Genomic DNA, 57671 nt, shown 5'->3' on the forward strand with positions numbered 1-57671 from the left:
TTAAGCCTGCCGCTAGCGTTCATCCTGAGCCAGGATCAAACTCTCCATTGTAAATGTTGTTGTGGCTGCTGTCAAATCCAATCCATAACAGATCTTCCCTAACAGCGCCGAATTCTCCTAAACAAATCTCCTTGTTTTGCTCTCTTCATCATGTCAAAGAACTTGGCCCTGATTGCCTCAGAACTGATGGCCTTGCCGCTCGCAACACCCGTTATTTCCCGATTGGGAGTGCAAAAGTGCAACTTTAACCTTTTATACGCAAGTGCAGAACCAAAATATTGCTGAACTTTTTTCAAGATATTTCCTAACCCGTTGATAATCACATTTATTTAACGGAAAAGTTTTTCTAAAAACTTTCAAAAACCTCACAGATGCTTCCCAAAGACCTTCCAAATACCAGCTTTGAGCCGATCCGTTCTTTATAGACGAAAGTATTCCAGCACATGCATCTTTAACAGGTTTTCCTGCTTTAGGATGTCTCCAACAGGCAAGGCACGGTTTAAACGATAATGCGGCCAGCCGTCTCTGTCGGTATATTCACAGAGCTTTGAAATAACAGCTATTATTTTGCCTCTAAAACTTTTTGTCTTACTTGCTTTGGCAATTTTCCAAATCCGGATACGGAACAGCTATTTTCGAACTAAGCTTGATATTGTTGATCTGGCAGTGATCAATGTGTATTACAGGATTGTTTGCTAACCGGAATCGATTTGAATAAAATCATGTATGTAGCCCGTATATGTTATAAGCAGTACTTTTTTCTGACAAGCCAGAAAATTACCGGCTTCCAACATTGACTGATTTCGGGAAATGCACAATTTAAAATGACCTTGCAAATTTTACGAGAAAGTGGATAGACCACATTTATCGTATTCCATTAAAGAACCATCAACCTAATTCTTCCAAGTAACTTTTTTAAATACGATCGACTTATAACCATTAAACTCATACAAAATCCCCAGGTTTCTTTTCCCTATTTGTACCAGATCCGAATACGCCGTGTAATCCTTCTCGCCGTTTTTGCTTTTGTCCACTACATAACTCTGGGTCCAGGTATTTCCGTCGTCAAAGCTGATCCTTATTGTAAGGTTGTCACGTTCCTGAGTGTGGGCTGCGTTTGAGAATGCGAGCATGCTGTATTTTTTGTTTTTACCAATGGTCAGGATGCTTCCTTCGCAAACCGGATCGGGCAGGTTATGATCAAAATAAGTAGTATCCCATTTTACGCCACCATCGCTGCTTACCGCCACGATGCGTGCCCGTACATCTCCTTTTTGGTTTCTTGCATTGAACATAACTCTGCCTCCTGAAATTTCTGCGGCTGTGGATTCATTGGATCCTTCGAAAGAAATCGTTTCACTTAGCTTGAATGTCTTCCCATGATCATCGCTGTAAAATCCATGCGCCTGGTAATCCGTAGCTTTTGCTTTGGGCTCGCCGGCTGAATGGTTGGCTGCAATATAGATCCTGCCTTTAAATTGTCCCTCGTTTATTTGCATACCGTGTCCGGGCGTGTTGGCGTAACTCCTCCAATCCTCATTAAAATTGTAGTCTGCATTCACATCGGGCATTTTCGGTTTGTGAACCTGCAACGTAATGTTGACAGGCTCGCCCCAGGTTGCGCCTGCATCCGCCGAGGTTTTATACCAAACCTCGCGCAGTCCTTTCCCTTTTCTTACTTCGCCTTCGTGGTTATTTCCTGTATTGAAAAACAAAAACAATCTTCCTTTTGGAAATGCCGGATCACTCAGATCAAACACAGGAGCCGGATTTCCGGCCTGAAGCTTGTCATAACCGGCTATCACCTGAGATGCCGACCATGTTTTGCCTTTATCTTTGCTGCGTTTCATGACAATGTCAATGTCACCAAAATCTCCGCTTCCGGCCACCCTACCCTCGGCAAATGCCAGCAAGTCACCATTTGGCGCACGCACGATGGCGGGAATACGAAACGATTTGTAACCTTCGGTGCCAGAAACAAAAACAGGCGTCTGCGCCTGAACGGTAAATTGGCAAATCAGAAATGCAATCAGGGTTAATTTTACAATCTTCATGCTTAACCGCTCTGTTTTTCAATTTTAAAAATGTTGTTTTCTCCTTCCTTTTTAACCTGCTCCTGCACCGGCTGCACACAATGCCAATCGTGTTTTGGCAAATGGAACAAGTCTTCAAATAAATTTTTTGACAGTAGCTACGCCTTCATCGCCATGCAGGTAATCAACTCATTCGTCGTTTTCCTGATCGGAAAAGCGGTAGCAACTCCAGTTATGCACCATCGTATGCCATCTTACTTATTTCCTGTCCTGCGCAAGCATATAAGCCAAAAGCATGGCAATACTTACTTTATCATGCAATCACCGGAACTTCATATTCTGCCCGTTTTTCTGCACCAGTTTACCATATATATTTAAATTAAACATCCCGCCAAACTCTTTATCTCAGCTACGCTTCCCTTATATAATCAAGCATTTTGCAGCCAAATGCAATCCGATGCGGATCATTAATCTATTTTGGTATGATCTGGCATTATATTTAAAATAATGGTCTTATATTGGAAAAATGCGACCTTGCCTCCGGCGGCGCATAATGAGCCTAAGTACCGGATCCGGAGACCATCAAATTCTAAATCAATGCGCTGATGACTTTTAATGGAAAAAATATACTTGTTGTAGGTGGAAGCTCCGGCATTGGTTTGTCACTGGTTAAATTCTTATTCGGAAACGGTGCGTCGGTTTATGTGATTTCACGGTCAAAGCCAGCCGATCTTCCCGAAAGTGTTTCACACTTGCAAGCCGATGTGACTGGTGATCTTGAAGCAATCAGCAATTTTTTACCGGAACAACTGCATGGTCTGGTTTATTCTGTTGGCAGCATTAACCTGAAACCATTCAACCGCCTTACGGCCGACGACTTTTTGAATGATTACCGCATTAATGTACTGGGTGCTGCGCAAATTATTCAGCATGCCATGAAACAATTGAAGAATGCGGCAGGTGCTTCCGTAGTGTTGATCAGTTCTGTCGCGGCCAATACCGGACTGCCTTATCACGCCAGTATATCAGCTGCCAAAGGTGCCGTGCAGGGATTGGCTATTTCGCTGGCCGCTGAGCTGGCCGGCCAGAAGATCCGGGTTAATTTAGTGGCGCCTTCACTCACCGATACACCCATGGCCCAAAATCTGCTGAGCTCGCCCGAAAAACGCGAAGCATCTGCAAAAAGGCATCCGCTTGCCAAATACGGGCAGCCAGAGGATATCAGCAAAGCCATCGCATTTTTGTTATCAGATGACAGCAACTGGATAACCGGCCAGATCATCGGCGTTGACGGAGGCCTGAGCAGACTGAAAACCGTTTGATATGGGTACCTATATAAAGAGCGCGCAGATTGCTGAAATATTGGCCGACGATGTGCTCCTTGGCCAGGATGGCATCGTTGATCCTATTCAGGCTGAAATCATAATCGTAGCTAGATTGAACTTGTATTTTTTATCGCAGTCTATTGGCCGGTTGGCATACGCCAGGACTAATATTGAGCCACTTGAACTGAATCAGCCTTATTAAACGCCATGGAAGATAATTTGGATGTCATCATCATCGGTGCGGGGTTAGCAGGATTGACAGCCGCAAAATTGTTAAAGGCTGCTGGAAAATCAGTCAAGATACTCGAAGCTTCCGACCGGCCGGGCGGCCGGGTAAGAACGGAGGAAGTTGATGGTTTTCTGCTGGACAGAGGATTTCAGGTTTTGTTGACCGCCTATCCCGAAACGAAAAGGTTCCTGGATTATGACGCTCTTGAATTGCAAAATTTCGATCCCGGCGCATTGATCCTAAATGAAACCGGTACCACAAAAATCGGGGACCCGCTTCGGCAGCCCGGCGCATTGATCAGCACGCTTGCATCATCCGCAGGAACATTGGCCGACAAATTCCGTATGCTTGGATTGAAGTTAAAACTGACCGGTAAAAGCATTGACGAAATTTTTGCCAGCGATGAAGCGACCACTTTGGCCTATCTGAATGACCAGGGATTTAGTCAGCGAATGATCAGCCAGTTTTTTAAACCCTTTATGTCCGGAATTTTTCTGGAAAATCAATTGAGCACTTCGAGTCGGATGTTTGAGTTTGTATTCAAAATGTTCAGTCAGGGCAATGCGGCTGTTCCCGCCGGAGGAATGGGTATGATACCAATTCAGTTAGCCAAGGGACTTGCAACCAACGAGATCGTTTTTGATCAAAAAGCAGTGTTTATCGATGGCAATAAAGTAACAACAGATTCCGGGCAAATTTATAAAACAACAAGTATTCTCATTGCAACGGATCAGCTTGAAGTGCCGGGCCCGTTTTCGCGAACACCCTCTTCTTATCATTCAGTTACCAACATGTATTTTACAGCAGGCCACAAACCTTATGCGATGCCATTGATTGCTTTAAACGCATTGCCAGAGAAATTGGTAAACAACATGGCAGTGATGAACCAAATTGCTCCCCAATATTCTAAGAATGGTGATGCTTTAATTTCTTTATCGCTGATCGGAGACCATTCCGGCACAGATGATTCCAAACTGCAATCCGAAGTATTACATGAAATGCAAGCATGGTTTCCGCATGCTACGCAATGGAAGCATTTAAAAACATTTCATATAGGCTACGCACTACCGAACGATGACAAGGTGACTGGCGACCTGAGTCCTCAGGCAAACCGGCTAAATGAGGAATGCTTCATTTGCGGAGACTATCTCATGAACGGCTCGATCAACGCCGCGATGAAAAGCGGGAGACTGGCAGCAGAGGCGATTATTATCAGCCGGAACTAGTTTCTAGATTAAAATCATACGAGCTTATCCATGAACTGATCACATAGACCGGCTAATTGTTATCTATATCCGTATACGAAGTTTTACATTGCAAAAGCATTGGAAACTACGTCATTGCCAGTAGTCAAAGCTATTTGTGTCAGCATGTTCTAATATGTACATTCCCAAACCAATGGTAGCTAGATGATCCTCGCCAATGATAAGCCGCATGGAGCAGCTCTAAATTGACGCTATCAATTACTTCGTTGACGACCTGGCGAGCAAGGTCTTTAGAAATTAACTTATTTAAACAGGGAGGAAGCAGCATTAATTGCTGCTGATAGAGCTTAAAGGTTGGTTGTTGCCTGACAATCAGTCATGTAGCGCTATTAACTGAAAATAACCAATTCTACGAAATAATGGCAAGGCTATAAATGAAAAAGAAGCTGCCTTATTAAGACAGCTTCTTCACTTTAAGGCTCCCGAAGCTGGGCTCGAACCAGCGACCCTCTGATTAACAGTCAGATGCTCTAACCGGCTGAGCTATTCGGGAATCGATATCCGGTTATGTACTCGAATTGTGGTGCAAATCTAAGAATTCAACTTATACAGTGCAAGTATAATTTTAAAAAATTATCAGCTTTGAACCTGCTGAAGTATTAACTCCTTGACTCTCTTGGCATCTCCCTTTGTAAAATTATTGATAATAATTTCCGGCCGCATTCTCGGAATGACTCTTATGGTTGAAAAGAACATGCCGCTCTCGATCTCCACTCCTGAAATGTCACTATAGAAGACAAAGTTGTCCGAACTCTTGAAAAGTTTCTTGATTGTAAATGTTACGCCTTTCTCTCCAAATGTTACTTCGTCCGGAAAAAATGGATTCATTAATCCGCTGGCGCTGTATTTTTCGTTCATATAGTTTGGATTATACGTTATGGTTTGAAGTTATAAAGGTACATACACAACTTTTTTGGTCTCAAAAAATTCTTCATCAAAGAAACCGGAAAGCTCATATATCCGCGCTTTTTCTTTAAGCTCCGACAATTCTTCTGTAAGATCGCCTCCTTTCAGGTACAAAATGCCATTCTTAAGCGGATGAAAAGAATTTCTGCTGATGTTCTTTTTAACCCAGCCTACAAACGGTGCCATGCGGGTAACAGCCCTGCTGACAACAAATTCATAGGAATCATCCAGTTTTTCAGCTCTTACCTGCTCGGCTTTTACATTGTCCAGTTCGAGCGCCTGCACAATTTCCTGAACTACTCTGATTTTTTTGCCAATGCTGTCAACCAAATGAAACTGCGCCTTTGGAAAAAGGATGGCAAGTGGTATTCCCGGAAAACCTCCGCCGGTTCCTACATCAAGAATGCTTGTGCCGGACTTAAATTCCAGAACCTTAGCAATTCCGAGTGAATGAAGTATGTGCCTTTCATAAAGCGTTTCGATATCCTGCCGGGAAATTACATTCACACGTGCATTCCAGAATTGATACAACGCTTCCATTTCCCCGAACTTATCGCGTTGCTTGCTGGAAAGATCAGGAAAATATTTATTAATCAGTTCCATGATTTACGCGGTTTTCTATTGATCAAAGTCAAAAATCCAAAAATGAGATAATACATAAACAAGGCGAAATCCATCAACAGCAAACTAGCGCTTTCTACTGTTTTATTAAGTTTGTTATTGATGAAATTTAAAATCAGCCACTGAACCAGCCATTTGATCCCGAACGCTGCAACAAGTATTTCTATAAAAAACAGGTTACTTGTCAGTATGCCTGCTATCAATACAGCAATTCCCGTAATCCATACTGCTATATGTGCGCCTGAAAGCAGACCAAGCAATAGCTTGTTGCGCATTTTGTAATATTTACTGACGGCAAGATGGCGCTGTTTTTGCCGGTACCAGGTTTTCCAGGTGCTTTTAGGCTCCGAGTAAATAAAGGAATCTTCTTCTATAGATATGTCGGTGTTGGAGCCCGTAGAGACTTCGTTCAGAAATATGTCGTCATCACCGCCGAAAACATGCTTGTGCCTGTAAAATCCCTTGTTTGCAAAAAATAACGACTTCTTGTATAAAATGTTCCGGCCAACACCCATATAAGTAAAGCCTGCAAGGGCAAAGGACAAGTATTGAACCGCAGCATAAAACGTTTCACACCGTATAAACCAGTTCAGCAATCCCTTTTGCTTGATATAGGGTGAAAACCCGAGCACAATGTCTTTATTTTCACTGACTCTGGACGTCATGGCAGTAATCCAGTGTGTGGAAACCGGCCGGCAGTCCGCGTCTGTCATCAATACAATCGGAAACTTTGCCTGTTTCATTCCAACTGTGAGTGCGTATTTCTTCGGCGTTATGTGCGTAAATTCATCATTGATGCGGATGTAGCGGATGTGTTTCCATTTAGTGATATTTTCCCTGATGAACTGTTCGCTTCCGTCATCCGAACGGTCATCCAGCATGATAACTTCAAATTCGGGGTAATCCTGAATGTCAAGCAGCGGAATCAGCTGCTTCAGATTTTCCAGCTCATTCAAGGCGCAAACGAGGATGGTAACGCCGGGCCTTGTATTTCCGTAATTAGCTCCTTTACTGTAAAACGCAAGTCTTGTGAAAAAAAAGAGATAATAGAATAACTGAATAAAAACAAACGCCCCCAGCGCATAGAGTAAAGAGTAAGCCACAATAGAAGAGAGTTGTAAAATTTTATCATATTCCTTGCAAATATACTGTCATTGTCAGGAATGTTAGAGACCTTCATTCTATTTTTGCACCTCAGTATTCAAAACCGTTAAATGAAGTTTACATTACAAGTTGAAGATTCCCAGTCCAAAGCAAGAGCCGGCTTTATTGAAACGGATCACGGGACGATTCAGACACCTATATTTATGCCTGTCGGAACAGCCGGAACAGTAAAGGCGGTTCATCAGCGGGAATTAAAGGAAGACATCAAGGCCCAGATCATACTGGGCAACACGTATCATCTGTATCTGAGGCCGGGCCTTGACATTCTTCAGAAAGCAGGCGGATTACATGCTTTTAACGGCTGGGATCGGCCCATACTGACCGACAGCGGCGGTTATCAGGTTTATTCGCTTGCCGGCACGGGGAGGAAAATCAACGAAGAAGGTGTGGTATTTAAGTCACACATTGACGGGAGCGTACACAACTTTACACCGGAATCCGTAATGGACATCCAGCGCATTATCGGTGCCGATATTATGATGGCATTCGACGAATGTACACCGTATCCCTGCGACTATTCCTATGCACGGAGTTCTATGGAAATGACGCACAGGTGGCTTCAACGATGCTGTGCAAGATTTGACAGTACCGAGTCACTATACGGCTACAGCCAGACACTTTTCCCGATTGTACAAGGAAGTGTTTATAAAGATCTTAGAAAACAATCTGCGGAAAGGATTGCATCCTTTGAACGAGAAGGAAATGCGATCGGCGGATTGTCCGTAGGCGAGCCGGCCGAGATCATGTACGAACTTACGGAAGTAGTCTGCGACATTCTTCCGAAGAACAAACCGCGCTATCTGATGGGTGTCGGAACGCCGGCGAATATTCTGGAAGGCATTGCTCTGGGCGTTGATATGTTCGATTGCGTGATGCCGACGCGGAATGCGCGGAATGGCATGATTTTTACAACCGAAGGTGTAATAAACATCCGTAATGAAAAATGGAAAGACGATTTGTCGCCCATTGATGCAGGACTGGGCGGATATGCAAGTACATTTTATAGTAAAGCATATCTGAGGCATCTGGTTAAGTCCGACGAGATGCTGGGCGCGCAAATTGCCAGTGTTCATAACCTGACATTTTATTTATGGCTTGTTAATACAGCAAGAGAAAAGATTATAGAAGGCAGTTTCTTGAGCTGGAAAAAGGAAATGGAAAAAAAATTAATTCAACGGCTTTGAAAGTTCACAAAAGCAAGTTTCTTTCGGGCAATAATTGAATTAATTAGTAGGAAAATTTCTCATTTGTGTCAACATAAGTTGATAAAATGATATTGTTAACCTATTTTTGTGCGCACTAGGTATTTGGTTCATGTATGTTTGGCCATGAAATAATTATATAATTTTACTCATAATTGACTATTGATCAATCCTAGTTAATCTTAATAACGCTAACTTGAATAGTATGAAAAAAGTATCCCAGTTGATTTGTTCGTTTGCTTTGGGGTCGATGATGGCACTGCCTTCATTTGCACAGCCACTAGAGCAGCCGAATTCTCCGGATTACAATCCAAAAGCAACCTATGATGGTCCTTACAAATTGAACACATGGTCAATTTCCGCACACTTCGGCCCGTCCATGTTCTTTGGAGATTTAAGAGAATATGACTTTTGGCCAGTTACTAAAACAAGTTCTGACAGCCATAAGGAATCCGGTACTTTTCAGGGTGGCCTTACCATAAACAAACAACTTTCATACTTGTTCGGAGCGCGTCTTGACGGTTCAATCGGTAACCTAAGAGGTATGAAACGTCGTAACTACAATCGCTATTTTGAAGGTGATTATTTCGATGTTTCTCTTGCCGGAACAGTAAACCTTAAAGGTCTTCTGATGGGACCTAATAAAATGAAGCGCTGGAAAGTAGATGCGTATGTGGGTGTCGGACAGATTTTTTACGATGCTACTGCTTACGATCTTACAGGCGGTATCAAACTTCGTGAAACAGGTAAAAAGAATGACTGGATCATTCCTACCGGTTTGAATATCAATTATGAAGTTTCCAAGAGATTTGATATCGGTCTTGACTTTCGTTTAAACCATACAAACTCCGATTATCTGGATGCAACTTACGGAGGTGATTACGACAGAACTCCCAACAGCTTTGTAATTGAAGATCAAAAGACTTCCCGTAAAGGAAATTCAGAACTGGACAGCTACGGATACGGATCTATTCAGTTAACTTACAAGCTTGGTAAAAAAGCATTGAAAGTTGCTAAAACAGACGGCAAATGGGATTACAAACCGGAAGAAGGGTATTATCACCTGCGTTACACAGATCCTAAAGTGCTGATCAAACCGCCAAAAATTCTCACGCTGGAAGAAATGGATTCGGTTGCAAAAGCAAACCGCCCGGAAGATATCGATCCAAGATTATTGCTTGATACCGATGGTGATGGTGTTTCCGACTTCTTCGATAAAGAACCGAATTCACCTGCAGGAAGCGTAGTAGACGGTAGCGGACGAGTTCTTGACTTTGATTCTTACGTTAAAAATGCACTTGCAACAGGTGCTGCATGCAGCGAGATCTTTGCAAACGTGATGTTTGATACTGATAAAAATACCATTAAGCCTGAATACGAAGAAATGCTTAAGAATGTAGCAGCACTGATGAACAAAAACGGATGCCGTCTGCAACTTGCTGGCCATACTGATCGCCGTGCATCTGACCGCTACAATATTGCATTGTCTCGCCGTCGTGTGGATGCTGTTAAGGATTACCTTGTTAATCAGGCCGGCCTTACAGATCCTAGCAAAGTTATCGTTGACTACTTCGGATCATTCAAGCCAATCGCTGACAGCGGAAGACGTGAAGGTCTTCAGAAAAACCGTCGCGTAGAACTTAAATTACTTCCATAGTATTTGAAGTACTTCCAAAGAGAAAGGCTCCCAATCGGGAGCCTTTCTCTTTTCTGAAGCAAGAAAATTCATAAAAGCTGAGATAGAAAAAATTGTTATTGTCAAATTTTAAAAACTGAAACCTAGAATTGATGAAAGAATACGATTACCTTATTGTAGGTGCTGGCTTATGGGGATCTATATTTGCACACGAAGCAAACAAGAGAGGCAAAAAATGCCTTGTCATTGACCGCAGAACACATACAGGCGGAAACATTTATTGTGAGAATGTAGAAGGAATTAATGTTCACAAGTATGGTGCTCATATTTTCCATACGAATGATAAAGAAATATGGGACTATGTAAATTCATTTGTCGAATTTAACCGGTATACCAATTCACCTGTTGCCAATTTCAATGGTGAACTGTATAATCTTCCGTTCAATATGAACACATTTTACCAATTATGGAAGGTTAAAACACCGGAGGAAGCAAAAGAAAAAATCCGTCAGCAGGTTGAAGAAGCTGGTATTACAGATCCGGAAAACCTGGAAGAACAAGCTATTTCACTTGTAGGAACCGATATATACCAGAAACTGATCAAAGCTTATACGGAAAAGCAATGGGGAAGAAAGGCTACGGAACTACCGGCTTTTATTATTAAGCGTCTGCCAGTTCGTTTTACATTTGATAATAATTATTTCAACGATCGTTATCAGGGAATTCCTATTGGTGGTTACAATAAATTGACAGAAGGTTTGCTGAAAGATATTGAAGTACGAACCGGCGTTGACTTTTTTGAGAACCGTGAGGAATTTACAAATATGGCCGAAACAATTGTTTATACCGGGCCGATTGACGAATATTTCAGCTTCCAGTTTGGCCAGCTTGAATACAGAAGCCTCAGATTCGATAACCAGTTATTGGATCAGGAAAATTATCAGGGTAATGCGGTTGTAAACTACACAGATGGAGAAACACCGTTTACCCGTATCATCGAACACAAACATTTCGAGTTCGGGACACAGCCCAAAACCGTTATTACACACGAGTACCCGCAGGAATGGGTGAAAGGAGCGGAACCATATTATCCTGTAAACGATGATAAAAATACTGCTGTTTTCAATCAGTACAAAGATCTGGCTGCTCAGGAAGAAAATGTCATATTCGGCGGCCGGCTGGCAGAATACCGCTATTATGATATGCATCAGGTAGTTGGCTCTGCATTGAAAAAGGTAAAGACTCACTTTATCTGATCTGTTTTTTCCTGCTTTTAAAAATCCTTGTCCGACAGCTGCATTACGGTCAAGGATTTTTTTATTTTTTCAGCTATCGTGTTACTTCATTTACAAACCTGCGTCTAAACCGTATATTCATTTTAACGGTAGTATGCAGAGGAAATACTTGGAGGAAGTTACCAATACAAAGGCGGACATATCCGGCGCTTTTTCCCATGTCCTCTTTTTGCATACGATCTGGCATTATCGATTCTGGGTCCTGATTTCAGTAGCTTTTTCCACAAGTGCAGCATGGATTTATCTGAGATATGCAACACCTCAATTTCAGGTTACAGCTTCTATTCTGATCAGAGATGATTCAAAAGGAACGCAGCTCGGTGATAAAACCCTTGAAAATCTTGGCTTTTTTACACCTGAAAGTAACGTTGACAATGAAATAGAAGTGTTGAAAAGCAGAACATTAATGGAAAGTGTCATCAATGATTTACAGCTTTACACGCAGTATCATGCATCAGGACGAATAAAGACTACAGAGCTTTACGAGAAATCCCCTTTTCAACTCACATTTCTGAATCATAAAGAAGATCCGGCCGGTAAAAAGAATGTTTCAACCTACGATGTAAGCCTTGGTAATAAAAACCGGTTTATACTTTCCGGCCATTCTGTTCATATTAATGGCACCTTTGGAGATACGGTTTGTCTTCCGCAAGGTAAAGCCATACTTGACAGAACAATCCAGCCCTTTGCTGCGGAGGATAAATATGCCATAACCGTTTCGGATAAAGACCAGCTTGTTGAAAAGTACAGCAAAGGACTTTCTGTCTCGGCAACCAACAAAATGGTAAGTATGGTTAGTTTTTCATTGAATGAAGTACTTCCGGCAAAAGGAGAAGCCATTCTTGAAAGACTGATTTCAAATTACCTGCAGGCAAGTATTCACGACAAAAACCGTATGGCCGATAGCACACTGGCCTTTATCAATCAAAATCTTGATGAAGTTTCCCGTGAACTGACCAGCATCGAGAAACAGATTGAACATTTCCGAAGAGCTAATCATCTGACTGACAAGGATGAAAATGTAAGGCAACTGCTTGTAAGATCGGACAGATATACATTGGATCGAAATAACCTGTCAATCCAGATGAAGGTTGTACGGGCATTGCAAACCTATTTGGGTGAACGCCCGGAAAGCATTGTTCCTTCTTCACTTGTACTGAAAGATCCTACTTTTACCGCGTTGGTTCAAAAATACAATGAACTGCAGCTTGTTCGTCGAGGAACACTGATGAGTATGGAAGAAACACATCCTTCCGTTCAGTCCATGAATGCACAACTTGATCTGCTGCGAACCGATTTACTTGCAAGTATCAATGCACAGTTTCAGGATATCCAATTCAGCCTTTCCGGAATAGACCTTTTGAATAATGATTTTCAGGAAAAGCTGGACCGGGTTCCGGCACAAGAACGCATTTTTCTGGAATATGCAAGACAACAGCAAATAAAGCAGGATTTATATATCTATTTATTAAAGAAACGTGTAGAAACTGCTATTTCCAAATCCTCTACATTGGCCAATGCCCAGATTATTGATGCACCCAAATCAGGTTCCGAACCGGTTAAGCCAAACAAACAACTTGTATTGCTCATGTCAGGTTTTATCGGGCTTGGATTTCCAATTGCTGTTTTGCATCTCAAAGATATACTAAATGATAAAATCAGATCCAGATCAGAACTGACCGCCTATGTAGAAGCGCCTGTCCTGGCAGAAATTGGTCATGTTAACCAGATCGGCTCTAATATGGTAGAAACACAAAACTTAAATCCGGTTGCAGAACAATTTCGTGTTTTACGTACCAATATTCAATTCGTATCAGCATCCGGTGAGGTAAAAACCATACTCCTGACTTCCAGTATGGGTGGAGAAGGAAAATCATTTATAGCCATAAATCTCAGCCATTCACTGGCGATGGCAGGGAAAAAAGTCATTTTGCTTGAACTTGATTTGAGAAGGCCAAGACTGGCAGCTTACCTGAATCTAAAAACCAACGGATTCACAGACTATGTCATTTCCGACACGGAACTTAATGACGTCATACAACAAAGCAGAACACAACATCAATTCGACGTTCTTACATGCGGAACCCAGCCTCCGAATCCGTTCGAAATGCTTGCCATTCCAAAGGTTAAAACAATGATTTCCCGATTGAAAGATGAATACGATTATATCATTCTGGATACGCCTCCTGTCGGCCTGGTTGCCGATGCACGGATGCTGAGCGAATTCGCAGATTTATGCATCTATGTTGTGCGTCAGCAATTTACATTCAAGCATCAAATGGAGACGATCCGGGAAATATATGAAAGCAAACAACTGCCCGGGTTTTACCTGGTCCTTAATGATGTCAGAGCAATGCCAGGTTATGAAAATACATATGGCTATCACCAGCAGCAGAAAAGTCCGTTTTTTATCAAAAACAGCATGTGAGCATTTAACTTTTATCGGCCACTAAATTGTATGGGTAAAATCTATCTCATTGCAGAAATCGGGCAGGCACATGAAGGAAGCCTGGGACTTGCTCATTCCTATATAGATGCACTGGCAACAACCGGTGTAAATGCGGTGAAATTTCAGGTCCATATTGCAGAAGCAGAAAGCAGTATTTACGAGCCATTCCGCACTGAATTTTCCTGCGAAGATAAAACCAGAATGGACTACTGGAAACGAATGCAGTTTTCCAAGGAACAATGGGCCAGTTTAAGAAGGCATTGTGATGAAAAAAAGCTGGACTTCATTGCAAGCCCGTTTTCCATTATGGCCATTGAATTACTGGAAAGTATTGATACGCGGAAATATAAAATCGGCTCAGGTGAAATGGATAATTTTCTGATGCTTGACAAGATAACCGGTTTGAAAAAGCCTGTTATTTTATCATCCGGAATGAGCTCGATTTCCGAGTTGGATCATACCATAAATCATCTGAAGAATAGAAATTTGGACTTATCTCTTCTGCAATGCACTTCCTCCTATCCTGCTGAACCGCATCAATGGGGGTTGAACGTTATGGGGCTTTTTAAAGAACGTTACAAGATTCCGGTGGGATTTTCCAGTCACTCCGGAGATATTTATGCATGCCTCGCTGCTGCAAGTTTAGGTGCGGAATTGCTCGAATTTCATGTTGTATTCGATCAGAAGATGTTTGGACCTGATTCTTCCTCTTCCATTCCAGTTTGTAAAGTAAAGAATCTTGTTCATGGAATCCGCAAGATAGAAGCTGCTTTGAACAATCCTGTCGATAAAAATAGCCTTACCGAAGCTGAATCAATGAAAGCAATTTTTGGCAAGTCGCTGGCAGTAAACAGAGATTTACCGCAAGGACATGTAATATCAATTAATGATCTGGAATCAAAAAAGCCGGCCGGTTACGGAATTTCTGCAAAAAACTATCAGGATATTATTGGTAAAAGGCTGAATAAAGATCTGTCTCAATGGGATTTTATCACAGTAAATGATTTAGTATGATCAGAAAAATATGTATTGTCATCACAGCCAGAGCAAGTTACTGCCGGATTAAAGCAGCTTTGAATGAAATCCGGAAACATCCCGCTCTGGAATTGCAGCTTGTCGTAGCAGCCAGTGCTTTGCTCGAAAAATATGGCTGTATACTGGATAGCTTGGAAAAAGATGGTTTCTGCATCACAGCCAAAATATTCAACATGCTGGATGCAGATAACAATACAGCCGCAGCGAAAACAACAGGTTTGGGTACTATTGAACTTGCCTCCCTGTTTGAGAACATCAAGCCGGATGTCGTTATATCAATAGGTGACCGGTTTGAAACCCTGTCAACTGCCATTGCTGCTTCTTGTATGAACATTACACTTGTACATGTCCAGGGCGGAGAAGTTACCGGCAATATAGACCAGAAAGTAAGGCATGCAGTTACGGAACTGGCTGATGTACACTTTGTTGCTACCGCGAAAGCACAAAATCGCCTTGTTCAGATTGGTAAAAATCCGGAGTATGTTTTTAATACGGGCTGTCCGTCCATTGATCTCGCACTTCAAGCAAAGAACATTACACAGTATTGTGAATCAGAAACTTGTGAGAATAAAAAACCAGATGCCGGTGAAAAGTATCTTGTTGTGATGCAGCATTCGGTTACAACAGAGCTCCAATATACCCGTAAACAAATCCGGGAAACATTGAATGCAGTTAAAATACTGAATATCCCGACCTACTGGTTTTATCCGAATGCTGATCCGGGTTCTCCGGAAATAACAAAAGGTATCAGGGAGTTTGAAGAAAAGTGCCATGATCATTTAATCCGGTTTGTGAAAAATTTTGAACCTCTGCAATTTTTACAATTGATCCGGAACAGTTCCTGCCTGATCGGAAATTCAAGTACCGGAATCAGGGAAGCATCGTATTTGGGAATTCCGGTTGTAAATATCGGCACCCGGCAGGCCGGAAGAGAAAGAGGCAGTAATGTTACGGATACCGATTATGACTGCGAAAAAATAGTACAATCCGTGAACAACCAGCTGCTTCACAGGCGCTACTCATCCGAGACTATTTATGGAAACGGGCATGCGGGAAAAAAGATTGCTGAACTGCTCGCCACGATACCGCTAATTGCAGACAGGAAAACAGATTACTGATGAACGGATTTCCTGAAATTCTCTGCATTATACCTGCAAGAAAAGGATCCAAAGGAGTTCCGGGCAAAAACCTGAAATTGCTGGGCGGCAAACCATTAATTCAGTATACCATAGAATCTGCGATTGAATGCAAATGGCTGAGTACCATTGCAGTTTCAAGTGATTGCGAAAACATTCTGCAAATTTCCAGACGGTTCAAGGGAATTGAAACACCATTTGTCAGACCTGCCGAATTTGCACATGACAGTGCTCCTTCCATTCTGGTATTGAATCACGCCGTTAAATATTATCAGGAACAGGGAAAGAAATTTGATTATGTATGTCTGCTTCAGCCAACCGCTCCTTTTCGCAGCAAGAATCTTATTAACAAAGCAATTGTAAAAATCATGGAAACCAAAGCGGATTGTCTTGCAACCGTCAGCAAAATACCGGACCAATACAATCCTAACTGGGCATTTCAAATGAGCAAGGACGAACAGATTTTTCCAATGATGAAAGAAGAAATGCTGGTTTCCTGCCGACAGCAACTAACAGACGCATTTTACAGAAATGGCAAAGTTTATATTATTAAAACGGAACTGATTCAGAACGGAATTTTACTGGGTGGAAAAATTATCGGCCTGGTTTCTGAGCCGGGAATCAACATTGATACACAAAGTGACTGGGAAAAAGCCGAAAATTACATCAGAAATGGAGCAATCATATAAAAAACCGGTACTGCTCCTGATTACAAACAGTTTTGCGGCAATTAATGTAATTCATAGTGGTTTAATCAAAGAAATGGACAGAAAGTATGAAGTTCATGTTCTTTCCAGCCTGCTTGGAGAACCAGAAATTGCCTTGATTAATAAACATTTCCATATACATACACGTTTGATCGACATTCCGTTTCCTGCTGAAAACCGCCTGATTACTTTCCTGAGGAAAATGCAGAAAGCAATTTTCTTTTACTACTTTCATATTGAAACATATAAAATAAAATCCCTGGAAGGAAGTGGCATTCTGAGTTTTGTTACCTCTCGAATTTTGTTGATTCTGAACGTGTTGAATCTGAACAAGCCTTTCCTGATTCTTGCTAGAAAGCTGATTATCAATTTTTCGCGCCATTCACCTGTTCTAAAAAGATTACATTCCTTTCAGTTTTGCGGCATCATTTCTTCTTCTCCGCTTGACATTGTTGAAAACCGGATTGTTAATTTTTTAAGCAAAGACAAAATTCCTTGTGTTGGAATGATCATCAGTTGGGATAATCTTACTTCCAAAGGCATTATCAATGCAAATCACAATTGCATATTGGTCTGGAACCGGTTTATGGCAGATGAGTACCGGAAATTCTATTCCATTTTCGGCAGGAACGGATCTGAGGTTTGCATTACCGGAATTCCAAGGTTTGATATTTATTTCAGGAAGTCTGCGGATGCATATGCCGAAACCGATTTCAGAAGAAAGTATAGTATAAAACCTTCTGATAAAATCATTCTTTTTGCAACCAGTTCCTGTAAACTTTTCCCTCATCAGATTGCCGTCACGAAGGATTTAATTGCCTATACGCATGAGCATAAAAATATGGTACTGATTATAAGATGTCATCCGGCAGATCACTTTTATTTATACGATCCGTTTTTACATGAAGAAAATCTCCGAATCTGGTTTCCTGACGATCCGGTAACGTCAGTCAAGTCAAAATCAACAGCACGGATGCCGGATTTAAACTTTCTGGATTCACTAGCAGAAATGATCCGGCATTGCGATGTTTGTATCAATGTTGCTTCAACGATGAGGCTGGATGCAGCTGCCTGTAACAAGCACATCATCAGCATTGCTTACGATGGAACTAATCCATTGCCTTATTCAAAATCCGTTCGCAGACTTTATGATTTCAGTCACCAGATTCCTTTGAACAGGCTGAATATTGATAACAGGGTTACAAACAAAGAGGAATTATTTAGTGCTTTAAATACTGTTTTATCGGAAAAGCCGGAATGTGATCATCTCAGTAAGATCGAGCCGTTCCTTTTTCACAGAGAACCGCAGTCCGTCCATGCAGCCATGTCAGCAATTGAAAAATGTTTGGGATAATTTCTGAAATGTTCCGGAAATCAGCCGTTTCCCTTATGCTGGTTGCAATAAGCGGGCAGTTATTTTCTGAAATCGCACACATTGGCGAAAGCCGGTTCCAAAGCATTGTTGTGCTTTCATTTTTCACTTACTGCATACTTTGCCTGTTTTCTCCTTCAAAACACCGGTTTTTTCATGTGATCAGCATTCCGGTTCTTACCCAGTTTATTCAGCTTTTTCAGAAATACTCATTCAGTGCAGGGGCCAATTCACTTTGGCGGCTGTTTCCGTTCATATTGCTCAACATTTACTTTATTCATTTTTTCCTGAACAAACCCGTATTGCTTACACAAAAGGAAAAGCTGTTTCTGATTACCTGGAATATCATCAGTTGCTTTTTCATTGTGATTTCTCCAAATCTTGATAAAATAGTTCTGGGCGGAATCCTGCTTTACGGGTTTACTCTGCCCATGTATTTTGCCTATTTCAAAACGGTGTCCTTTGCAGTTGATTTCAGGAAAGAGGTGGAAAAGTGCCTTTGTCTGCTCTTTATTATTCTAGGCTCAGGAACATTCGGACTTGTGTTTGCCGGAGCAAGTTACAAGGGTTCAGACAATCTGCTTGCAACCCGGAATATTACGGACACCAATGTCACAATGGCTTATTTTATCCTGTTATGGCCTTTTGTGCTGCTTTTCAGCAATACGAACAACTTGTTTCAGATTACGCGGATTGTCTTCATCCTTATCTTTACAGGCCTTGTTGTCATTTCGTTTTCACGCGGCGCCGTTCTGATTATTGTGCCGTATCTGATTATGACGATACTTTCTATCCGCAACTTTCTTCGCTTTTACTGGCTGATTTTACTTGTGCTGGCCATCGTATTCTATGACTACGAAATTCAGGTTTTTCTGGCCAAACAGGATATGATGTATTTCTGGAAACTCCGGTTTGACGAAATTACTTCAATGGATGCATTCATATCCAGATTGCCGCAAATCAGCGGACGGGCAGAAATTCATGCTGTGGCTTACACTCTTTTTTTACAGAATCCGCTTTTTGGAAACGGAACCGGAAGCTTTGAAATGCTGGGGCCAGGTTATCGGGAAGCGCATTCCCTGTTTTACACCTTGCTGGCCGAGCAAGGCATTTCCGGCGCGGTTTACATGTATGCCGTACTTGCTGCATTGGGAATTTCGCTTTGGAAAAGCATTGAAACAGACAGAAACGGGATTGTAGTGTTTATTGCATTTATATTTTACCTGATTTTCAACCATACGGTCGGCAGCGTGTTTGTCATCATTCCCGGCAAAAGCATTACGGTAAACTGCATAGCCCCTGTTTTGCTGATCTGTATGTACTTTTATGCAAAAAGCTGTCTTTATTCATTTCAGGAAACGGATGAATAAAATTCTGATTTTAGGCAGAATTCCTCCGCCGAATGGAGGCGTAACCGTGCACGTTAGCCGGTTGCTTGATGCGTTGGAACAAAGAGAACCGGACTATTTTGAATTTATTGATTTCCGTAAAAAACCGTTTAAAGCCTTCCTGCAGCTACTTCGTTACCAGGTTGTTCACCTGCATTCGTCCAGTCCTTATCTGCAGGTGGTTGTTGCATTCGTTTGCAAGCTGCTTGGCAAAAAGGCAATGATTACTTTTCACGGAAATATGGGACGTTACGGTATCCGGAAAAACGTTGCAGTTAAGTTGGCTGTCCGGCTTTCTTTCATACCCGTTGTTCTGAATGCTGGAAGTCTGCAAAAAGCTGGAAAGCTCAATAAAAGAGCAATTCAGATATCGGCCTTTATTTCTTCTTCCATATGCACAGAATTGAATCCGCAGCTTCTTGAGAAACTTCACCGGTTCAGGAAAAAGCATGAATTTTTATTTTGCACCAATGCATGGAAATTAACTTTTGACAAGCATGGCAATGAAACTTACGGCATTTCCGGAATTATACACAATCTTGAAAAAACAACGCAGGCAGGATTAATTATATCTGATCCTTCCGGAAGTTATAAAGCTTATATCCAAAACATTTTTGGAGTAATTCCTGGCAACGTTTTTATAATCAGCGGACAGCATGATTTCCGGAATGTGCTGCCATTTTGTGATGCATTCATCCGGAATACAACAACGGATGGAGATTCCCTTTCTGTTCATGAAGCGATGGAGCAGCATGTGATTGTATTTGCATCTGATTGCGTAATGCGCCCGGCAGCATGCAGGCTTTTCAGCGATATTGAAGTTGTGGATTTTGTTGGTGAGCTGCGGCTTTCACCAAGTCTGAAGAACGCCGGATCTGACCATCATGAAGACGCTGTGGAAACGCTTTTGAACCTCTATAAAACACATTTGTGAATATCCTGTTGCAAGTCAAATGCTCGTAAAAAAACAAAGGCATAGAAAAATTTCCATGCCCTGTTTCACACTATACACACACTATATTTTTAATATCTATATATCTGATCTGATAAATTCCCGAACATCTTTTAGTACCGCAAAATAACAAACTAAAGTAATTAGAAAAAAGCTTTCGTTTATGAATTTCTAAATTCTAACTATAATTTATATCACAATTTTATAAAAATAATTCATACTCAACAGCCCGTTGGATAAAAAACAATAAAATAGGGCCTGATTATTGTTCCGACTGGCACAGCTCATTAAATTCGTACAAGTACTTACCACCTTAAAGTTATACATGGAAGCACTGCTAACACCCGATGCACTGATCAGTTTACTGACGCTTACACTTCTGGAAATTGTACTCGGCATTGATAACGTAATTTTCATAACGATCGTTTCAGGAAAACTTCCCGCAGAACAGCGTAAAAATGCACAAAACTACGGTCTGCTCATTGCGCTTGTGCTCAGGATTGCACTTCTGTTTGCTATTTCCTGGGTAATCGGGTTAAAACATGATCTTCTTACCATTTTCGGACATGGTTTCAGCGGGCGCGATCTGATCCTGCTTGGCGGCGGAATCTTTCTGCTGTACAGCACCACGAAAGAAATACATCATAAACTGGAAGGGGAAACCGAAGAATTGCCGACGGGCGACAAGCTTGCAAAAAAAGGCGGATTGACTTTCGGAAGTGCCTTGATACAAATTGCATTGCTGAATATTATTTTCTCTTTCGATTCCGTTCTGACAGCAGTCGGGCTGGTGAAAGAGATTCCGATTATGATCGGAGCTGTGATTGCCTCCACTTTCATAATGATCGGTTTTGCCAGTAAAATCGGCGATTTTGTCAATGGCCATCCTTCCATCAAAATTCTGGCTTTGTCATTTTTGCTTATGATTGGCACCTTACTTGTTGCAGAAGCGTTCCATTACGAAATACCGAAAGGCTATGCTTACTTTGCCATGGCATTTTCATTTCTGGTGGAATTGCTGAACATGAAGCTGGATAAAAATACTAAACAGCCGGTTAAGCTGCACGATCGGGTTAACTAAGGACTTCATTCATTTACTATGCGCATTAACCCTGAAACTGTTGACAGGATCAAACAAGCTTCCGATATCGTTGAAGTAGTCGGAGATTTTGTGTCATTAAAGAAAAAAGGGGCAAATTACTCTGCATGCTGTCCTTTTCACAATGAAAAAACGCCATCGTTCAATGTAAACCCTTCCCGGCAGATTTATAAATGTTTCGGGTGTGGAGCGGCCGGTGATTCCATCAAGTTTGTAATGGATATCGATGGCATCGGCTATGGCGAGGCATTACGTTACCTGGCCGGCAAATACAACATTGAAATCGAAGAAGAGGAAGTTACCGACGAAGAAGCTATTCGCCAGAATGAGCGGGAAAGCCTTTACATTATCCTTAATTATGCAAAGAACTTTTATCAGCAGCAGCTTCATCACAGCGAAGAAGGCCAGGCAATCGGGCTAAGTTATTTTCGTGAGCGCGGATTTTCAGCTGAAATACGGAAAAAGTTTGAACTCGGGTACAGTCTGGATACATGGGATGCATTTTCCAGAGAAGCCATGTCAAAAGGACATTCGGCCGATTTGCTGGAAAAAGCCGGATTGCTGATTCGTAAAGAAGATAACGGTCCGGCAAACCGCCATTCGCCGGGTTACGACCGTTTCAGAGGCCGCGTCATTTTCCCGATCCATAATGTAGCCGGAAAAGTAATTGCTTTCGGAGCACGGATTTTAAAATCTGAAAAAGGCGGAAATGCAAAGCAGGCAAACCAGCCCAAATACCTTAATTCTCCTGAAACCGATGTTTATCATAAAAGTGAAGTTCTTTACGGCATCTTTCAGGCTAAAAACGCGATCCGGAATCAGGAGTTGTGTTACTTAGTTGAGGGATACACGGATGTAATTTCGCTGCATCAGGCCGGGATCGAAAACGTGGTGGCTTCTTCGGGAACATCGCTTACAACAGAACAAATCCGCCTCATCAGCCGCTTTGCGCCAAACGTTACTATTCTGTACGATGGTGACATTGCCGGTATCAAAGCAGCTTTGCGCGGGCTTGATCTTGTGCTGGAAGAAGGACTGAACGTTAACATTGTGCTCTTTCCGGACGGTGAAGATCCGGATAGTTATGTACGAAAAGTCGGTGCGGAAGCATTTAAGGCTTATTTAAGGCAGGCTTCAAAGGATTTTATAACCTTTAAAACAGAAATTCTGCTGAAAGATGCGGGCAACGACCCGTTCCGGCAGGCAGCAGTGATCGGGGAAGTTGTAAACAGTATTATCAAAATTCCGGAGGCTATCAAAAGACAGGTTTTCTTCCATCGCACATCAGAAATGATGAAAGTGGATGAACAGATGCTGATTACTGAAGGAAACAAACTGTTACGCAAACAACAAACCCAGAAATCCCAGGAAAAGACAAACCGCAGACCTGCTTCGGAACAGGAAAATCCCAATGCCATTGATGAAGTAATCGGAACATTTCAGGCCAGAAATGAGGAATTGCCTGCCGATCTGTTTGCGCCGGAAATGCCGGAAGCAGAACCCGTACTTCGTACCAAATTGTATTATCAGGAAGAAGCTTTCATGAAATTGCTTGTTCTGTATGGTACAAAAGAGCTGGAACCAAGTATAACCGTTTGTCAGTATGTACTGGGCGAAGTGGAAGGAATTGATTTCAGCGACACTGTTTTTCATCATTTGCTGACATTGTTCCGGGAAAACTACAACCGTAACCAAGTTTTACCGACCGATTACTTTCTGCATCATCATGAACCTGAAATCCGGAATCTTACGATTGGATGGCTGGCCACCAAGTATGAACTGAGCGAGTTATGGTCCGAGAAATACGAAATATACGTTCCTTTCGAAACCGATGTGCTGGACAAAACGGCTTTCATAAACATCCTGAGGCTTAAAAAAGCTTTTATTGAAGAAAAAATGAAAGCATGCCTTGCGCAGGCCGTTCATGCCAAAACCGAAGAAGAACAACATGCAGTAATGAGTGAATATATGTTCTATAAAGGCATCAGTATGGCTGCCGCCAAAGAACTGGGAAGTGTAATCGGCTGAACGACAGTCAAAGATTCTGTTTTCACAACAGGAATAATATTTTATCAGTTTAAGGATCAAAATCAATTTTCCCGTATATGAAAATCCGGTTCCTTATTCCCGTTTTACTCATCCCTTTTCTTTTTCTGGAATGCAAGTCTTCTTACAAGCTTTTGAAAACCAGACAGGAGGACAACTTTCATCTTTCCGATTATACGACTTTCGGCTTCTATGATATTGAAGCGCAAGGCGATACCGTTTCTGAAAACTTTGAAAGCAGAATCGGGATTATCAAAGAAGCAATTGCCAGAAATTTGCAGGCAAGAAGGCTGGATGAAGCGCGGGACCCGGGCCTTAAAATCAACATTGCACTCCATGTAAAAGAAGAAATCCAAACGAGGCAAACTGATTTCCGGACTGACGGGCTGCCCAGATACATGGGCCAGCGCCGCTATTCATGGAAAAGCCAGGAAGTGCCTGTCGGAAAATACCGCGAAGGAACACTTGTAATCGACCTTGTAGATGCAAATAACAACAAGCTCGTTTGGCAGGGCGGCAGTGAAGGCATCATTCCCGAAAAAAGCAGAAACTTCACGGAAGATATCAATGAAGCAATCGGAAAAATAATTGCTCAAATTCCATAGTCAAAAACGAAATAGGGCTGTTCCCGATTGGGACAGCCCTATTCCAATATATTAATGGGTATATTATGCGTTGTTGTTTACAACACCATGAACTTTATCACTTACGTTATGGGCGATCGATCCTGCTTTTTCTTTCACAGAATTTACATTATTGTTAAACCCTTCTTTCAGCTTGTCGGCCAGTGCCGTTAACTCTTCAAGGCTTTTATCATATTTGTCTTTTGCCGTACCGCCAAGGTCTCCAGCTTTATTTTTAATGAGCTCACGTGTTTCTTTGCCGTTTTTAGGAGCAACCAAAAGACCCACTGCAACACCTGCCAACAGTGCACTTAGAGCACCCAGTAAAAATTTTTGATTCTTGTCCATCTGAATTTCTTATTTTGTGTTAACAATACATTATAATTGGATACACAAAAATACTATGCCACCCTTCTTCCTGATATTATGCATCAGTCTGCCGGAATTTTTAGACCATTTATAATGCTGCTTGTCCTCTTTCTGCCTTGGCCGGCGACGGCTCAGTGGAAAGTGCTGGATGTTAAAACCAAAATTAACATGCGGGCCGTACATGCAATTTCGCCGAGTATTTGCTGGATTGGAGGATCAAACGGTACAATTCTGAAAACAACCGATGCAGGGCACACTTGGCAGACGTATAAAGTAGCAGGCGCAGATTCCATGGATTTCCGGGATATTCATGCATTCGACAAGCAAAATGCCATCGCCATGAGCGCAGGCGAATCGGAGAAAGGAAAGGCAAGAATTTACCGTACAGCGGACGGAGGCGAGTCATGGAGCCTTGTGTACCAAACTACACAGAATGGGGTTTTTCTGGATGGAATCGACTTTTGGGACAAAAACAAAGGCATTTGCCTTGGCGATCCCGTTCAGGGAAAGCTGTTTATACTGCTTACTGAAGACGGCGGAAAATCCTGGACAGCGCTTCCTTCTGAAAAAAGACCGGCTGCATTGCCCGGAGAAGCATGCTATGCAGCCAGTGGCACATCCATCCTTGCCACTGGAAAAAGCAGCGTGTATATCGGAACGGGCGGCAGCAAAATGGCAAGGGTATTCCGGTCTGAAGATTACGGACAAACATGGCAGGTTTCCGAAACGCCGTTAGCAGCCGGACCAACAAGCGGCATTTTCGGATTAAGGTTCTGGTCGAAAAAAAACGGTATGGCCGTTGGCGGGGATTACAAGCGTACAACCGATTCGACCAAAAATGTGCTGATCACAAACGACGGTGGCGCAAGCTGGGAACTCAGCAGCATGACCAAACCTGCCGGACTGAAAGAATGTGTGGACGTTTATCATAAAACCAACGCAACCTGGAACGGCGACACGCAGATCCGTTCGGACAATTATGCACTGGTTGCCAGCGGGCCTTCCGGAAGCAGCTTTTCACTGGATCGCGGCAAATCCTGGCATTCACTGGGCAAAGAAGGTTTTCACGCGTTAAGCTTTGCCGGCAACGTAGGCTATGCAGTCGGGGCAAATGGCCTGATCGGCAAAATAGACCGTATTTCTACAAAAAATAAAAAACGCAAGCTTGTCATTGTAGAAGAATAACCGATTGCAAGAACCGGCCATTCTTCTGCATATTCTTTTGAAAACTAAATCCGGTCAATCAGTTCTTTTACTTTCCGCACTTCCCTTCCGGCCAGATGGTCTGCAATGGCCGCAGCATGATCGCGTCCGTTTTCTATAAATACCTTTTCTGTAAAAACGCCGGCCATAACCGTTCCGCACAAGTACAAGCCGGGAACGTTGGTTTCAAAAGTTTCAGGATCAAAAACCGGAACCTTGGTCACCGGATCAAGCGTAACACCGCAACGGAAAAGCAAATGTTCATCCGGCAGATAACCGACGAGCAAAAACACAAAATCCGCCGGAATCCATTCTGTTTCTCCGGTTTCCACATTCTGGATCTGCATCCGGCCGGGTTCAATGGCTTTGGTGATGCTGTTGAAACGCGTATGGATTTTACCTTCTTTCACCCGGTTTTTCACATCGGGAACCAGCCAGTATTTCACTTTTGTCCTGAAATCCGCATCCTTATGAACAATGGTGACATGCGCATCGTGCCGGTATAATTCCAGTGCTGCTTCCACTGAAGAATTGGAACCACCAACCAAAACAACATTTGTATAAGAATACTTGAACGGCTCGTCATAATAATGTGAAACGTGCGGCAAATCTTCGCCCGGCACGTTCAGCTTGCGCGGCACATCAAAGTAGCCGGTCGCAAGCACTACATTTCTGGACTGAAAAATCTGGCCGTCTCTGGAATAAGTCAGAAAGGTTCCGTCCGGCTGCTTTTCAGAGCGGTCAACATCTATAAACAATTTGAAATTCAGATGATAATAGCCCGCCACTTTCCGGTAATACTGCAAGGCTTCATTGCGGTTGGCTTTTACGTCAGAAATGGCAAAGGGAATTCCTCCGATCTCGATATTTTCAGCCGTGGAAAAGAACTTCATACGCCTTGGATAACGGCGAATGGATTCCGTTAAATTGCCTTTTTCCAGAATCAGATAATCAAGGCCGCTTTTTGCAAGCTCCACGCCCATAGCCAGGCCGCAAGGCCCGCCTCCGATAATGATTACGTCGTATATATGCATTATTTATTCTTGAAATGACAGTTTGCAGCCGTTCGCCTCAGTAGACCGGCCTTACCAATTTAACCCCTTATTTTGGTTATTGGTTTCTGAACTTTGTAAATTAGCTTTCCGTTTAGAATGTTCATCAACACAAGCTTTTTTCTTTGACAGACTCCGTGAATATTTTTACCAGAAACCTCAATGAATGGGGGAAACGGGGCATTCCGTTTCTGTTCATTGCAGATTATCTGTTAGAAAAGCCGCTTGCATGGCCATTGAAAAACGTTAATCCTGCAGAGATACAATTTGATTTCCACGGCTTTTCCAATCAGACATTTACAGAGAAAAAGGAACTGCCCGGTGATTTTCAGTTCAGAAAATTTCCTGTGCCTTTTGAGGAATATCAATCCCGATTCAATTTTGTTGTTAAAAACCTGAAAGCAGGAAATTCATTTCTCGTTAATTTTTCGCTTCCTACGCCGATCGAAACCGGTTTGTCGCTGTTTGATATTTACCGCAACAGCTCGGCGCTGTACAAATTGTGGTATAAAAATGAATTTGCCTGCTTTTCTCCTGAAATTTTTGTCCGTATAAATGGGAAAAGGATATCTTCCTTTCCGATGAAAGGTACAATAGACGCTTCGGTTCCAGATGCGGAGAACGCCATTTTATCCGATTACAAAGAAGCCGCGGAACATGCAACGATTGTAGATCTGATCCGTAACGACCTGAGTATGGTTGCTCAAAAAATATGGGTGGAAAAATATCGTTATATAGACCATATTTATACGAACGATAAAACGCTTCTGCAGGTAAGTTCTGAAATCGCCGGGCTCCTTCCCGATGATTTTGACGGAAAGTACGGCGATCTGCTGCTGAAATTACTGCCGGCCGGTTCCATTACCGGAGCGCCCAAACCAAGTACAATCAGGATTATCAAAGATGCGGAAGGTTATGAAAGAGGTTACTATACGGGCGTTACGGGCTATTTTGACGGAGAAAATTTTGAGAGTGCCGTGATGATCCGTTTTATTGAAAACCAGGATGGACAGCTCGTTTTTAAAAGCGGCGGCGGAATTACGGCGCGCAGCAATGCCCGAAGCGAATATCAGGAATTAATAGACAAAATTTATCTCCCTTTCAGCCATGCCGCGCAAGTTATGCTTTGAAACCATCTGTGTTGAAAACCGCGTTTTGAAAAACCTTTCCGGTCATGAAGCACGGCTGAATAAAACGCGCCGTGAACTCTGGGGTTTTACGGATTACTGGAACCTGACAAATCTGATTACCATACCGGATTCGCTGGGAAATGAAACGCATAAATGCCGGCTTGCCTATGAAAACGAAATTGACAACATCAAATGGGAATTGTATGCACCGCGTACGATAAGGAAAATTCAGCGCGTTTATCATGATACTGTTGATTATGCTTTCAAATATGATGACCGGACGGAGCTGAACGCGCTTTTTGCACAGCGCGGGAATGCCGATGAAATCCTGATTATCAAAAATAAAATGGTTACGGATTCATGCTATTGCAATACGGCTTTTTATGACGGAGCAAAGTGGCTTACTCCTTCCGCTCCGTTGCTGCATGGAACCCAACGCGCATTTTTACTTGCTAACGGAATGATAGAAGAAGCTGAAATCAAGGAAGAAAATATTTCCGGATTCAGTCATGTAAAGCTTTTCAATGCCATGATAAACTGGGAAAATGCACCCGCTCTCGACATTGATGTGATCGCATGATTTTATGCGGTTTTCCCGATTCTAAGTTGTAAATTTGATTTAAAGACATTTTGCCCCAGCTTCCAATGACCTCCTTTTTTGAGGAAGAAACCACCTTATTTGCCGATCTGATTTTACCGGTACCGATTCCCTCTTTGTTCACTTACAGAGTGCCGAGGGAAATGAGCGAACTGATTAAAGTAGGCGCACGGGTTATCGTGCAGTTTGGCAAAAAACGCGTTATTACAGCCGTAATCGCCAACATTCATACAAATCCCCCGCTTAAATATCAGGCTAAATACATTCTTGAGCTGCTCGACGAGCAGCCGATTGTAACTGCCCGCCAGCTTGAACTCTTCAAGTGGGTAGCGGAATATTATCTGTGCAATATCGGCGAAGTACTGAATGTGGCTTTGCCCGCCGGACTGAAAATTACAAGTCAGTCCCGAATTCAGCTGAACCCGGAGTTTGACTATGAAGAACTGCTTACCGAACAGGAAAAGCTGATTCTGGAAGAGATAAAAAAGCACCAGACACTTTCCTATGAAGAAGTGGAGCGGCTTATTGCCAAATCCAACATTACTTCGGTTATCAAGTCACTGGTGGGGAAACGCGCCATTATCCTTTTTGAAGAAGTAAAGGAAAGGTACAAACCGAAAGTAGTGCGGAAAGTACGGCTTGGCGCTTCGTTTATGGATAATGATGCGCTTGTAAAACTGACGTCTTCGCTCGACAAAGTTCCCAAACAGCAGGAAATCGTGCTCAGATACCTGAGCCATGTGCCGGTTTACAACAATCCTGAACTGAATCAGAAAGGCCTGGATAAATCCTTTTTTTCACAGGATGACAAAATCTCCAATGCCTCTCTGAATTCGCTGATCAAGAAAGGCGTTTTTGAACAGTTCGAGATTTTTGTTTCCCGGTTTGAAGACGTTCCGCTGAAAGACGGCGCCGTCATTACACTGACCGAATCGCAGAAAGAAGCCTCGGCGCAGATTCATGATCTGTTTGCTGAAAAAGAAGTGGTTTTGCTGCACGGCATTACAGGAAGCGGAAAAACGGAAGTTTACATCGAACTCATCAAACAGGCGCTGCAAAGCGGCACGCAGGTTTTGTTCCTGCTTCCAGAAATTGCGCTTACGACGCAGATTGTTGTCCGGCTGCGGAAAGTTTTCGGGGATGTAATGGGAATTTACCATTCCAAGTTTTCGGATAATGAACGCGTGGAAGTATGGAAAGGCATTCTGGACGGCAAGTTTCAGTTTGTCGTGGGCGTGCGTTCAGCGATTTTTCTGCCGTTCAACAATCTGGGTTTGATCATTGTGGACGAAGAACATGAAACTTCCTACAAGCAGCATGAGCCGGCTCCGCGCTACAATGCACGCGATGTCGCCGTGATTATGTCCTACATGCACAAAGGCAAAGTGCTGCTCGGTTCCGCCACGCCTTCGCTGGAAAGTTATTATCATGCCAAAAACGGCCGCTACGGTCTGGTGGAAATGACACAGCGCTTTGGAAATGCAGCATTGCCGGCTTTTGAGCTGATTGATATAAAGAAAGAAAAAAAGCAGCGCAAGATGAAGAATGAATTTTCATCTGTTTTGCTGGAAAACCTGGAACATAACCTTAAGAATAAAGAACAGACGATCCTTTTCCAGAACCGGCGCGGCTATTCGCCTTATCTGCAATGCGAGGAATGTCACTGGATTTCCGAATGTGCCAATTGTGACGTGAGCCTTACGTATCATATGCGGGTCGGCGAACTCAGATGCCATTATTGCGGCCATAAGGAAGAAGTTCCGAGAACCTGTCCGAACTGCGGCTCGACGAAGGTGAAAACGATGGGCTACGGAACCGAGAAAATCGAAGATGAAATTAACCTGATGTTTCCGCAGGCACGCGTACAGCGAATGGATCTGGACACGACACGCGCAAAAAATGCCTATCAGCAGATTATCCAGGAATTTGAAGATGGCGGCATTGATATTCTGGTGGGAACGCAGATGGTCAGCAAGGGCCTCGACTTTGACAATGTGAGCATGGTCGGGATTTTTGACGCCGACCGCATTATCCATTTTCCCGAGTTCCGCGCCTCCGAACGCGCTTTTCAGATGCTGACACAAGTGAGCGGACGTGCGGGAAGGCGTGCCGAAAAGCCCGGAAAAGTGCTGATACAAACGGCCAATCCTGCTCAAAAACTGCTGGAAAGGATTATTACAAATGACTATACCGGCATGTACGAAGCCGAAATTGCCGAAAGGGAAAAATTCAATTATCCGCCTTTTACACGCCTGATAAAAGTTACGGTAAAGCACACGGACGAACCGGTTTCGAACAAGGCTGCCAAAATACTGGCGGAAAAATTAACGGCAGAATTGGGTGCAAGCAGGGTTCTCGGACCGCAGCCTCCGCTTGTGGAAAGAGTAAGAAATCAGTTTTTGTTCGATATTCTCATTAAACTTGAGCGAGAAAAGATTAATTTTAAGGCGGTAAAGTCATTTATTCAAGAAAAGGTAATTGATGTATTAACCGATAAGACGCTAAAAAGCATCCAGGTCGTCATTGATGTGGATTGTTTATAAAATCATTCATACTGCATATTAGTCTATGTCTTCAAAAAAAACCAGAATTGTTGCTACCGTAGGGCCGGCCTCGGAATCAAAAGAAACATTGTATGCATTGGCAAAAGCCGGGGTAAACGTATTTCGTCTTAATTTTTCACACGGTACTCACGCTGATCACCTTGCAAGACTTAATACCATTCGGGAAATCAATGAAGAGTACGGATTAAACCTCGCCATTTTACAGGATTTGCAAGGTCCTAAAATCCGTATCGGATTGGTAGCTGAAAAGGATGGCGTTTTAATTGAAACAGGTAAAAAATTAATTCTTTCCAATACCGAAGTTCTTGGCACTGCCGAAAAGGTAAGTACGCCTTATGACGGAATGTACAACGATGTGAAAATCGGTGACCGCATTCTGATGGATGACGGAAAACTGGAAGTGCTCGTTACCGGCATTGACGGTACCGATGTAATTACCGAAGTCATTTACGGCGGTTACCTTAAATCCAAAAAAGGTGTAAACCTGCCGAATACCAAGGTTTCCATGCCTTCCGTAACGACAAAAGATTACGAAGATCTGGATTTCGGCCTTGAAAATAACGTGGAATGGGTGGCCTTGTCCTTTGTTCGTACGGCTGCCGAACTGCTTAAAGTAAAGGAATACATTGCCAACAAAGGCAAAACAGCCCGTCTTGTAGCAAAAATCGAAAAACCGGAAGCCATTCTGAATATCGACGAAATCATTGAAGCTACGGATGCCATTATGGTTGCCCGCGGTGACCTTGGCGTGGAGCTTCCGGCCGAGGAAGTGCCGATGATCCAGAAAATGATCGTTGACAAATGCAATAAAGCCGGAAAACCGGTCATTGTTGCCACGCAGATGCTGGAAAGTATGATCGAAAGCCCGCGCGCAACCCGTGCAGAGCTTAACGACGTTGCCAATTCCGTACTGGACGGCGCTGATGCAGTTATGCTGAGCGCGGAAACAGCTTCCGGAAGATACCCGCTGCTTGCTGTTGAAAGCATGACGCGCACCATTGAAAAAGTGGAAGCATCTACCAACAGCATTTATTTCAAGCACCATGCTTTTGTAAATGAAAATTCCGGCGTGAACAAGCTGAATGACAATGTTGTGATGAGCGCATGCCGTCTGGCACGCGATACGCAGGCCACTGCAATCATCGGGATTACGCGTTCAGGATATACTTCTTTCCGGCTGTCGCATCACCGCCCGAAAGCAAGTCTGCTGATTTTTACGTCCAATAAAATGCTGATGAACCAGCTTGCATTATACTGGGGAACAAAGGTTTATTACTACGACCGCGATCAGGATGTTTCGACGGATGATCTGATCGAAGACATCAAGCAATTTCTGCTTGAAAAAGGCGATCTGCAAAAAGGGGATGTCTTTATCAATACCCTGAGCATGCCGGTTTCCAGACAGCGGAAAACCAACGCAGTAAAGCTGAGCGTAGTCGAATAAGCACATCAATACATTGTAATTACAGGCAGCAGAAAGATTTTTCTGCTGCTTTTGTTTTTAATAATCTGCTATGTGCATTTGACAAGAAAGGCAGAAACGGCGTTTTTTCATAATATCAGAAAATCAAAAGCAGTTGCTTGTACCCTTCCGGCATTTGGACTTGAAAAGCAGAATGTTTTGATAGTTTTGCAAGTACAACCAATCCTGAACCCAAACTGCATGTCTATTCTTAAAGCAGCCATTATCGGCGGCGGCCATATTGCGGATCAGAACCATATTCCGGCATTGAAAAATCTGGCTGATCAGGTGGAAGTTACCGCCGTATGCAGCCGTGATTTGCAAAAAGCAAGGGCACTTGCCGACAAACATCAGATTCCTTTTGCTTATGACAATGCGGAGGAACTGTTTGGCAGCCAGAATAAGCCGGATCTGATCATCAACTGCACGGCTAATTATTTACATTATCCTTTTACGATGCAGGCGCTGGAAAACGGCTGTCATGTGTTATGCGAAAAGCCGCCGGCCATTACTGCCGCACAAGCCAGGGAAATGGCAGATTTCGCAAAAATGAAAGGGAAAATACTGGCCTACAACTTACAACTTCGTCAGACGCAGGAATATACATTGCTGAAAAAATGTCTGGAAAGCGGACAACTCGGTGAAATTTATCATATCAAAGCGGATTTTGTACGTCGCAGAGGAATTCCGGGATGGGGAAATTTCACGAATAAAGAAATTCAGGGCGGAGGCGCGTTAATGGATCTTGGCGTTCACATTCTGGATCTTGCGCTGAGCCTTCTGGATTACAGGATGCCAGACAGAATCGCAGCCAATACGTATGATTTCATCGGGAAAGCCGGCGGAAAAGGCCTGATGGGAAACTGGAATGCCGAAAGTTTTGAAGTAGAAGACGCGTGTTTTGCGCATTTGTCTTTTCCGGATAATGTCAGCATCATGCTTTCTACAACTTTCGCCTTGAACACAAAATCTGAAAAAAACGTCAATCTGCAGGTATTCGGCACGTTGGCCGGAGCAGTTCTGAACCCTTTTTCGATGTATACGGAAATAGCGGGTGAACTTGCAAATATTAAATTCCCGCATTTGCAGGAAACGGATATCCAGCTTGCCAATACAACGGCTTTTCTGGATGCCTGCAGAGGAGAATCGAGTAACATCTGTAATGCAGAACAAGGCGCGATTTTACAGGAAGTTGTCGAGAAGATATATCAAAGTGCGCAAAGGTGAAAAGCTGAAAGCCCGTTAGCTACTGGCAGTTGGCTTTTAGCTTCTGGAAAACAAAAGCGGATCATTCCAATTAACTTCAAGCAACAGCCTGATATAAGAAAAGCGCCCTGAAATCATGAATTTCAGGGCGCTTTTTAGATTTGATGTTTATCAATATTTTACAAAATCAATTATTTGGCCGTAGCCATCACCATTTTAATGTCATTTTTGGCGCCGAGTTCGAGCACATCCACAAGGTCCTGAACAGCGAGGTTTTTATCCACTCTCAGCACAACCGTACGTTCTTCCACGTTGGTAAATATATTCTGGAGTTCTGCTTCAAGGCGGTCAAAGGGAATAGGCTCCTTGTCAATAAAGTAACCTTTATTTTCGTCCACGGACAGCGTAATCTGCTTTTTGTACATCTGCTGCGTGGCGGAGGCTTTTGGCAGCATCAGCTTGATTACGTTCGGATTGGACATCGTTGAGATAATCAGAAAGAACAGCAGCAGGAAAAACATGATATCGTTGAGTGAGTGCGTAAACACTTCAGGCGCAAACCGGCTCTTCCGACGTATTTTCATAGGATAAAGAATGAATTTGGGTAAGTAGTCGTGCCGTGCAGAAAAAACAGGTAACGATAAAGTACGTATCCTGCAAATGCTCCGGATATGGGTTTCACCCGGCACAGCTGATAGTAATTACTTTGCAGCCACCGGCTTCTGCAGTACGTCCAGAAAATCAGAGGCAGCCATCTGAAGTCTCAGCGCAAAACGGTCGATTTTCATGTTCAGCAAGTGATAGCCTGCATAAGCAATCAGACCAATGATAAGACCGGAACCGGAAGTAATCATTTTTTCGTACATACCACCTGCAATCGTACTGATGTTGAAATCGTTGGAAATCGAAATATCATAAAAAATACGGATGATACCGGAAATGGTACCCACAAAACCAAGCATGGGCGCAATACCCGCAATAACACCGAGATAAGGCAGGTTGCCTTCCATACGCTGGATTTCAATCTGGCTTGCGTTCTCGATTGTGGTTTCAATATCTTTGATCGGGTATCCGATCCGGCCGATGGCACGCTCCAGAATCCGGCCCGTAGCATTGCGCTGGTTGCGGCACAAAGATTCGGCAGACTTCAGATTTCCCTGCTGTATAAAATCTTTTACATTGTCAACAAATTGATGTTCTACCTTTCCGTTGGAACCGATTCCCAGAAAACGCTCGATAATCAGAAAAAGAGTTGCCAGAAATAACAATCCGAGCGGTAACATTACCCAGCCTCCCTTTGCGAGAAGATCTATAACAGAAAGGCCCTGGTCAGCAACAGGTGCAGCCAAAGTAGAGTCAGTAAGTGCTTGCAGAAGCATCATATTAAATGTAAAAGTGAATGGTTTAGCTAATGAATCAGCGGTTCTTTCTTTTTAAAACAACTTTGAAAATAAACGGAGTAAGCATACCCTTATTGTTTATTAGGCAAATATAGGAAAATTACTCTTTAGGCATGATCAAACCTTTTCTACATTACAGTAATTCTAAAAACTATAAAATGGCATGTGCCCGAAAGCCTGCTCCGGTTACAGAAATGTTTTTTAATTCTATACAGACAACTGCCTCAGGAACATTAAGCAAGATTTTCATGCAGACCGGAGCGTGTAAATTTTAACAAAATTTTGCTCCCTTGAAACCATTCTGTTGCCTGCTGACTACATTTACATTCCGGAGCATCATAATTTCTCCTGTTCGAACGTTACTGTTACTGTGAACAAATCCGCGAAACAATGGATATCTCTCAGTCTGCTGAGCCTTATGCTTGTAAAAGTATGGGTGATCCCGTTGTTGTATCTGGATTTCGAAATTCGCCGGGAATATATTGTGGCCAATCTTTGCGAAAACAGAACACGGCCGCAGCTGCATTGCGACGGCAAATGTTATCTTGCAAAACGCATTGCTTCGCTGGAAGAACAGGAAAAACGACAGGCTGAAAAAAATTATATGGCGCGTCTGATCGATCATGTAATGGATCAGCGTGTTTATTTCCGTTTTGCACAGCATACTGTTTCCTGCGAAATGACTTCGGTTCCGCTTTTTACTTATACTTCCCCTTTTACGCCCCGCATAGCCGTTGATGATATTTTCCATCCGCCGCTCAGCTGATCAGTTAAAATCATTTTTTGTTTTACCAAAACCGGCAAAACAGCTCTTAATCAATTCGTTGGCTTATTTGGCTTCTGAAAAGAGCCGGGTATGCTGCTATTTTAACTTTTATCAAGATGAAGCGTAAATTTTCATATATCTTTCTGTCACTTACGACAGCCTTCTTTTTCCTCTTTCTGGTTTCCTGCAATGACGACGATCCGGTTACCGATCCGGCAACAAAAGGCAGTATCCGTTTTGAATTTGACAATGTAGCCGGCGACAGAGACCTGAAATTAAATACAGATACGTACCAGAATGCAGCCGGAGAGAATTTTACAGTTTCCAGGCTGAACTACTACATTTCCAATATAAAACTTAAGAATGCCGACGGAACCACTTTTACTGTTCCGCAGGATTCCAGCTATTTTCTGATCCGGGAATCAGTTGCAGAATCACAGCAAATCAGGATCAGCAATGTGCCTTCGGGAGAATATACGGGTGTGGAATTTATGATTGGCATCGACAGTACCAAAAGCGTTTCTGACCCTTCACAGCGGAAAGGCGTTCTGGATACGGGAACCGGCCCGACAAACGAAGAAGGCATGTACTGGAACTGGAACCCGGGCTATATTTTCCTGTTGATGGAAGGCAATTCGCCGGTAGCTGGTTCATTAAGCGGCAAATTTTACTATCATATCGGCGGATTCGGCGGACGTACCGAAAAAACGCTGAACAATACGCGTATCGCAAAAGTGGATTTTGGCGGCAAAAAAGCCATTGTCACAACAGAACTGAGCCCGGAAGTACATTTGCTCGCAGATGTTCTCAAAGTTTTCAGCGGTTCCACACAAGTCAGTTTGGCAAAGAATTTCAGTGTCATGTACGAGAATTTTTCTGTCAACATTGCTGACAATTATGTCAATATGTTTAGTCTGGATCATATTCATGCCGATTGAATCCGTTAACGGTCTGTAAATAATGAAAAAAATATGCATGCTTTGCGGTGTGTTTCTGTTCCTTTCCGGATTGTTGAGTTCCTGTGAAAAAGGCACCGACAATCCGGAACCGGAGCCGGGCCCTGTAACAAATGAACCCGCTTCGCCTGAATGGAAAAAGCCTGAAAATTTTCCCGATCCGGTTTATGATCTGTCCAAGAATCCGCTGACCGAAGATGGCATTGAGCTGGGAAGATTTCTGTTTTACGACGGAATTCTGTCGCGTACGGATAAAATCGGCTGCGGTACCTGTCATCAGCAGCAGGCTGCCTTTACACATCACGGCCACGATATCAGCCATGGCGTGGACGATTTGCTGGGTACCCGCAATACGCCGGCAATCCAGAACCTGGCGTGGAATACTTCATTTTTCTGGGACGGAGGGGTTCATGATATGGACCTTGTTCCGCCTGTTCCGATGGAAAACCAAGTGGAAATGGGCGAAAAGATGGGGAATGTTATTGAAAAACTTAAAAAAACGCCTGTTGCCGGAGCTGCCAAGCAAGTGAATTATCCAAAAATGTTCAAAGCTGCGTTTGGTACGGAAGAAATTACGTCGGAACGGCTTGTAAAAGCTTTGTCCCAGTTTATGATGACGATGGTTTCTTCCAATTCACGCTATGATTATCATCTGAGAGGCGATGCGGCGGCATTGACGACGCAGGAAAAAGAAGGATTAACGCTTTTTCAGCAAAAATGCGCCTCCTGCCACAACGGAATACTTTTCACAGATGACAGCTTTCGAAACAATGGATTGATCCCGAACAAGATCAACGATCAGGGACGTTACGCAATTACACTGAATGAAGCGGACCGGCTCAAATTCAAGGTGCCGAGCCTGCGGAATGTGGGACTTACGGCTCCGTACATGCACGACGGACGCTTTAACACACTGCAGGAAGTTCTTGACCATTATGCCAATGACCAGAACAGCAGCAGCATTGACAGCATTTATGTTTCTTCCTCACTGGACCCGTTACTGAATATTACAGGCCAGAAACGCGGCATATCGCTTACTGCACAGCAAAAGAAATCCATTATTGCATTCCTGAAAACCCTGGATGACAAGCAATTTATTACGGACAAGCGCTTTTCGGATCCGGGAATCGGTACTTCATTCTAACCTGAGCTGAAATGAAATTCAAATATATTTTTTTCCTATTTTCCCTGTTGCTTATTTCCCGTTCGTCGTTTGCCTGCGATGCATGCGGCTGCTCAAACAGCGGTTCGTATTTCGGGCTTATGCCTCAGTCCAACAAATCGCTGCTTGGCATCCGGTATTCGCAGCTGAACTTTACAACGCATCCGGAAAGCCATGTACTTAAGACGCAGGAAACATTTAATGTTACAGAAATTTACGCGCGTTTTTTTCCTGTAAAGCGTGTTCAGGTCATGGCGTTCCTGCCGTACCGCTTTGCCCGGCAAGTGACAACTTCCGAAACAAAAAAACAAAATGGACTCAGTGACGCCACAATCCTGATGAATTACAATGTCATCAACACGTTCATGGATACAGAAACTGCCTCTGATTTCACGCATACGCTTTTGATCGGGGGCGGAGTCAAGCTTCCTACCGGAAAATTCCGTTATGATGAAAATCTGCTGACCGAAGTAGCCAATGCCAATTTCCAGTCCGGAACGGGAAGCACTGATTTTATCCTGAATGCATTTTACACGGTCAACAAAGGGCCATGGGGACTTTCCATGAATGTCTCCAGAAAGTTCAACACGACCAATTCGGAAAATTATCGTTTCGGAAATCAGCTTTACGGAACCGTTGATCTTTACCGGTCTTTTGAACTTGGAAAAATCAGTGTGACGCCGAACGTTGGCCTTTATAGTGAAAAATCGGAACTGGGAACCAGAGACGGCAAAAAAGTACTGGAAACAGGCGGTACCATGCTGAACGGCACCATCGGAGTTACCCTTTTCGCAAACCGGTGGACACTTGGAGTCAGCGTACAAAAACCTTTGGCGCAGGATCTTTCCGCCGGTTTTGTGCAGGCTCATTCCAGAGGCCTGGTCCAGGTCGGATGGCTGTTTTAAGATTTAATGCTTTCCATTTTCCGCAATGATTAAACGTTCATTAAAATCAAGGAAAATTGGAGGATGCATTGTTTCTTTGTAAAAATTTAAAAGTTGCCGGTTAATTATATGCAAAGCGGAGAAAAAAATGCGCAGCCCTGGTTGGGTAAAATGCAGGAAAAATGGGGATTGGAAACAACCAGGCAAGTGCTGCTGGTACTGGCAGTCTTCAGTTTGTCAGGCTCTTCCGTTGTATGGCTCAGAAAAGGTCTTTTTTACCTGCTTGGCTATGACGAAACAACCCCGATGTGGCTGAAAACCATTACGTATATTCTGTTTATTTTTCCTACATACCAAAGTCTTTTGTTGTTGTACGGATTTTTACTGGGCCAGTTTTCCTTCTTCTGGGAAAAGGAAAAGAAAATGTTCCGCTGGATAAAAGCCAAATTCAGCAAGTAAACAGGCATTTACAGAATCATACTTCATAGTGAATAATTGCAGGAGTACGGGATACAACTTTCCTGTACTCCTTATTTTATTTATACCTTTGTAAATTATTTTTAATTCAGGTTCAGAATCATACATATCATTCCATGTTTGAAAACTTACAGGACAAACTAAATAACGCCTTTCGCACACTAAAAGGAAAGGACAGGATTTCAGATATAAATGTTGCCGCCACGACCAAGGAAGTACGTAAAGCACTTGTCGATGCCGACGTAAACTTTAAAGTTGCCAAGGAAATTACAGACCGGATCAGGGAAAAAGCACTGGATCGCAAAATTCTGATTTCGGTAGAACCCGGTCAGATGTTCGTCAAAATCGTTCAGGAAGAACTGACTGAACTGATGGGCGGCCAGGCCGAAGGAATCAACATCAAAGGCGATCCAGCGGTGATTCTGATTGCCGGTCTGCAGGGTTCGGGTAAAACGACTTTTTCAGGAAAACTTGCCGCCTTGCTGAAAAAGCAGGGAAGACAGGTTTTGTTGACAGCCTGCGACGTGTACCGCCCGGCTGCGATAGATCAGCTTAAAGTGCTCGGCGAGCAGGTCGGCGTGGAAGTCTATTCCGAACCGGAAAACAAAAATGCCGTCAGCATTGCGCAGAATGCCGTCGCTTACGCAAGAAAAATCGGAAAAAAGATCGTGATCGTCGATACAGCCGGACGTCTGGCTGTAGATGAGGTCATGATGCAGGAAGTTCAGGATATAAAAACAACCGTAAGACCTTCCGAGATTCTGTTTGTCGTGGATTCCATGACCGGACAGGATGCGGTAAATACGGCGAAGACTTTTAATGAAAGACTGAACTTTGACGGTGTTGTACTCACCAAGCTGGATGGCGATTCACGCGGCGGTGCTGCGCTTTCCATTCGTCAGGTTGTTGAAAAACCGATCAAATACATCAGTACCGGTGAAAAAATGGAGGCGCTTGACTCCTTTTATCCGGATCGTATGGCCAGCAGGATTCTGGGTATGGGTGACGTTATATCGCTCGTTGAACGCGCGCAGCAGGCGTTTGACGAAGATGAAGCCAAGCGCATCAATGCCAAAATGCGTCAGAACAAATTCGATTTTGACGACTTTTTAGGTCAGCTTCAGCAAATCAAGAAAATGGGTAATGTAAAAGACCTGATCGGAATGATTCCGGGAATGGGAAATGCAATGAAAGATCTGGATATTGATAATGAATCTTTCAAGCCCATTGAAGCAATTATTCAGTCGATGACCAAAAAGGAAAGAGAAAATCCGGATATCATTGACGGAAGCCGCAAGAAAAGAATTGCAAACGGCAGCGGAACAACCATTTTACAAGTCAATAATCTGATCAAGCAGTTTGATGAGATGCGGAAAATGATGAAAAAAATGAATACCATGCAGGCAGCCGGCAAATTAGGCAAAGCTTTGCGCCGCTGATTTCACCAACACATCACACACTATTGATTCAGGTTCATGAAAAGATTCATTCCGATTTTTGCCTTAACGCTGTTGTGCAGCCATGGAAAACTTATGGCGCAATCGTCTGTCGGTTATTATCCGTGGAGTAGCTTGCTTACAGTCAGTACAAATCCTAAAAGAACGCTCTGGCTGGATACAAGATTTCAGACCAATTCGCTTTTCAGCAGTTTGAGCGTGGATATTCTGCCCATGTACAATTTCAAAAGAACCGAAGTGGTGCAATGGTATGCGGGCGGCGGGTTGCGTTTGAATCCTTTGTACCGGATTTCGGATTCCAATGCGGATCTGATTACTATTGACGGTTACTCCATAAATGTAGGCGTCAGAATTGCTCCGATTCCGCAAAACAGACAAATTCAGCTTGCGCTCGAACTGAATCCATATGTAAAAGACAAATTTGACAGCGGTGTTCTTAAAAGTCACTTTGGCGTCATTTATGCTTTTAGTAAAAAGAAGAAAAAAGAAACTTCACAACCCTAGTTTCTGATTTTGATATAAATAAAAACGCTCTTGAATCCGGTTATTCGCCGTTTGTTCAAGAGCATTTTTATTTTATCCGTATAAAACTGCTTTTTTGTAATAGCTAATGGCCTATCGCTAACAGCTCAAAAAACAAATTCAGTTTCCTCCGCGGCCTGCTTTGTACGAATCATATTCTTCAAGCAACGTAATCAGATCATCGTCTCCGCCAAATTCCAGCTGCTGTTCCTTGATGACGTAATTCAACTTGTTCTTTTCATCCGTAAGCAATTTTAAAAAGCTGTTTTTATCCGCAAGTTTTACCGGGTTCAGCTTTTCGTTTTTCAAAATATACAATCGGGCACCTTCATCCATTTCGCGGGTTGCACTTGCTTTTTCCACAGCAATGGGGTTTGTATATTTTTTCAGAAGCTTGGTATTTCCGTCGTATAGCACCCGGTAAAAACTTTTGTTTGCATAACCATCTACGTCCGGGAAACCGCTTTTAAAAGTATAAAGGTCTGAACCCGTCATAATCGAAAATTCCGTAATTCCACCCGGAATCCGGAACAAGTTTGCTCCTGATTTGTATTCCACTTCATCTTTTTCAAGATCGTACCGAAGCATCAAACCGTCGTGAACCTGATCGTCGCTTGTTCTCACCATTCCTGAATACCAGTCTTTAAACAAATAAGGAATATTCCGGCCATTTGCATTGGCAGTTTCCTGAAACGGAATTCCGGCAAGTCCTGTAGAATCCTGCGCTATGGCTGCATTCCAGCACGACATACAGAGCAACAAGAAAATTCTTAGGGAATATTCCATGATTTAATAAAGTTAATTTGATAAGTTCGGATCCGGAGAATCGCAGCATTTAGATTCCCTACCATCTTTGTGTACTTTTGCCAAAAAAATTGTACCCGTTCCATTGGACATCAATCAGCAGCTCATACAAATACGACAAAGTCTGGGAGGAATTGCTCCCGAACTGTTCCTGGCCATTTTCTTTTGCCTTTTCCTGTTTGCCGAGCTTGTTTTCATGCGCTTGCCAAAGAAAGAAAAAGCTTCGCTATACCTCCAGAATGTAGCACTTACGGGCAGCATCGTAACACTTTTGCTTGTTTTGGGCCAATGGAACGAAGAACCCTCCTATCGTTTTCAGCCTTTGCTCTTTCTGGACCGGCAGGCTGTATTTTTCAAGATTATGATTACGCTTTCCTGGATTTTTACATTGATTCATGTAAGGGTTCTGAAGTATGATTTCCCGCCCGAATTCAACGCATTGCTGATTGCAGCCGTTGCAGGACTGAATTTGCTGAGCATGTCCACGCATTTTCTGACCATTTATCTTTCGCTGGAACTGATTTCCATAAGTTCTTACCTGCTCGTTGCCATTTCGCCTTATAAAAAAGCGGCCGAAGGCGGAATCAAGTATTTGCTTTTTGGTTCAGTAAGTTCAGCAGTAATGCTTTACGGAATTTCATTGATTTACGGGCTTACCGGAACCCTGGATATTACAAGCGATGCCATGACCGCCGGGCTGAACAATAATGCGGAGCTGGTGATAACGGTTACCATTGTACTGACACTTGCCGGGCTCTTGTTCAAGCTTTCGCTCGTTCCGTTTCACGTCTGGACGCCGGATATTTATGAAGCCGCGCCTACACCGCTTGTTTCCTTTTTATCCGTTGCGCCAAAAGCAGCCGTTATTCTGGTTTTGATGCGGCTTGCTGCTATTTTGCCGGCTTCTTACTTTTCTATTTTGGGTGGCATTGCCCTAATCAGCATGACAATCGGGAATGTTGCGGCATTATGGCAGTCCAATGCACGGCGATTGCTTGCGTATTCTTCCATTGCGCAGGCCGGATATCTTCTTGTAGGCATTGCAGCTTACAGCAGGTTCGGGTTTGAAACAGCCGTTTTTTATACTGCTGCTTACCTTTTCATCAATCTTGCCGCCTTTTTTGTCCTCGATCTTCTACGTCCGCAAAATAACACGGATATGAAGGCATACGAAGGGCTTGGACGGAAACATGTCTGGATTTCAGGAATTCTAACGGTTGTGATGATTGCTCTCGCCGGGCTTCCTCCGACAGTCGGTTTTACTTCCAAACTGTTTATTTTTTCGGCACTCTGGGAAAGTTACCGCCAGCAGGAATTTTCCTGGATGCTATGGCTAATGGTCGGCGGGATTTTGAATGCGGCCATTTCCCTTGCCTATTATCTTAAACTTCCTTATCTGCTGTTTTTCAAAAAAGATATTCAGGAAACGGATGATGTCAACAACCGTTTTTCAGGAAAAGTCATCGCAGGAATTTTGCTGGGTGTTATACTGCTGCTGTTTTTCAAGCCTGAAATGCTGATGAATTGGATTTCATCTTTCTGAGTTGTTATTTCAGAACCGGCCGGACTTTGTAACCTGCTTTCCGAAGCAGGGCAATTACGCCGCTTTCTCCACCCAGATGCGCTGCTCCGACTGCAAAAAACGTCGGTTTTTCTGCCATTTTGCTTTTGATCTTCGGGATCCATTTCCTGTTCCGATCCTGAAGAAGCAATTCTTCACTTCCGCTAAGATCAAAATGGCTGTTTGTCGTCATTGTATAAAGCGCATTGATTTTTTCCGATTTATACAAATTCACCAAATCCCTGAATTCCTTTCTGGCAGCAGGAAGGTTGTCAATCATAGCTAAAACCATTTTAGCCTGATCCTTGTAAGGAATCGAATCAAAAAGTGCCATTTGCTCTTCCACGGTTTCCAGCCCGACTACTTCCGACTGCTGCTTGCCCGCAAGCTCCACAAACGCCGTTTCATACGACTGCGGCTGACAGGCCAGCACGGAATTAAAAAGAGATCCCATCAGAATAAAGGGCTTTGCTTTTTCAAACATTGCCAGCCCTACTCCGACGGAATCTCTGTAAAACTGATCCAGTCTGGCGTAATCAGATTCAGAAACCAGTTTTTTCAATTCATTCCCGTCCGTCATATTCATGGTTTTCATCATCGCCATCATCATGCCGGGATCGTCCATATCCATTTCCAGTGCAATCTGCTGCGTTCTTGCCACTGCTGCTTTTACCGAATCATTGAGTAAAAAGTCTGCCGGACAAATTAAATGGATCGTTCCGAACAGATAAGAAGGCTTTTTCTGGTCCGGAGCGGAAATTTCCCAGAGCAAGGCATTCTCTTTCGGAGCCTGTGCGCTGGAAAAAACAGCGTACAGGCAAAAAGCAAAACCTAAAAGTATTCTTTTCATAGTTGGAACGACCCGATATAATTATGGTTACTCTTTGTTGCTGTCTACAACGATGCGCTCATCACGGTTTGCCAGTTCCCAGGCCGTGTAAAAAACCAGTTTTACAATTTCCGCCTGTTTGTCAAACATGATTTTCTCCACGTCATCGCCGGGTTTGTGATAATCTTCATGCACGCCGGTGAAGTAGAAAATGACCGGAACGCCCATCTTTGCAAAATTGTAATGATCGGAACGGTAGTAAAACCGGTTCGGATCTTTGGCATCGTTAAAGGTATAATCCAGCTTGTAATTGATATACTTTTTGTTCGCATCCTCGCTGATTGCATGCAAAGTTGAAGACAATTTGTCCGAACCGATAAGATAGACGTATTTCGGATCATTTTTATGAGCTTCGTCCACACGTCCGATCATGTCAATATTCAGGTCGGCAATCGTATTTTTCAACGGAAGCAGCGGGTTTTCAGAATAATATTCCGAACCGAACAATCCTTTTTCTTCTCCGGTCACATTCAGAAAAAGAATGCTTCTTCTCGGGCCTTTTCCGGCCGCTTTTGCCTTACTGAACGCCTCGGCGAGTTCCAGAAGCGATACCGTTCCCGATCCGTCATCATCTGCACCGTTATTGATCTCGCCATTTGGTGAAATCCCGATATGATCCAGGTGCGCGCTGATCACAAGCACTTCATCTTTTTTATCGGAACCTTCCATAAAAGCGGCTACATTTTCCGTCTCAATCGTTTCGCTTACCCTTTCCGCTTTCAGAGAAACGTTTCCGGTCAGGTTTTTTGCCGCCGGCTTTCCTGATTTACCGAGTGCGGTTTTACTTTTCAAAAGTGCTGCTGCCGAAGTTTTAAGAATGGACGCCGCCATTTCCGGCGAAATCACAAAAGCAGCCATATTGGTCAGGCTTTCCTCAACCGGCTTCAATGTCGGGGCGCTGAACCTGCGGGACATTACCGCACGCTGACGAATTTCCTTGTCGAGGTCTTCGCCGGTTTTATCCGTAACGATAAAGACAAATCTTGCACCTTTCGCGATTGCCAGTTTTACTTTGGGCTGCCACGAAACAGGCCCGCTCCATTTGGATTTCTCACCGCTTCCGCTCAGCAAAAACTTTCCGCTTCCGCTTCCGGATTCAGGCTCGCCGTCAAACAGGATTACGGATTTATCCTTGACATCCAGATTGGCATAATCATTATAGGAAGATTCTTCTATGCCGTAGCCCGCCGTTACAACAGGCGTATTTACTTCTTCGGGAATGCTTACAAGTCCGTTCAGATAAAAATCCTTGTTGAACTCGTATTTTCTGCCGTTTACTTTCACATAAACTTCTCCCCAGGCACGCTTGTACAAATTGTACTTCTGCAGATATGACTTGGAGCCGTCGGAAGCAGGCGCAATCGGCGTGGTTCCATATGCTTTATAAAACCCGGAAACGTATTCAGCGGCCTTTTTTTGTCCCGGCGATCCGGTATCGCGACCTTCGAGGCTGTCGGAGGCTATAATTACCAAATGTTTTTTCAGGTCTTCCGGTGTAATACTTTTGGCAAATTCAGACGCATCATCCTGCGCATTTGCCAAAGTTGCAACGGACAGGAACATTCCTGCCATTAAATTCTTGTTCATATTGAAGTAGGTAAAATGCAATGCGTGCAAAGAAACTAAACGGCAAAGCCATTGCAAAATGTACAAGCTGATAATACTCCGTGCAATAACAATTTGCAGTAAACGGAAAAAGGTAATGATTCACAAGCATTGAAAATGCCGATCTGTAAACAACAGGTTTCTCCTGCTGAAATCAACACTTTACCATTCAAACAGCAAATAGCATCCTTCAAATAAATTAAATAACTTTTTGCACTTCTCTCAGTACAATCCGCCGTTTTCAGCAGTTAACAATAAATTAATTGTAAATTACTGTTATTCAGCGAAAAATATGCGTACATTTGCACCCTATTTGACAAAAGTTTCGTCAATAAACTAAGCACAACGGTTTTCAGAAGGTAAAAGCATATTTGCAGACTGCAGGCCGTAAACAATTGATATCTAAAACAATGCAAGCCATTCGTAACATCGCAATTATTGCGCACGTTGACCACGGTAAAACTACATTGGTTGACAAAATCATTCACGCGTCAAAGCTATTTCGTGAAAATCAGGAATTTGATGATCTTATTCTTGACAACAACGATCTGGAACGCGAGCGTGGAATCACAATTGTTTCTAAGAACGTATCGGTGCGTTACAAAGATGTTAAAATCAATGTAATTGATACGCCGGGTCACGCAGACTTTGGCGGTGAAGTGGAACGCGTACTTAAAATGGCGGATGGTGTTTTGTTGCTTGTGGATGCATTTGAAGGCCCAATGCCCCAGACACGTTTCGTTTTAGGAAAAGCCATTGGTCTGGGACTGAAACCGATTGTGGTTGTAAACAAGGTAGATAAAGAAAATTGCCGCCCGGAAGAAGTTCAGGAAAGTGTTTTTGACCTGATGTTCAACCTCGGCGCTACTGAAGATCAGCTTGATTTCGTTACCGTTTACGGTTCCTCCAAACAAGGATGGATGGGTCCTGACTGGCAGAAACCAACAGATAACATTACTTATTTGCTGGATACGATTATTGAATCCATCCCGGCTCCGGTAATTGACGAAGGTACCCTGCAAATGCAGATTACATCCCTGGATTACAATGCTTTTGTAGGCCGTATTGCAATCGGTCGCGTAAAAAGAGGATCTATAAAGGAAGGTGCCACGCTTTCACTATGCAAGGCAGACGGCGTTATCAAAAAAGTGAAAGTAAAAGAACTTCAGACTTTTGAAGGTCTTGGAAGAGTGAAAGTTTCGGAAGTATCTGCCGGAGATATTTGTGCAGTAACAGGAATAGAAGATTTTGAAATCGGAGATACACTTGCCGATCTTGAAAATCCGGAGCCGATTGCACGTATTGCCGTGGATGAGCCGACGATGAACATGCTTTTCACAATCAATAATTCTCCGTTTTTCGGTAAAGAAGGCAAGTTTGTTACATCACGCCACCTTCGTGACCGCCTGATGAAAGAAACTGAAAAAAATCTTGCACTGCGTGTGGAACCAACCGATACTGAGGATAAATTCCTTGTTTTCGGACGCGGTATTCTTCACTTGTCTGTTTTGATTGAAACGATGCGCCGTGAAGGTTATGAATTGCAGTTAGGTCAGCCTCAGGTTTTATTTAAGGAAAATGAAAAAGGAGAGCGTCTGGAACCGATTGAAACACTTGTCGTGGATGTTCCGGAATCAACTGCAGGTAAAGTAATTGAACTGGCAACGCAGCGTAAAGGCGAATTGCTGATTATGGAACCAAAAGGTGATCTTCAGCACCTGGAATTTGAAATTCCTTCAAGAGGCCTGATCGGACTTCGTTCCAACGTTTTGACAGCAACACAAGGTGAAGCCGTTATGACACACCGTTTTAAAAGTTTTGAAACATTCCGCGGACCTATTCCTGGCCGTTTGAGCGGTTCGATCATTTCTAAAAACACAGGCCCTGCAACTGGTTATACTATTGACAAATTGCAGGATCGCGGACGTTTCTTTGTGGAGCCCGGTGAAGAAATTTACGGAGGTCAGGTAATCGGTGAGCATAACCGTCCTAATGACATTGTTGTGAACCTTCAGGAAGCTAAGAAACTGACCAACATGCGTGCGTCAGGTTCTGATGACGGACTGAGAATCGCTCCGAAAATCAATTTTTCGCTGGAAGAATCCATGGAGTACATCCAAAAAGACGAATATCTGGAAGTAACTCCAAACAGCATCCGCATGCGGAAAATATATCTTGAAGAAAACGATCGCAAAAGATTCGGAGCCAAAATGGAAATGGCATAATCTGAATTCCAGATCCAATCATACAGAAAGAAAGCACAAACGTGCAGTTACAGTCGGAAGAGAAATCTTCCGACTTTTTTGTTTTTAACAGGATTCAATGGCCTTTTCACGCTCAGTAAACAATCATTTTCCCACTTGATAATTCATACACACCGATAGAACATTACAGCATGTACATTGGTACATGGCATCCCTGTAACGGGCTAAATTGCATTGTACCAGTTCTTAATCCATGCGTCTTGCCCGTTACTTTTCACTCATTACATGCACCTGCATCGTCTGCTTCTACTTTTATCTAATCATTCAAAATACAGTTGATATCCCGAATGGAGATGACTTGTATTGCCTTCTTCTATTTACACAAAAGTTTAAAGACGCAAACAACCCGGAAGAATGTTTCAGGTTATTATTTGAACAATGGGTGGAGCACCGGATTGTATATTCCCGATTTACGGCACTGGTTTCATACTGGATACACGGTGCTGTCAATTTTAAATCCATCGCCTTGATCGGCAACTGCTCTTTACTGGGAGTCACTTTCTTGTTTTACAAGCTGCTACGTAACATGCAGTTATCCGTGTCTTACCTGATACCTGCTGTTTTGACCCTTTTCAGCCCGGTAATGTATGAAGGCAATTTGTGGGCAGGAGCAAGCACGGTATACATGCCGGTTTGCCTTATGGGTATATTATCCATATTTCTCCTGACAATTCCCTCTCATATTGCTTTTACTTTGGCAATATTGACTGCTGTTCTTGCAACGTATTCATTTGGAAACGGAATGTTTGTGTTTGTGGCCGGTGTTATTGTCCTTTTTAAATCGGGAAAGACCAAATATGCAACCATCTGGATCATTGCCGGTTTTGCAGCTGCCGCTTTCTATTTCAGAAATTTCAAAATGTACAGTGCCACAAATGCTTTCGGCTGGACTGCGCATTTTAAACACCCTATCTATCTGTTTAACAACTTCTTTGCATTTGTCGGAGGCACGTTTAATTATATTGAAAATGTCAATGGCCCGGTCGAGTATCAGAATTTCCCTGCACTTCTTGCCGGCATCATTCTGACAGCAGTTTTGATATGGGGCATCATAAAAACCATGTTTATCAAGGCAGAACCGGTTCAGGTAACTTGGGCGGGAATGGCGGTTTTCATTGTGATTACTTCTACTGTAATCGCCTTTTCACGGACACATTTAGAGCAAATGACAACCATTTCCAGCAGATATAAAATTTACTCGATGGTTGCCTTTTTACTGGTATATCTTTGGTGCCTGATTTATTATGATAAAAGAAAAACCGTTGCAGCCGTTTTTACAGGAGCAAGTGCGGTACTGCTGTTATTCAACTATTACGTTTATTATGAGAAGTTTGTCGATTATCAATGCCACAGTCTGGCTGGTCTCTACAATTATAATAATAACGGAAAATGGATTATTTACAGCAAAACTGCATACTTTGAAAAAGCAAGCAAGTTTGTCAGTGATACCATAAAAATAAATCCGGAGCCGGTTTTTAGTTTTCATCCGATTTTCCCGGAACTGACCCATCGGGCGATCTATTCAGCCAGAACACTGGAAAACATGGAAATCATTGACAATACCGATTCCGGCAGCAAGCTTAGAAAAAGCATTTCGTTTAAAACAAACGAGTACCCTTCAACTCCTAATCAGCCAAAAGGAATATATTTGGTAACTTACAATGAGAAGAATATCTTTTTATTTGCTGCAAGTCCTTTGAAAAATGGAAGGCTGAATATGATCAGGCAACTGAAGTATTTTAAAAACGGCTTTTACGCCGAAGAAGACATGTTTGATTTTATTCAAAAAGGAGAGGTTTACAAGTTTGCTGTATTCTGCCCGGGTGAAAAGGAACATGTTCGGTTAATCAATTATCAAATCACAGGCAAGTAATATCTTAATGCTCCAAAATGCCTTTTCAGTCTTGGCTGACTAACTTCCGGATTGACGATGAATCTTGAAACTGCACATGCATTTCATAAAAGTATTCCCGGTAAAAGCACACGTTGCCATATTTCATAAATACGGAAAAACCAAAAGGCAAATTTGGTATAAAGAAGGCCGCACGATAGTTCATTTCAAACAAACAGGAAAATAACAAACAATCTTTACTACCTGCAATTTTATACTATTCCAAGATATTTTAGTTTTCTGTTATAATAAAATCAAATAGCGTAAGTTTGTGTTAAAGAATAGAAGTTATTCATTAACATACTAATTATCAGTAATTTTAAGTAAGCACAATGTCGTATATAGAACCTGCTCCGATTAAAGATAAAGAGAATCCGCTGGAGTCCATGATGCAGCGATTTGATAAAGCCGTTGATCTTCTGGGAATTTCAGAAGAAATGTACCATATTTTGAAAGTACCCCGCAAGCAGGTGATTGTCGGATTGCCGGTAACCATGGATTCCGGAGAGATCAAGACTTTCGAGGGCTACCGCGTCATTCATTCCACTATTCTCGGCCCGAGCAAAGGCGGCATCCGCTTCGATCCGGACGTAAACCTGGACGAAGTAAGAGCACTTGCCGCCTGGATGACATGGAAATGTGCCGTTGTTGATATTCCATACGGAGGCGCAAAAGGAGGCGTCGCATGTAATCCGCGCGAAATGTCGGCAGGTGAAATGGAAAGGTTAATGCGGGCTTACACTACTGCATTGCTGGATGTATTTGGCCCTGATCAGGATATTCCTGCACCGGATATGGGAACAGGCCCGCGTGAAATGGCCTGGTTAATGGATGAATATTCCAAGTCGAAAGGCATGACGGTGCCCGCAGTGGTTACCGGAAAGCCACTGGTACTTGGCGGTTCGCTGGGCCGCACGGAAGCAACGGGACGCGGTGTAATGGTGTCGGCGCTTGCGGGTATGGAAAAGTTACGCATCAATCCCTATCGTGCGACGGCGGCAGTTCAGGGTTTTGGAAATGTGGGCTCGTACGCAGCTTTGCTTTTGCGTGAGCGTGGTGTTGCCATTCATGCGATCAGTGACATTTCAGGTGCCTATTACAATGACAAAGGAATTGATGTAGCGGATGCCGTGGCGTATCGCAGCAGTAACAACGGTTCGCTGGAAGGTTATCCGGGTGCAGAACAGATTCCGGGCGACGATCTGCTTACTTTACCCGTAGACGTGCTGGTTCCTGCCGCCAAAGAAGACGTAATTACGCGAAAAAATGTGTCGGGCATTCAGGCCAAAATGATCGTGGAAGGTGCAAATGGCCCTACTTCTTTTAAAGCCGACGATATTATCAATGAAAAAGGGATTATGGTCGTACCAGATATTCTGGCCAATGCCGGCGGTGTTACCGTTTCCTATTTCGAATGGGTTCAGAACCGCATTGGTTACAAATGGACACTGGAACGGATCAACCGCCGTACAGACCGGATTATGAAAGATTCTTTTGACAAGGTTTATGAAACATCATTGAAATACAAGGTTTCACTTCGCATTGCAGCATACATTGTTGCCATTGACAAAGTATCAAGCACATACAAATACCGCGGAGGATTCTAGAAATTCATCAGCAGATTACAGGCCGTTTTCTCCGGAAAGCGGCTTTTTTTGTTTCCTGGCATGATATGGCTGCATTTTGAATGGTATCATAAATTTAATAATTGAACAATGGCCTGTAAAAAGCACTTTCCTGATAACAGATTATTAACTTTAATACTTTAAAGAATTTGCCTCCGTGATCCAGGCTTTACCGGATGTTAACTACGTTTCGCCGGAAGCAAATTAATCAAGGTCTTTTACAGTTATAACCATGTCATTAAGTCCGCGCTTCATAGCAGTCATTCTCGCCTTTCTGATCTCACTTCTGACAACCACTTTTCTGGCATTTGTAGACGGGGTTTCGAGAGGGATGCTTTTTGTGACGGCTATTTCCTCGTTTGTCACTTCTTTTTTTCTGGTTCTTTACACCGTGGATATTCTGGTTTTTCGGGAAGTAAACAAGATGTACCGCACGATTCAGAAGCTTAAAATGAGGGATTTCAACATTGCGCCACGAAAGAAGCTGATTCAGGAATCCAATCCGCTCAGGACGATCAATGATGAAATTTTTGTTTACGTTACCAAAAAACAGAAAGAAATCGATGAGCTGAAAAAGCTCGAACTTTTTCGCAGAGAGTTCCTCGCGGATGTTTCCCATGAATTCAAAACGCCGATTTTTGCAGCGCAGGGCTTTATCCATACCCTTCTTGACGGAGCCATGGAAGATGAAAATGTACGCGAACGCTTTCTTCTGAAAGCGGCAAAAAACCTGGACAGCCTGGATATTCTGGTTAAAGACCTGCTTGTACTTTCTCAGATGGAAACGGGAGACATTAAAATGAATTTCCTTCCGATGGATATCCGGTTACTTACATCCAATGTTTATGGCCGTCTGGAAAATATTGCAGCAGACCGCAACATTGCATTGAAGATCAAACCGGATAATATGCCAGAAGTATGGGTTAAAGCCGATCCCGACCGGATGGAACAAGTCATGCTCAACCTGATTGAAAACGCGATCAAATACGGCAATGAAAATGGAAAAGTCATTGTACATTTTAATGAAGGCAAAAAATACATTGAAGTTGCCATTCGCGACAATGGCCCGGGTATTTCTCCCGAACACTTAAACCGTATCTTTGAAAGGTTTTACCGTGTGGATAAAAGCCGTTCCAAGGAAATCGGCGGAACGGGTCTGGGATTGGCCATTGTAAAACACATCCTGAATGCACACGGCACCAAAATCGCCGTCATGTCCAAGCCTGAAAAAGGAACCACATTTTCCTTCAAGCTGGAAAAAGCTTCCGTAGAATCGACGGATGCGGATGATCAGGAAATCATTTTAGCAGAATCAAATTCTTAATCAATTGTATAACTAATAATTAAAATTCCATGTTTGTTCACAACGTATTTTTTTGGCTGAAAGAAAAAGATAATGAAGAAGCAAGAAAAGCGCTTCATGCAGGTATAAAATCGCTGGAAGCCATTGAATCCATTGAATCGGTATATATTGGTACGCCTGCTTCCACACGCCGGCCGGTTATTGACGCAACCTATGATTTTGCCGAGATACTTGTATTTGCCGATGAAGCCGCACATGATGTTTATCAGGTTCATCCGCTGCATAAGAAATTTGTTGAAGACTGCGCCCATCTTTGGGAACGTGTTGTGATTTACGACGTCGAGGCCTGATTTTACAACAATTGTTAACAAGTTATCCACACTAATTTTGTGGATAACTTGTTAACAACATTACAATCCACTTAATATCAGTATTTTATCTGCATATTACAACTAATCCACACTGTGGATAACTCCATTTCCGACTGCTCCTGTTGTTATTTACAGCCTTTATAAAGGCACTATTTCCGTTTCGCTTCCGTTTTATCAACAGTATAAAACAACGAGTGCCATGAGAAAAAACAGAATCATACTGTCCGTTATCATGACAGTTATTGCAGCAATCAGCATTTCATCCTGTACATACAGATCGTACAATCCGGGATATGATTACGGGTATCGCTACGGGTATGGTTACCGATATCCGGCTCCTCCGCCACCGCCGCGAAGAGTGATCGTAAAACATTCGCCGCCGCCAAGGGTTGTTCATGCGGAACGTCACAGATCCAGCCGTCAGTATGACAGGAATTACAGACGTCAGTATAACCGTGGAAACCAGTATGGACGCAATTCTGCCCGTACCCACGGCCCGAGAAGATAAGATTTCAAGTTAAAAAGAAGGAAAGCCGCCAGGTTGAAAAGTTCAGCCTGGCGGCTTTTGCTTTTCTGAATAATTACGGCAACAGCAAAATCCGCATAAATCATTCAAGTCTTCTTTCAGCAGATTCAGCTGTTTCCTTTTCGGTACAACAATTTCACCTGGCCATAAACAATGCATTGCATAATACCTTTTACTCATTTATATGACTTTTCAGGAAAACGTATTTCAACATCCTTTTTAATGACAAAAAGATTTTTGAAATAAAGCTGTATTTACAATAAGCTGAAATCAAATACTTTAACTCCTATTTATCGCTAGGTGAAATAAAAATTGCTTCAAAATTCTTTTAAATCGTTTGCAGCAAAATCACACCGTTTCTCCTGATGATAACTGGCCTAAGCCGCAATGATTTCAGTGCGACGTTAGTCCGTATATTAGAGCAACAACAGACTGAAAGCGCTTTGAACGGATTGCTGAACACCGATATGCCGCTGGTGCTTTCCTACGAATATTATGATCAGACGGAGTACATGGATGAACCGTATTGCTGAAAATAGTTTTTGCCGCAATGATACCTTTTCTTGATCTTGAAAGGGTCAATGCGCCTTATATGCAGCGCATTGAAGAAGCAGCCATTCGGGTATTGCGTTCGGGCCGGTATATTCTGGGAAATGAAGTAGATGAATTTGAAAAATCCTTTGCAGCATATTGTGAAGCCGGGTACTGTATCGGAACGGCAAACGGGCTGGATGCGCTTACATTGATCCTGAAAGCTTTTGCATTTCCGGAAAAAAGCGAAGTCATTGTTCCGGCCAATACGTATATCGCTACTGTTCTGCCGCTGAGCTTTCTTGGTCTTACGCCTGTTTTTGTTGAGCCGGAAGAAGTTACCATGCTTCTGAACCCGGAATTGATCGAAGATAAAATAACACCTTCAACCAAAGCAATCATCACCGCTGATCTTTACGGCCGCAGCTGCGAAATGGCCCGCATTCTGGAACTTGCAAACGATTATAATTTAAAAGTCATTACGGATGCTGCGCAGGCACACGGAGCTGCTTACTTCGGTAAAAAAACAGGAAGTATGGCGCATGCAACTGCTTTCAGCTTTTATCCTACAAAAAATCTGGGTGCATTGGGTGACGCCGGCGCCGTCGTTACATCGGATAAAGAACTGGCTCAAAAAATCAGGTACCTACGGAATTACGGTTCGGCCTTACGCTATCAGAATGAATATAAAGGCATGAACAGCCGGCTGGATGAAATTCAGGCAGCATTCCTGCATGTTAAACTTCCTTATCTTGACAAGGAAAATAAACGCAGAAGGCAAATGGCAAGCCGTTATTTAACAGAGATCCAGGTAAAAAACCTTGTTTTGCCGCCCACAGACAGAATTCAGGAAGATGCATGGCACTTGTTTGTTGTACGGCATCCGGACCGTACTGCGCTGATTGCTTTTCTGGAAGCAAACGGAATACAAACGGATGTCCATTATCCATTGCCCGTTCATAAACAGGAAGCATACAAGGAATACAAAAGCCTGAAATTGCCCGTAACCGAAAAAATGCATCAGGAAGTGCTCAGCCTGCCGTTAAATCCGGTTCTGACCGAAGAAGAATTAACATATATCATACAAACGGTTAACCGGTTTGATGCCCAAACATGAAGCTATTTGCTGTTATCCCGGTTTATGCCTGTTGCCGCAACATTCGGGATCATTATGGTAACTGACAAAAAAGCTTCAATACTTCATTTATCTGCTAATAAATAAAACGAATTCCTGAAAAAACGCACAGGCTTGCTTTCAGGGATTCAATTCTGAAAGATTCGTGTTTCATCTGCTATACAAAATAGAGAAACATGGATTTACAACTTCAAGGCAAAACTGCTTTCATCAGCGGATCGACTCAGGGAATCGGATTTGCAATTGCATCTGGTTTACTGAAAGAAGGCGCATCGGTAATCATCAACGGAAGAACAGAACAAAAGGTAAACGAAGCTGTTGATAAGCTGAAAAGTTTGTTTCCGCAAGCAGCGGTTTCGGGCAAAGCTGCTGATTTTTCCAAATCGGAAGAAGTGGCCGCATTGCTTGAAAGCCTTCCGGACATTGACATTCTGATCAATAATGCCGGCATATTTGAGCCAAAGCCGTTTACCGAAATTCCGGATGAAGACTGGTTCCGGTTTTTTGAAGTAAATGTCATGAGCGGCGTTCGTCTGGCAAGGCACTTTTTACCAAAGATGCTTTCCAGAAACTGGGGCCGCATTTTATTTATTTCGAGTGAATCGGCTGTTAATATCCCGGAAGAAATGATTCATTACGGTACTACCAAAACGGCGCAGCTTGCAATCAGCAGAGGTTTGGCCGAACTTACAAAAGGCACGGACGTTACGGTCAATTCTATTTTACCCGGACCTACCAAATCCGAAGGCGTTGCAGAATTTGTAAAACAGCTGGCCAATGCAGCCAACGTGACAGCAGAAGAAGCCGAAAAGGATTTCTTTAAAAATGCGCGGCCTTCTTCCTTGCTGCAGCGCTTCACTTCGGTGGAGGAAATTGCTAACCTGGTTACTTACATTTCAAGTCCTTTGTCGTCAGGAACGAACGGTTCTGCGCTGAAAGTGGACGGCGGCGTGGCCAAGTTCATCCTTTAACCATTTCTTCGGGTTCTGCCGGCATTTTGTTATATTTACATTAACACATTGAATTCCGGAATACAATTTATTTCATATGCCCAGAATATTGATCCAGTTCGCACATCCGACTTTGAGCAAGTCCAATGTTCAGAAAATATTGGAAAAGTATTGCAGGAATGTAAAAGGTGTCACGTTCAACGATTTGTATGAATACTATCCGGATTTGTACATTGATGTAAAAAGGGAACAGAAGCTGTTACTGGAGCACGATATTATCATTTTCCAGCACCCGTTTTACTGGTACAGCAGCCCGCCGATCCTCAAACAATGGCAGGATCTGGTTCTGGAATATAACTGGGCATATGGCCCCGAAGGCAACAAGCTGGCCGGCAAAAAAATATTCAATGCGGTATCCTGCGGCGGTGGAAGGGAAGCGTATAAGGAAACAGGTTACAACCGGTTTAGCATCAGCCAGTTTTTGCTTCCGTTTAACCAGACAGCCCATTTGTGCAAAATGGAATA

At 43.1% G+C, this 57671-nt stretch carries 51 protein-coding genes and 1 tRNA gene (1 of these 52 running past the window's edge); 40 read left to right on the plus strand and 12 right to left on the minus strand.

Annotation, left to right across the window (positions count from 1 at the left end):
* Positions 1 to 893: 893 nt before the first annotated feature.
* Positions 894 to 2054: a sialidase family protein gene (locus tag FEM55_RS19495; RefSeq protein ID WP_138283080.1), complete on the minus strand. Its 1161-nt coding sequence runs from the start codon at positions 2052 to 2054 to the stop codon at positions 894 to 896.
* A 584-nt stretch (positions 2055 to 2638) separates the two neighbouring features.
* Between FEM55_RS19495 and FEM55_RS19500 the strand changes: the two genes are divergently transcribed.
* Genes FEM55_RS19500 through FEM55_RS19510 form a run of 3 tightly spaced genes read left to right on the plus strand, consistent with a single transcriptional unit; the run spans position 2639 to position 4813 of the window.
* Complete coding sequence (locus FEM55_RS19500) at positions 2639 to 3355, plus strand: SDR family NAD(P)-dependent oxidoreductase (protein ID WP_138283081.1); 717 nt, start codon at positions 2639 to 2641, stop codon at positions 3353 to 3355.
* A 1-nt stretch (position 3356) separates the two neighbouring features.
* On the plus strand, positions 3357 to 3560 hold the full coding sequence (locus FEM55_RS19505) for a hypothetical protein (RefSeq protein ID WP_138283082.1): 204 nt from the start codon (positions 3357 to 3359) through the stop codon (positions 3558 to 3560).
* A 5-nt stretch (positions 3561 to 3565) separates the two neighbouring features.
* On the plus strand, positions 3566 to 4813 hold the full coding sequence (locus tag FEM55_RS19510) for an NAD(P)/FAD-dependent oxidoreductase (RefSeq protein WP_138283083.1): 1248 nt from the start codon (positions 3566 to 3568) through the stop codon (positions 4811 to 4813).
* Between the two features lie 458 nt (positions 4814 to 5271).
* Here FEM55_RS19510 and FEM55_RS19515 read toward each other — a convergent pair.
* The 4 genes from FEM55_RS19515 to FEM55_RS19530 all read right to left on the minus strand — a co-directional run bounded on the left by FEM55_RS19515 (position 5272) and on the right by FEM55_RS19530 (position 7482).
* Positions 5272 to 5345: transfer RNA gene (locus FEM55_RS19515), tRNA-Asn, on the minus strand.
* Between the two features lie 83 nt (positions 5346 to 5428).
* A complete protein-coding gene (locus FEM55_RS19520; protein WP_138283084.1) occupies positions 5429 to 5710 on the minus strand; it encodes a hypothetical protein in 282 nt (93 codons plus the stop codon).
* Positions 5711 to 5740: 30 nt separating this feature from the next.
* The gene (rsmG, locus tag FEM55_RS19525; protein ID WP_138283085.1) at positions 5741 to 6361 is read right to left on the minus strand and encodes a 16S rRNA (guanine(527)-N(7))-methyltransferase RsmG; all 621 of its coding nucleotides are present in this window, start codon (positions 6359 to 6361) and stop codon (positions 5741 to 5743) included.
* Positions 6352 to 7482, minus strand: coding sequence for a glycosyltransferase (locus FEM55_RS19530; protein ID WP_138283086.1), 1131 nt, complete (start codon positions 7480 to 7482; stop codon positions 6352 to 6354). The genes rsmG and FEM55_RS19530 overlap by 10 nt, the downstream gene beginning before the upstream one ends.
* Before the next feature lie 111 nt (positions 7483 to 7593).
* On the opposite strand from FEM55_RS19530, the gene tgt reads away from it, so the two are divergent.
* The 13 genes from tgt to FEM55_RS19595 all read left to right on the plus strand — a co-directional run bounded on the left by tgt (position 7594) and on the right by FEM55_RS19595 (position 24465).
* Positions 7594 to 8727 carry a tRNA guanosine(34) transglycosylase Tgt gene (tgt, locus tag FEM55_RS19535; protein ID WP_138283087.1) on the plus strand — a complete coding sequence of 378 codons (1134 nt, stop codon included), beginning with the start codon at positions 7594 to 7596 and terminating at the stop codon, positions 8725 to 8727.
* Between the two features lie 223 nt (positions 8728 to 8950).
* The gene (locus tag FEM55_RS19540) at positions 8951 to 10402 is read left to right on the plus strand and encodes an OmpA family protein (protein WP_138283088.1); all 1452 of its coding nucleotides are present in this window, start codon (positions 8951 to 8953) and stop codon (positions 10400 to 10402) included.
* 131 nt (positions 10403 to 10533) lie between these two features.
* The gene (gene glf / locus FEM55_RS19545) at positions 10534 to 11637 is read left to right on the plus strand and encodes a UDP-galactopyranose mutase (RefSeq protein WP_138283089.1); all 1104 of its coding nucleotides are present in this window, start codon (positions 10534 to 10536) and stop codon (positions 11635 to 11637) included.
* A 133-nt stretch (positions 11638 to 11770) separates the two neighbouring features.
* A complete protein-coding gene (locus FEM55_RS19550; protein WP_138283090.1) occupies positions 11771 to 14104 on the plus strand; it encodes a GumC family protein in 2334 nt (777 codons plus the stop codon).
* Positions 14105 to 14134: 30 nt separating this feature from the next.
* Positions 14135 to 15139: an N-acetylneuraminate synthase family protein gene (locus tag FEM55_RS19555; RefSeq protein ID WP_138283091.1), complete on the plus strand. Its 1005-nt coding sequence runs from the start codon at positions 14135 to 14137 to the stop codon at positions 15137 to 15139.
* Positions 15136 to 16278, plus strand: a complete 1143-nt coding sequence (neuC, locus tag FEM55_RS19560) for a UDP-N-acetylglucosamine 2-epimerase (RefSeq protein WP_138283092.1) — start codon at positions 15136 to 15138, stop codon at positions 16276 to 16278. Before FEM55_RS19555 ends, neuC begins: the two co-directional genes overlap by 4 nt.
* Positions 16278 to 16985 carry an acylneuraminate cytidylyltransferase family protein gene (locus FEM55_RS19565; RefSeq protein ID WP_138283093.1) on the plus strand — a complete coding sequence of 236 codons (708 nt, stop codon included), beginning with the start codon at positions 16278 to 16280 and terminating at the stop codon, positions 16983 to 16985. Before neuC ends, FEM55_RS19565 begins: the two co-directional genes overlap by 1 nt.
* A gap of 73 nt (positions 16986 to 17058) precedes the next feature.
* Positions 17059 to 18357 (plus strand): CDP-glycerol glycerophosphotransferase family protein, encoded by a 1299-nt coding sequence (locus FEM55_RS19570; protein WP_171036613.1) that lies wholly within the window; start codon positions 17059 to 17061, stop codon positions 18355 to 18357.
* A 35-nt stretch (positions 18358 to 18392) separates the two neighbouring features.
* A complete protein-coding gene (locus FEM55_RS19575; RefSeq protein ID WP_138283095.1) occupies positions 18393 to 19745 on the plus strand; it encodes an O-antigen ligase family protein in 1353 nt (450 codons plus the stop codon).
* On the plus strand, positions 19738 to 20697 hold the full coding sequence (locus FEM55_RS19580; RefSeq protein ID WP_138283096.1) for a glycosyltransferase: 960 nt from the start codon (positions 19738 to 19740) through the stop codon (positions 20695 to 20697). Before FEM55_RS19575 ends, FEM55_RS19580 begins: the two co-directional genes overlap by 8 nt.
* A 343-nt stretch (positions 20698 to 21040) precedes the next feature.
* The gene (locus tag FEM55_RS19585; protein ID WP_171036614.1) at positions 21041 to 21796 is read left to right on the plus strand and encodes a TerC family protein; all 756 of its coding nucleotides are present in this window, start codon (positions 21041 to 21043) and stop codon (positions 21794 to 21796) included.
* Positions 21797 to 21814: 18 nt separating this feature from the next.
* Positions 21815 to 23842 (plus strand): DNA primase, encoded by a 2028-nt coding sequence (dnaG, locus tag FEM55_RS19590; RefSeq protein ID WP_138283098.1) that lies wholly within the window; start codon positions 21815 to 21817, stop codon positions 23840 to 23842.
* 77 nt (positions 23843 to 23919) lie between these two features.
* The gene (locus tag FEM55_RS19595) at positions 23920 to 24465 is read left to right on the plus strand and encodes a DUF4136 domain-containing protein (RefSeq protein WP_138283099.1); all 546 of its coding nucleotides are present in this window, start codon (positions 23920 to 23922) and stop codon (positions 24463 to 24465) included.
* 63 nt (positions 24466 to 24528) lie between these two features.
* Here the strand turns inward: FEM55_RS19595 and FEM55_RS19600 are convergent, their stop codons facing one another.
* Positions 24529 to 24831 carry a YtxH domain-containing protein gene (locus tag FEM55_RS19600; RefSeq protein WP_138283100.1) on the minus strand — a complete coding sequence of 101 codons (303 nt, stop codon included), beginning with the start codon at positions 24829 to 24831 and terminating at the stop codon, positions 24529 to 24531.
* A 114-nt stretch (positions 24832 to 24945) separates the two neighbouring features.
* Here FEM55_RS19600 and FEM55_RS19605 point away from each other — a divergent pair, with 114 nt between their 5' ends.
* A complete protein-coding gene (locus FEM55_RS19605) occupies positions 24946 to 26037 on the plus strand; it encodes a WD40/YVTN/BNR-like repeat-containing protein (RefSeq protein WP_138283101.1) in 1092 nt (363 codons plus the stop codon).
* A 44-nt stretch (positions 26038 to 26081) separates the two neighbouring features.
* Here the strand turns inward: FEM55_RS19605 and FEM55_RS19610 are convergent, their stop codons facing one another.
* Positions 26082 to 27089 carry a YpdA family putative bacillithiol disulfide reductase gene (locus FEM55_RS19610; protein ID WP_138283102.1) on the minus strand — a complete coding sequence of 336 codons (1008 nt, stop codon included), beginning with the start codon at positions 27087 to 27089 and terminating at the stop codon, positions 26082 to 26084.
* 143 nt (positions 27090 to 27232) lie between these two features.
* Here FEM55_RS19610 and FEM55_RS19615 point away from each other — a divergent pair, with 143 nt between their 5' ends.
* From FEM55_RS19615 to FEM55_RS19635, 5 genes are all read left to right on the plus strand, one after another.
* Complete coding sequence (locus FEM55_RS19615) at positions 27233 to 28237, plus strand: aminodeoxychorismate synthase component I (protein WP_138283103.1); 1005 nt, start codon at positions 27233 to 27235, stop codon at positions 28235 to 28237.
* Positions 28215 to 28817 carry an aminotransferase class IV gene (locus FEM55_RS19620; protein WP_138283104.1) on the plus strand — a complete coding sequence of 201 codons (603 nt, stop codon included), beginning with the start codon at positions 28215 to 28217 and terminating at the stop codon, positions 28815 to 28817. The genes FEM55_RS19615 and FEM55_RS19620 overlap by 23 nt, the downstream gene beginning before the upstream one ends.
* Before the next feature lie 65 nt (positions 28818 to 28882).
* Complete coding sequence (gene priA, locus FEM55_RS19625) at positions 28883 to 31378, plus strand: replication restart helicase PriA (RefSeq protein ID WP_138283105.1); 2496 nt, start codon at positions 28883 to 28885, stop codon at positions 31376 to 31378.
* A 25-nt stretch (positions 31379 to 31403) separates the two neighbouring features.
* Entirely contained in the window at positions 31404 to 32843 is a 1440-nt protein-coding gene (pyk, locus tag FEM55_RS19630; RefSeq protein WP_138283106.1) for a pyruvate kinase, read from the plus strand.
* A 219-nt stretch (positions 32844 to 33062) separates the two neighbouring features.
* Positions 33063 to 34088, plus strand: a complete 1026-nt coding sequence (locus FEM55_RS19635) for a Gfo/Idh/MocA family protein (RefSeq protein ID WP_138283107.1) — start codon at positions 33063 to 33065, stop codon at positions 34086 to 34088.
* Between the two features lie 170 nt (positions 34089 to 34258).
* Here the strand turns inward: FEM55_RS19635 and FEM55_RS19640 are convergent, their stop codons facing one another.
* Positions 34259 to 34651, minus strand: a complete 393-nt coding sequence (locus FEM55_RS19640; protein ID WP_138283108.1) for an ExbD/TolR family protein — start codon at positions 34649 to 34651, stop codon at positions 34259 to 34261.
* Positions 34652 to 34768: 117 nt separating this feature from the next.
* A complete protein-coding gene (locus FEM55_RS19645; RefSeq protein WP_138283109.1) occupies positions 34769 to 35449 on the minus strand; it encodes a MotA/TolQ/ExbB proton channel family protein in 681 nt (226 codons plus the stop codon).
* A 388-nt stretch (positions 35450 to 35837) separates the two neighbouring features.
* Between FEM55_RS19645 and FEM55_RS19650 the strand changes: the two genes are divergently transcribed.
* The 7 genes from FEM55_RS19650 (at position 35838) to FEM55_RS19680 (ending at position 41673) form a co-directional block, all read left to right on the plus strand.
* The gene (locus tag FEM55_RS19650; protein ID WP_138283110.1) at positions 35838 to 36233 is read left to right on the plus strand and encodes a hypothetical protein; all 396 of its coding nucleotides are present in this window, start codon (positions 35838 to 35840) and stop codon (positions 36231 to 36233) included.
* A gap of 116 nt (positions 36234 to 36349) precedes the next feature.
* Complete coding sequence (locus FEM55_RS19655) at positions 36350 to 37171, plus strand: MbnP family protein (protein ID WP_229209346.1); 822 nt, start codon at positions 36350 to 36352, stop codon at positions 37169 to 37171.
* Positions 37172 to 37193: 22 nt separating this feature from the next.
* Positions 37194 to 38333: a cytochrome-c peroxidase gene (locus FEM55_RS19660; RefSeq protein ID WP_138283111.1), complete on the plus strand. Its 1140-nt coding sequence runs from the start codon at positions 37194 to 37196 to the stop codon at positions 38331 to 38333.
* Positions 38334 to 38344: 11 nt separating this feature from the next.
* Positions 38345 to 39256, plus strand: coding sequence for a hypothetical protein (locus FEM55_RS19665; RefSeq protein ID WP_138283112.1), 912 nt, complete (start codon positions 38345 to 38347; stop codon positions 39254 to 39256).
* A gap of 108 nt (positions 39257 to 39364) precedes the next feature.
* Positions 39365 to 39694 (plus strand): DUF6787 family protein, encoded by a 330-nt coding sequence (locus tag FEM55_RS19670; protein ID WP_138283113.1) that lies wholly within the window; start codon positions 39365 to 39367, stop codon positions 39692 to 39694.
* A 134-nt stretch (positions 39695 to 39828) separates the two neighbouring features.
* Entirely contained in the window at positions 39829 to 41151 is a 1323-nt protein-coding gene (ffh, locus tag FEM55_RS19675) for a signal recognition particle protein (protein ID WP_138283114.1), read from the plus strand.
* Between the two features lie 36 nt (positions 41152 to 41187).
* Positions 41188 to 41673, plus strand: coding sequence for a hypothetical protein (locus tag FEM55_RS19680; RefSeq protein ID WP_138283115.1), 486 nt, complete (start codon positions 41188 to 41190; stop codon positions 41671 to 41673).
* Positions 41674 to 41811: 138 nt separating this feature from the next.
* Here the strand turns inward: FEM55_RS19680 and FEM55_RS19685 are convergent, their stop codons facing one another.
* On the minus strand, positions 41812 to 42477 hold the full coding sequence (locus FEM55_RS19685; RefSeq protein ID WP_138283116.1) for a hypothetical protein: 666 nt from the start codon (positions 42475 to 42477) through the stop codon (positions 41812 to 41814).
* A gap of 103 nt (positions 42478 to 42580) precedes the next feature.
* On the opposite strand from FEM55_RS19685, the gene FEM55_RS19690 reads away from it, so the two are divergent.
* Positions 42581 to 44038: an NADH-quinone oxidoreductase subunit N gene (locus tag FEM55_RS19690; RefSeq protein ID WP_138283117.1), complete on the plus strand. Its 1458-nt coding sequence runs from the start codon at positions 42581 to 42583 to the stop codon at positions 44036 to 44038.
* A 4-nt stretch (positions 44039 to 44042) separates the two neighbouring features.
* Here the strand turns inward: FEM55_RS19690 and FEM55_RS19695 are convergent, their stop codons facing one another.
* On the minus strand, positions 44043 to 44906 hold the full coding sequence (locus FEM55_RS19695) for a TraB/GumN family protein (RefSeq protein WP_138283118.1): 864 nt from the start codon (positions 44904 to 44906) through the stop codon (positions 44043 to 44045).
* Positions 44907 to 44933: 27 nt separating this feature from the next.
* Positions 44934 to 46532, minus strand: coding sequence for a M28 family peptidase (locus tag FEM55_RS19700; protein WP_138283119.1), 1599 nt, complete (start codon positions 46530 to 46532; stop codon positions 44934 to 44936).
* 428 nt (positions 46533 to 46960) lie between these two features.
* On the opposite strand from FEM55_RS19700, the gene typA reads away from it, so the two are divergent.
* From typA to FEM55_RS19745, 10 genes are all read left to right on the plus strand, one after another.
* Entirely contained in the window at positions 46961 to 48775 is a 1815-nt protein-coding gene (typA, locus tag FEM55_RS19705; protein WP_138283120.1) for a translational GTPase TypA, read from the plus strand.
* A gap of 232 nt (positions 48776 to 49007) precedes the next feature.
* On the plus strand, positions 49008 to 50687 hold the full coding sequence (locus tag FEM55_RS19710; RefSeq protein ID WP_138283121.1) for a hypothetical protein: 1680 nt from the start codon (positions 49008 to 49010) through the stop codon (positions 50685 to 50687).
* Positions 50688 to 51037: 350 nt separating this feature from the next.
* A complete protein-coding gene (locus FEM55_RS19715) occupies positions 51038 to 52312 on the plus strand; it encodes a Glu/Leu/Phe/Val family dehydrogenase (protein WP_138283122.1) in 1275 nt (424 codons plus the stop codon).
* Positions 52313 to 52562: 250 nt separating this feature from the next.
* Complete coding sequence (locus tag FEM55_RS19720; RefSeq protein ID WP_138283123.1) at positions 52563 to 53654, plus strand: sensor histidine kinase; 1092 nt, start codon at positions 52563 to 52565, stop codon at positions 53652 to 53654.
* Positions 53655 to 53683: 29 nt separating this feature from the next.
* Positions 53684 to 53983 (plus strand): Dabb family protein, encoded by a 300-nt coding sequence (locus FEM55_RS19725; RefSeq protein WP_138283124.1) that lies wholly within the window; start codon positions 53684 to 53686, stop codon positions 53981 to 53983.
* A 220-nt stretch (positions 53984 to 54203) separates the two neighbouring features.
* Positions 54204 to 54512, plus strand: coding sequence for a hypothetical protein (locus FEM55_RS19730; RefSeq protein WP_138283125.1), 309 nt, complete (start codon positions 54204 to 54206; stop codon positions 54510 to 54512).
* Positions 54513 to 54895: 383 nt separating this feature from the next.
* Complete coding sequence (locus FEM55_RS25030) at positions 54896 to 55063, plus strand: hypothetical protein (protein WP_171036615.1); 168 nt, start codon at positions 54896 to 54898, stop codon at positions 55061 to 55063.
* A 17-nt stretch (positions 55064 to 55080) separates the two neighbouring features.
* The gene (locus tag FEM55_RS19735; protein ID WP_138283126.1) at positions 55081 to 56178 is read left to right on the plus strand and encodes a DegT/DnrJ/EryC1/StrS family aminotransferase; all 1098 of its coding nucleotides are present in this window, start codon (positions 55081 to 55083) and stop codon (positions 56176 to 56178) included.
* A 194-nt stretch (positions 56179 to 56372) separates the two neighbouring features.
* Positions 56373 to 57167, plus strand: a complete 795-nt coding sequence (locus FEM55_RS19740; RefSeq protein ID WP_138283127.1) for an SDR family NAD(P)-dependent oxidoreductase — start codon at positions 56373 to 56375, stop codon at positions 57165 to 57167.
* Between the two features lie 76 nt (positions 57168 to 57243).
* Positions 57244 to 57671: the 5' portion of an NAD(P)H-dependent oxidoreductase gene (locus FEM55_RS19745; protein WP_138283128.1), read on the plus strand. It continues 175 nt past the right edge of the window; the window shows 428 of its 603 coding nt (coding positions 1–428); it begins with the start codon at positions 57244 to 57246; its stop codon lies beyond the right edge, outside the window.

It is taken from the genome of Dyadobacter sediminis (assembly GCF_005860765.1).
GTDB lineage: Bacteria > Bacteroidota > Bacteroidia > Cytophagales > Spirosomataceae > Dyadobacter > Dyadobacter sediminis.

Coding starts and splice junctions, on each gene's coding strand:
- FEM55_RS19605 (WP_138283101.1), top strand. CDS start 24,946: ATGCTGCTTGTCCTCTTTCTGCCTTGGCCGGCGACGGCTCAGTGGAAA.
- FEM55_RS19510 (WP_138283083.1), top strand. CDS start 3,566: ATGGAAGATAATTTGGATGTCATCATCATCGGTGCGGGGTTAGCAGGA.
- FEM55_RS19575 (WP_138283095.1), top strand. CDS start 18,393: ATGCTGGTTGCAATAAGCGGGCAGTTATTTTCTGAAATCGCACACATT.
- FEM55_RS19580 (WP_138283096.1), top strand. CDS start 19,738: ATGAATAAAATTCTGATTTTAGGCAGAATTCCTCCGCCGAATGGAGGC.
- FEM55_RS19610 (WP_138283102.1), bottom strand. CDS start 27,089: ATGCATATATACGACGTAATCATTATCGGAGGCGGGCCTTGCGGCCTG.
- FEM55_RS19620 (WP_138283104.1), top strand. CDS start 28,215: ATGCCGCGCAAGTTATGCTTTGAAACCATCTGTGTTGAAAACCGCGTT.
- FEM55_RS19570 (WP_171036613.1), top strand. CDS start 17,059: ATGGACAGAAAGTATGAAGTTCATGTTCTTTCCAGCCTGCTTGGAGAA.
- FEM55_RS19505 (WP_138283082.1), top strand. CDS start 3,357: ATGGGTACCTATATAAAGAGCGCGCAGATTGCTGAAATATTGGCCGAC.
- FEM55_RS19685 (WP_138283116.1), bottom strand. CDS start 42,477: ATGGAATATTCCCTAAGAATTTTCTTGTTGCTCTGTATGTCGTGCTGG.
- tgt (WP_138283087.1), top strand. CDS start 7,594: ATGAAGTTTACATTACAAGTTGAAGATTCCCAGTCCAAAGCAAGAGCC.
- FEM55_RS19565 (WP_138283093.1), top strand. CDS start 16,278: ATGAACGGATTTCCTGAAATTCTCTGCATTATACCTGCAAGAAAAGGA.
- FEM55_RS19680 (WP_138283115.1), top strand. CDS start 41,188: ATGAAAAGATTCATTCCGATTTTTGCCTTAACGCTGTTGTGCAGCCAT.
- FEM55_RS19695 (WP_138283118.1), bottom strand. CDS start 44,906: ATGAAAAGAATACTTTTAGGTTTTGCTTTTTGCCTGTACGCTGTTTTT.
- typA (WP_138283120.1), top strand. CDS start 46,961: ATGCAAGCCATTCGTAACATCGCAATTATTGCGCACGTTGACCACGGT.
- ffh (WP_138283114.1), top strand. CDS start 39,829: ATGTTTGAAAACTTACAGGACAAACTAAATAACGCCTTTCGCACACTA.
- FEM55_RS19700 (WP_138283119.1), bottom strand. CDS start 46,532: ATGAACAAGAATTTAATGGCAGGAATGTTCCTGTCCGTTGCAACTTTG.
- FEM55_RS19660 (WP_138283111.1), top strand. CDS start 37,194: ATGAAAAAAATATGCATGCTTTGCGGTGTGTTTCTGTTCCTTTCCGGA.
- FEM55_RS19665 (WP_138283112.1), top strand. CDS start 38,345: ATGAAATTCAAATATATTTTTTTCCTATTTTCCCTGTTGCTTATTTCC.
- FEM55_RS19645 (WP_138283109.1), bottom strand. CDS start 35,449: ATGATGCTTCTGCAAGCACTTACTGACTCTACTTTGGCTGCACCTGTT.
- FEM55_RS19600 (WP_138283100.1), bottom strand. CDS start 24,831: ATGGACAAGAATCAAAAATTTTTACTGGGTGCTCTAAGTGCACTGTTG.
- FEM55_RS19635 (WP_138283107.1), top strand. CDS start 33,063: ATGTCTATTCTTAAAGCAGCCATTATCGGCGGCGGCCATATTGCGGAT.
- FEM55_RS19725 (WP_138283124.1), top strand. CDS start 53,684: ATGTTTGTTCACAACGTATTTTTTTGGCTGAAAGAAAAAGATAATGAA.
- FEM55_RS19495 (WP_138283080.1), bottom strand. CDS start 2,054: ATGAAGATTGTAAAATTAACCCTGATTGCATTTCTGATTTGCCAATTT.
- FEM55_RS19730 (WP_138283125.1), top strand. CDS start 54,204: ATGAGAAAAAACAGAATCATACTGTCCGTTATCATGACAGTTATTGCA.
- FEM55_RS19720 (WP_138283123.1), top strand. CDS start 52,563: ATGTCATTAAGTCCGCGCTTCATAGCAGTCATTCTCGCCTTTCTGATC.
- FEM55_RS19640 (WP_138283108.1), bottom strand. CDS start 34,651: ATGAAAATACGTCGGAAGAGCCGGTTTGCGCCTGAAGTGTTTACGCAC.
- FEM55_RS25030 (WP_171036615.1), top strand. CDS start 54,896: ATGATAACTGGCCTAAGCCGCAATGATTTCAGTGCGACGTTAGTCCGT.
- FEM55_RS19655 (WP_229209346.1), top strand. CDS start 36,350: ATGAAGCGTAAATTTTCATATATCTTTCTGTCACTTACGACAGCCTTC.
- dnaG (WP_138283098.1), top strand. CDS start 21,815: ATGCGCATTAACCCTGAAACTGTTGACAGGATCAAACAAGCTTCCGAT.
- rsmG (WP_138283085.1), bottom strand. CDS start 6,361: ATGGAACTGATTAATAAATATTTTCCTGATCTTTCCAGCAAGCAACGC.
- FEM55_RS19595 (WP_138283099.1), top strand. CDS start 23,920: ATGAAAATCCGGTTCCTTATTCCCGTTTTACTCATCCCTTTTCTTTTT.
- FEM55_RS19555 (WP_138283091.1), top strand. CDS start 14,135: ATGGGTAAAATCTATCTCATTGCAGAAATCGGGCAGGCACATGAAGGA.
- FEM55_RS19520 (WP_138283084.1), bottom strand. CDS start 5,710: ATGAACGAAAAATACAGCGCCAGCGGATTAATGAATCCATTTTTTCCG.
- glf (WP_138283089.1), top strand. CDS start 10,534: ATGAAAGAATACGATTACCTTATTGTAGGTGCTGGCTTATGGGGATCT.
- FEM55_RS19710 (WP_138283121.1), top strand. CDS start 49,008: ATGCGTCTTGCCCGTTACTTTTCACTCATTACATGCACCTGCATCGTC.
- pyk (WP_138283106.1), top strand. CDS start 31,404: ATGTCTTCAAAAAAAACCAGAATTGTTGCTACCGTAGGGCCGGCCTCG.
- FEM55_RS19500 (WP_138283081.1), top strand. CDS start 2,639: ATGACTTTTAATGGAAAAAATATACTTGTTGTAGGTGGAAGCTCCGGC.
- FEM55_RS19585 (WP_171036614.1), top strand. CDS start 21,041: ATGGAAGCACTGCTAACACCCGATGCACTGATCAGTTTACTGACGCTT.
- FEM55_RS19715 (WP_138283122.1), top strand. CDS start 51,038: ATGTCGTATATAGAACCTGCTCCGATTAAAGATAAAGAGAATCCGCTG.
- FEM55_RS19550 (WP_138283090.1), top strand. CDS start 11,771: ATGCAGAGGAAATACTTGGAGGAAGTTACCAATACAAAGGCGGACATA.
- FEM55_RS19540 (WP_138283088.1), top strand. CDS start 8,951: ATGAAAAAAGTATCCCAGTTGATTTGTTCGTTTGCTTTGGGGTCGATG.
- FEM55_RS19735 (WP_138283126.1), top strand. CDS start 55,081: ATGATACCTTTTCTTGATCTTGAAAGGGTCAATGCGCCTTATATGCAG.
- FEM55_RS19670 (WP_138283113.1), top strand. CDS start 39,365: ATGCAAAGCGGAGAAAAAAATGCGCAGCCCTGGTTGGGTAAAATGCAG.
- priA (WP_138283105.1), top strand. CDS start 28,883: ATGACCTCCTTTTTTGAGGAAGAAACCACCTTATTTGCCGATCTGATT.
- FEM55_RS19740 (WP_138283127.1), top strand. CDS start 56,373: ATGGATTTACAACTTCAAGGCAAAACTGCTTTCATCAGCGGATCGACT.
- neuC (WP_138283092.1), top strand. CDS start 15,136: ATGATCAGAAAAATATGTATTGTCATCACAGCCAGAGCAAGTTACTGC.